This window comes from Delftia sp. WSY_16, from assembly GCF_043104415.1.
Lineage (GTDB): Bacteria > Pseudomonadota > Gammaproteobacteria > Burkholderiales > Burkholderiaceae_C > Comamonas > Comamonas tsuruhatensis.
This window is the reverse complement of the sequence record NZ_JBICKS010000040.1, coordinates 1,066,584-1,109,176: the sequence shown is the minus strand read 5'-3', so window position 1 is coordinate 1,109,176 and position 42,593 is coordinate 1,066,584. Positions and strand designations below refer to the sequence as shown.

Sequence of the window (42,593 nt, the reverse complement as noted above, 5' to 3'; positions counted from 1 at the left end):
TCGAGCAAGGGCGGTGCCGCAGGCGCGGGCATGAAGAACGGCCCGGGCGACGCCAACGCCATCCGCTTCGAGGACAAGGCCGGGCAAGAACAGCTGTGGCTGCATGCGCAAAAGGACCAGCTCACCGAAGTCGAGAACGACGAGGACAAATGGGTGGGCAACGACCGGCGCAAGACCATCGACCGGGACGAGACCAGCGTCATCCACCGCGACCGCACCGAGACCGTGGACCGCGACGAGACCATCACCGTGCACAACAACCGCACGGAGCGGGTGGACCACGACGAGAAGATCAGCATCGGGGACAACCGCAACGAGGATGTCGGCATCGACGAGAACATCTCCATCGGCAAGAACCGCAGCAAGACCGTTGGGGTGACTGAGACCGACTCCATTGGCAGCCAATGGAAGATCAGTGTCGGAAAAATAAAGACCGAAACCATCGGCCTGATGAATATGTACAACGTGGGCATAGGCAAGATGGAAAACATCGGCGTGGCTCGCATGACCAACATCGGCATGGCCTACAACCTCAATGTGGGCATGATGATGGTGACCACAGTGGGCATGAGCCAGAGCGCCACCATCGGCCAGAGCAAGGACACCAAGGTCGGCGGCAAGTACACGCTCACCGTTGGTGGTGGTGGGAGCGGCGGTGGCGGTGCAACGCCAGGCATGGCGATGAACATCGTGGGCTCCTCTGATTCCGGCGGCGCGGCGCAAGGCAGCGAGTCCAGCATCGCAATGCAGCCCGACAGCATCACGCTCAAGGTCGGTAAGAGCGTGCTGGAAATGAAAAGCGATGGCACGGTCAACCTCAACGGCAAGCTGATCACGCTCGACGGAAGCGAGCACGTGCAGGTCAGCTCCGAGCGGATTGACCTGAACTGAGTGCCGTCATGCAACTGCAGCAGGTGGATAACTACACGCCCTTCGAATGGTTCGCCTTCGAAAAAATGGGCCCGGGCAAGCGCATGTATGACGTGCTCATCGTCAAGGCAGCCTGCCAACTCGTGCAAGACAAGCGAGGCCTGTGCCTGGCGCCGGCTCCCCAAGGTGAGGTACCGCCCATTCACATGGCGGACCAGCCCCGTGAGTTCAGCCGCGATGCATACGCATCCTTGCAAAAAACGGGCGACGTGCTGCTGCACAAGATCGCCACCGACTTCCTGATCAGCGGAGCGGCACGACCCGCATCAGCTGGGGCCAGTAGCTGGGCAGCAGAAGTCACCATCAAGAGCCATGGCGCAACCCGCAAGCAAACCATGTTTCTGCATGGCGAGCGGCATTGGCAGTGGAGCCTGCTCAAGGGCTGGCATCTTAGTGCTCCCAAGCCTTGCGAACACGTGGAGCTGCGCTATGAGTTGGCCTACGGCGGCAGCTACCAGCAGGGAGATGGCTGGATCAGGCATGACCTCAACCCCGTAGGCCGAGGCCACCTTCCAGTGCACCGCATGGACAAGGAGGTGCACTATCCCGCCGCCCGGATAGAGCTCGCTGCCAATCCCCTGTCCGCTGTAGACAAATCCATTGCCATACCCGCATTGGGACCTATCGCCCGTACCTGGGGCAGCCGCAAACGTCATGCAGGAACCTATGACGAGAAGTGGAAAGAGGACCTGCGGCGCAACCAGACGGCGGACTACCCCGCCGACTTCAATCCCCGCTTCTTGCAGGCCGCCCATCCCGATTGGATCTTCGAGCCTTATTGGACAGGTCAGGAATCCATCCAGGTGCTGGGCCTGACCGCAGACAAGCCCCTGTACTGCGACCTTCCCGGCTGGAGCATCACCGCCAGCGGGCAAGGTTCGCAAGGTGCCTTTGCGCTCCAGCCCATGAATCTGGACACCGTCGAGCTGGATTTGGATGCGAGGCGCCTTTACATGACATGGCGCCTGACCATGAACCAGGCCATGCAGACGCAGCAGGTGCGGATTGACATGGCCGTTCAGGACACCGTCACGGCCAAAACGGCCCCGCGCAAATGAAAGGGCATCCATGGCTGACAAGCACATAGCCAATCGCGAGTCCCAATGGGTGGCCATCAACAGCGAGCCCGACTGGTGCGAGGTAGGAGATGACGTCATCCCCTTTGACATCAGCCGCACGCTCGACCACGAACTTGCCCTCTACGCCAAGACAGTCTTTGCCAGAGGGGTGCCGGTACTGATGCTGGACAGCATCGTCCAAGGCGTGGAGGGCGATGCTGGCAGCGGTGTGAGCTCCAGTGTTTCCGAAGGCGCGGGACATGTCTGGGTGAAGGAAGGCAGCCCCACTGTGTTTGCAGAAGGGCGTCCCGTCTCGCGGCATCTGGACCGGGTGTTCATGAACTGCAAGCGGTGAGGGCTTGGCATGGCTGATGAAACCGGTAAAAGTGATGTACTGAATCCCTATGGACTCAACCCGAACTCGGGCAAGCCTATGCCCTGGGCCAGAGAGTCCCTGGCGGTCAGCCTTGTGCCCAATGTGACCCAGGCCAGGCTGTACACCTGCTGGGCGCCCGGGCATGAGCCTGACTGGGCCAAACCCAGGCAGCCCGAGATGAGGGCGTGGGATCCTGCAGAGGACGAGCGGCGACGCACAGCGGCCAACAATTTGGGCATCCTGTTTTTAGGGCCTGTGTTTGGCGCACCTGCTGCGCTGGCCAGGATGGCTGGTGCGCCCGAGCCTGTTGTGGAGAGCATGGGGCAGGTGGGGTTGGATTTGGCGGGCGTTGCTGGTGTGCCTGCTGCACGTGGCGGGGTGATTAGGACGAGGCCTTTTCCAAATGTGCCGTCGGTGTCAACGAAAGGAGTTCCCCGCCCGCGCTATGAATTTGGCGTTGTTATAAAAAAACAAGCAACACAATTAGATTGGAATGCGGTAGTTCCAAAAAAGGGAAAATACAAAGGGGAGAAAAGAGAGGACCATGTCCGACGTCACAACAAAAATGATTTAACAAAAGAAAAGCATGGCGTATTTAATGAGGATGGTGTTAAATTGGCAGACGAAGCATGGCAGTTGGCTGATAAGTCTGGGCTTAAGCCTGATGCAAATGGGCAATTGTCCGTTCCAATGGGAAGAGTTGTTGGTCACGAAGGTGGTTCCTTAGGAACAGGGGCGCCGTTAAACAGTATTAGAATATCGGTTCGACCAGGAACAAATGAATTAATAACGGCATATCCGGAGTGAATTATGAAAATATTCGAAACCATTGAATGTCCAAATTGCAGGCAAGATAAATTAATTATCTCGAAAAATACAGATACGGGAAAACTTTATTTGTATTGTAGTGAATGCTTTGCTGCGTGGAATTCAATTGAAGAAGTTGCTGAAAAAAATCGCATGTTTATTGATCTAGATGGGAATTCAGAAGACCCTAGCTATGAAGAAATATTGGCTAATGGATGGGATTTATTTGTGTCTAGAATAATTGAGGTTTAATTTTCTGAAAATAGCCATTAAGGTTAATATGTTTATTCCGATTAAAAATCCAATTATCATTGACTATGACATGGTTTTTGGTTGTTGGTTAAATAGTATTTGATAAATATTATTGCTTTCTATCTTCTCTAGTTCATAATCCAATGAAAACGGCAATCTTATGAATGGAAGAATCTCTGACTTACCAAAAGCTCTCACCGAGCAGCTTGGTACCCAGAGTCGCCTGGAATGGCTGCTCCTCCTGCCTGATTTGGAAAATGTTCCTTCAGATGTTATTTTTCAACACCTGAGCGAAAGTATTTATCATTTCAGTTCTGCAGAAAATGGATTGACACTTGCCGTGCAATGTCTGAATCCAACGGCTACTGAAGAGAGTTTGAAATGGGGGCTGCAGAGTTTTACTTTGGATGCATATTCCTGGCAGGGCCCTTGGTTTCAAAACACCAAGCCTAGAGACATTGAACCAGAGAGCTTGATGCAGTTGTTGAGTCCTTCTCCCGACGAAGTGATGCATATGCACCCCATGCTGTGCTTCCCCATCGAAGGAAAGGGAGGGCAGACATGGGGTGTAGTGGCCACCTTCGATCAACAAAACAGGCTGAGTACTTTCAGCCTGGTGCATTCTGGAGAATGGCGGGAAGCGGCGCCTATTCCGCAACCTGAGCAAGCCAGTGCAGTGCCTGTTGAAACGCCTACACGCAGATCATTGACTTGCCGCTCTGGAGCAAGAACACCCGAATCCGGCATCTGGGAGGGGCGACTGCCTTCTGACCATCCCCGAGCCCACATACTGGCAGATGCGCCGCACAGGTTTGTCTACAAACGCGCAGGTGATGCGATGGGGATATTAGGTCTTGCACCGTTTGATGAAGCAACGGTGGTTTGGACTTGGCTACGAGCCTAGTGCTACTCACAATCGACAGGGAGCAGGACAGGATGATATTGAGATGCCTCGCTTGAAATATCCTGAAATGAGGATGGAGCTGCTAGGATATCTGAGGAAATTCAAGGATTTGAATTATCAAATGAAAGTCTGGGTGAATCATGATTTCCCTGCAGACGTTCAATACGACCATCTTGATTGGGCCATACATTTTATTTTTGACGATACGGATCTTGGCAGTGATGCTCGTATGGCGATCGGTGAAATTCTTCTCGATGGGCAGGAGGCAGCACTGATGGGGCAATTGGTGGATGCCATCAATGCCGTCTTTGAGGCGTACGGCACGGACATGCCGGACAGCTTCTACATGCAAGTTGGCGAATGGACGAGGGTGGTGGCCTGTGCCGAAAGGGCGTTCGATTGTCTGGAGGAGAGCAACGCCGCTGGCTGCCCCGAGCCGCTGGATTGACACTGGCATGCCTGCCAGCCGACTAGCCGGGGCAAGGCCATGGCTGATCGTGATGTCCAGTCGATGGTGAAGAGTACCGTAGCGTTGCCAGGTTCGTGGAACAACAAGATGTTTTCCACTGGTAGCCCGCCCCCAAACCTGCCGGACAATCCATGGAAACCAAGGCACCGTTCCATGACAACTTCAATCCCCCTTCCCGAACCCGAATTGAGAGCCTTCGCCGCAGCGGCGGCCGAGCAGCAGCGATGCACGGACTGCGCTGTGCTGTGGAGGTCGGGCTGGGAGTCCTTGTCGGGGGCGGACAAGACTTCGCATCTGCAGCAGGTTGGTGCGCTGGGCACGCCGGAGACACGGGAATTGCTTGATGAATACCACCCACAGGGCACGAACCAGTGGTCGCCGGATGCTCCCATCGCCCTGGGCTGGCACCCGTACAACCGCTGCACGCTCTGGCGCTGCCACCATTGCAATGCCGCCTTTCTGCGCTACACGGAGTACGGCGGCTACTACCAGGACGATCGCATCCGCCCGCTGCTGGCGCATCTGATCGTCACGCCCGAGCAGGGCCGCGTCTGAGCGGCGCTGCTCGGCCGGCTCAGGTCCAGTCGAAGGTGAACAGCGCCGTGCGGCTTTCCGGCTCGTAGAACAGCAGGATGCTGTCCGCGCCCGTGGCGCACCAGTTGTAGCCGGCCACGTTGGCCACGTGGAAGAAGGGCTTGCCGTCGCGCGTGATGCGGATGCCGTCGTCTTCAAGTTCATCGCCCATGCCGGCGTTCTCCGCCTTGTCCAGCTGAAAGGCCGGGGGAATGGGCGGGTGGCTGGTCCAGTTGCCGTACCAGATGCCGCCGCCCAGGCTGTCCAGGTAGTCCTGCTCCACGGGCTCGCCCTTGCCGTAGCGCGAGTAGCTGGCCAGGCGGCCGTGCTCGGCGTAGTAGGCACTGGCCTTGGCGTGGCTGGCCAGCATTTCGTCGGTGTGCTCGCAGGCGTAGGCGTCTTTGGTGAACTGGCCGCCATGCTGCGGCGCGCGCTGGAAGAAGCCTTCGTTGCCCAGGAAGCGGTAGCGGTTGTCGGGCGTCAGTTCCAGCGCAAACCAGTTGGGGGCGGTGAAGGCGTTGTGGTGGGCTTCGGTCTCATCGCCTATGCAGCCCTCGAAGGGCTCGACGGGGCACAGCATGTGGACCACGGTGCCGGCCAGTTCGGGCCGCACCAGGCCCAGGTCGATGGAGATCAGCGGCAGCAGGTGCTCGGCCAGCCAGGGCTGGTCGGCCACAAAGATGTCGGCGGCGGCGGGAAAGGGGGTGAGGCCCGGCTTCAGTTCGCGGACTTCGGTTTGCTGGGTCAAGAGGGACTCCTGGGTGAGGGGATGGTGGTGCCGGGGGTGATCTCGAAGATGTCCTGGTCCGATGCGGCTGCGCTCTCGTGATAGATGTCGTACAGGTACTGGGCCAGTTCGGCGTGGGTCACGTCGGCGGGGATGGCCAGCAGGGCAGGGGCACGCTTGCCGTCCTCGCCCACGTTGAAGCAGCGCCAGTGGGCGTCTGCCCGTTCGATGGCGATGATGCGGCCAAAGACATTGAAGCGGTATTTTTCCAAGCGGGTGTCTCCTGGTGAGCGGGCATCGTAACGGGAGCCGGTGGCATATCCGTGTTCTCCCCATGTCCGTGGTGGCGGTTTGTCCATATATTTCAAACCTAAACTATTCAGGCCTAAAGTGATTGGGCACTGTTGCTGAACCTGGGGCGCCTGCCGCCCGTCGAGAAAAGGGTTTGCGGTATGAAGATCGTCTGTATCGGTGGAGGTCCCGCCGGCCTGTACTTCGGCCTGCTGATGAAGCTGCAGGACCCCGCCAACGAGGTCACGGTGGTGGAGCGCAACCGGCCCTACGACACCTTTGGCTGGGGCGTGGTGTTCTCGGACGCCACCATGGACAACCTGCGCGAGGCCGATCCGGTGTCGGCCCGCACGATTGGTGACGCCTTCAACCACTGGGACGATATCGACATCCACTTCAAGGGACGGAGCCTGCGCAGCAGCGGCCATGGCTTCATCGGCATAGGCCGCAAGAAGCTGCTCAACATCCTGCAGGCGCGCTGCGAGGACGTGGGCGTGAAGCTGGTGTTCGAGAACTTCGTGCAGGACGACCAGGCGATGGCGCGCGAGTACGACGCCGACCTGGTCATCGCCTCGGACGGCATCAACAGCCAGGTGCGCACGCGCTATGCCGATACCTTTCGGCCCGATATCGACCAGCGCCGCTGCCGCTTCGTGTGGCTGGGCACGACCAAGGTGTTCGATGCCTTCACCTTCGCCTTCGTGCAGACCGAGCACGGCTGGTTCCAGGCCCATGCCTACCGCTATGAAGACGGCATGTCCACCTTCATCGTGGAGACGCCCGAGGAGACCTGGCAGGCCGCCGGCATAGAGCAGATGAGCCAGCAAGAGGGCATTGCCTATTGCGAAAAACTGTTCGCCCCCTGGCTGGACGGCCATGCCCTGGTCAGCAATGCCACGCACCTGCGCGGCTCGGCCATCTGGATCCGCTTTCCGCGCGTGATCTGCAATACCTGGGTGCACTGGAATGCGCTGGACACGCCGCGCGGCCCGCGCAGCGTGCCCGTGGTGCTGATGGGCGATGCGGCGCACACAGCGCATTTCTCGATTGGCTCGGGCACCAAGCTGGCGCTGGAGGATGCGATCGAGCTGGCACGCAGCCTGCGGTCTGCGGGGGGCATCGAGGCCGGCCTGCGCCACTACGAGGAGGTGCGCAGCGTGGAGGTGCTCAAGATCCAGAACGCGGCGCGCAATTCCACGGAATGGTTCGAGAACGTGGAGCGCTATGCGGGCCTGGAGCCGGAGCAGTTCGCCTATTCGCTGCTGACGCGCTCGCAGCGCATCTCGCACGAGAACCTGCGCCTGCGCGATGCCGCCTGGCTGCAGGGCTTCGAGCGCTGGATTGCCGAGCATGCGGGCGAGACCGTGCCCGAAGGCCGCCGCCCGCCCATGCCCATGCTCACGCCCTACCAGGCGCGCGGCCTGCGGCTGAAGAACCGCATCGTGGTCTCGCCCATGGCCATGTATTCCTGCACCGACGGCGTGCCTGGCGACTTCCACCTGGTGCACCTGGGCGCGCGCGCCATGGGCGGCGCGGGCCTGGTGATGGTGGAGATGACCTGCACCTCGCCCGACGCGCGCATCACGCCCGGCTGCCCCGGGCTGTGGAACGACGAGCAGGCGCAGGCCTTTGGGCGCATCGTTGATTTTGTGCACGCGCAGGGCGGGGCGCACATTGGTATGCAACTGGGGCATGCGGGCCGCAAGGGTTCCACCCAACTGGGCTGGCAGCAGATCGACCATCCGCTGGAGCAGGGCAACTGGCCGCTGCTGTCGGCGTCGGCACTGCCGTACTTGGAGGGGCTCTCGCAAGTGCCCCGCGCCATGACCCGCGCCGACATGGACCGCGTGCGCGAGGACTTCGTGGCCGCCACGCGGCGCGCCGCGGCAGCGGGATTCGACTGGCTGGAGCTGCACTGCGCCCACGGCTATCTGCTGTCCAGCTTCATCTCGCCGCTGACCAACCGGCGCGACGACGAATACGGCGGCAGCCTGGACAACCGCCTGCGCTTTCCGCTGGAGGTGTTCAAGTCGGTGCGTGCAGCCTGGCCGCAGGACCGGCCCATGTCGGTGCGCATCTCGGCCCATGACTGGGTGGAGGGCGGCATCACGCCCGACGATGCGGTGGAGATCGCACGCCGCTTCAAGGCGGCGGGCGCCGACATGATCGACTGCTCCTCGGGCCAGGTCAGCCCCGACCAGAAGCCGGTGTACGGCCGCATGTACCAGACGCCGTTTGCCGACCGCGTGCGCAACGAGGCCGGCATACCGACCATTGCCGTGGGCGCCATCTTCGAGGCCGACCATGCCAACGCCATCATCGCCTCGGGCCGGGCCGACCTGTGCGCGCTGGCGCGTCCGCACCTGGCCGATGCCGCCTGGACGCTGCGCGAGGCCGCACGCCTGGGCGCCCACGATGTGGACTGGCCGCCGCAGTACCAGCCCGGCAAGCGCCAGTTGGAAACCAACTTCGAACGCGCCGCCGCCATGGCGCAGTTGGACGCGAAATGAAACTACACCCCCTGAGTCGCTTCGCGCCTTCCCCCTCTCTCGCTTCGCGGGAGGGGGACGACACCGTCGGTGCGGGGCGGCCCTTCCTCGGCGTCCCTCGCTGTGTGGCGCGCCGGTTTCATAGGTTGCGGGTGGCTCGCATCGCCACGGGTGATTGAAATGACCATATCTTTGAATCTTCTTGAAGGGCGCCATGCCCTGGTGACGGGCGGGGCGCGCGGCATAGGCCTGGCCTGCGCGCGGGCGCTGCTGGCGCGCGGCGCGCGGGTCACGCTGCTGGGACGCGATGGTGCAGCGCTGGAGGCTGCCGTGCGCGAGCTGGGCGGCACGGCACCGGCAGCACAGATGGTGCAGTCCGTGCAGGCGGATATTGCCGACGAGGCCTCGGTGCGCCAGGCCTTCGCGCAGGCCGAGGCGGCCTTCGGCCCCGTGCAGGTGCTGGTCAACAACGCAGGCCAGGCCAGCAGCCAGAAGTTCGAGCGCACCGATGCCGCACTGTGGCAGGCGATGCTGGCCGTCAATCTCACAGGCACCTTCCACTGCATGCAGGCCGCGCTGCCGGGCATGCTGGCTGCGCGCTGGGGCCGCATCATCAATGTGGCCAGCACGGCGGGGCTGATCGGCTATGCCTATGTCAGCGCCTATTGCGCGGCCAAGCATGGCGTGATCGGCCTCACGCGCTCGCTGGCGCTGGAGACCGCAGGCAAGGGCGTGACGGTGAACGCCGTCTGCCCCGGCTACACCGAGACCGACATCGTGCGCGGCGCCGTGGCCAACATCGTGGACAAGACCGGCATGACGGCGGATGAGGCCCGCGCCAGGCTGGCCGAACGCAACCCGCAGGGCCGCCTGGTCCAGCCCGAGGAAGTGGCCGAGACCGTGGCCTGGCTGGCCCTGCCGGCGTCCGCCTCGGTCAACGGCCAGTCCATTGCCGTCGATGGCGGCGAGGTGATGACCGGCTGAACCCGGTCCACCCCCGTTTTCTGAATTCTTGATGGAGACACCATGAGCACCCAGCCCGAAGAACACAGCATGAAGCACCACAAGCGCCCCCTGGCCGGCTACGAGGCCAGGACCTTTGTGTGGCAGGTATCGGCCGACGGCAAGATCGGCACCATCACCCTGAACCGGCCCGAGCGCAAGAACCCGCTGACCTTCGGCTCCTATGCCGAGCTGCGAGACCTGTTCCGCGCCCTGGTCTATGCCACCGACATCAAGGCCGTGGTGGTCACGGGCGCGGGCGGCAATTTCTGCTCGGGCGGCGATGTGCACGAGATCATCGGCCCGCTCACCAAGATGAGCATGCCCGAGCTGCTGGACTTCACGCGCATGACGGGCGACCTGATCAAGGCCATGCGCGCCTGCCCGCAGCCCATCGTGGCGGCCGTGGACGGCATCTGCGCGGGCGCGGGCGCCATGGTCGCGCTGGCGGCCGACATGCGCCTGGGCACGCCCGCGGCGCGCACGGCGTTTCTCTTCACCCGCGTAGGCCTGGCCGGTGCCGACATGGGCGCCTGCACGCTGCTGCCGCGCATGATCGGCCAGGGCCGCGCCTCCGAGCTGCTGTACACGGGCCGCGCCATGACGGCCGAGGAGGGCGCTGCCTGGGGCTTCTTCAATGCATTGCACAGCCCCGAGCAGATCGGCGAAGCCGCCCACGCGCTGGCCGCCCAGCTGGCCGCCGGCCCCACCTTTGCCCATGGCGTGACCAAGAAGCTGCTGCACCAGGAATGGAACATGGGCGTGGACGAGGCCATCGAGGCCGAAGCCGAGGCTCAGGCCATCTGCATGCAGACGCGCGACTTCCACCGCGCCTACGAGGCCTTCGTGGCCAAGCAAAAGCCCGTCTTTGAAGGAAACTGAAATGCGTGATTCCTCCTGGCTGGACTGGCCTTTCTTCGACGACGCCCATCGCACGCTGGCGCATGAGGCCGATGCCTGGTGCGCCCAATCCCTGGGCGATGTGGACCACCACGATGCCGATGCAGCCTGCCGCCAACTGGTGAAGGCCCTGGGCCAGGCCGGCTGGCTGCGCTATGCCGTGCCGTCCGGCCCCGGCGGCGCCTGGGGCGGGGCCTTGCCCGAGGTGGACTCGCGTGCGGTCTGCATCCTGCGCGAGACCCTGGCCCGCCATGAAGGCCTGGCCGACTTCGCCTTTGCCATGCAGGGCCTGGGCAGCGGTGCGATATCGCTCATGGGGTCGGAAGCGCTGCGCCAGCGCTACCTGCCGCGCGTGGCGCGTGGCGAGGCCATTGCGGCCTTTGCGCTGTCCGAGCCCGATGCCGGCTCCGACGTGGCCGCCATGGCCTGCGAGGCGCGGCTCGAAGGCGACCACTATGTGCTCAATGGCGCCAAGACCTGGATCTCCAACGGCGGCATTGCCGACTTCTACTGCGTGTTCGCCCGCACGGGCGAGGCGCCGGGGGCGCGCGGCATCAGCGCCTTCGTGGTCGATGCGGACACGCCGGGTTTCTCCATTGGCGAGCGCATCGAACTGATCGCGCCGCACCCGCTGGCCACCATCCGTTTCGACAACTGCCGCATACCCGTGTCGCAGCGGCTGGGCGAGCCGGGGCAGGGCTTCAAGCTGGCCATGATGACGCTGGACATCTTCCGCGCCTCGGTGGCCGCCGCCGCACTGGGCTTTGCGCGCCGCGCGCTGGACGAAGGCCTGGCACGCGCCAAGTCACGCCGCATGTTCGGCCAGACCCTGGGCGACCTGCAGCTGACCCAGGCCGCGCTGGGTGACATGGACACGGCCATCGACGCATCGGCCCTGCTGACCTACCGGGCCGCCTGGATGCGCGATGTGAAGAAGACGCGCACCACGCGCGAGGCGGCCATGGCCAAGATGACGGCCACTGAATCGGCCCAGGCCGTGATCGACCGTGCGCTGCAGATGTTCGGCGGGGCGGGCGTGGTCTCGGGCATGCCGGTGGAGACGCTGTACCGCGAGATCCGCGCGCTGCGCATCTACGAGGGCGCGACCGAGGTGCAGAAACTCATCATCGCGCGCGAGCTGCTCAAGGCCTGAGCGGCAGGCTGCCCATTCAACGCAAAGCCAGGGAACATCGCATGCAAGCCTCCGCCCACATCGATACTTTCGCCCGGGACCATCTGCCGCCGCCCGACCAATGGCCCGAGTTCCTGCTCGACGGGCCGGACGTGGCCTATCCCGAACGCCTGAACTGCGCGGCCGAACTGGTCGATGCCATGGTGGCGCGCGGCCAGGGCGGGCGCGTTGCCCTGCGCTGGAGGCAGGGCGCGGACCAGGCCGCCATGACCTATGCCGAACTGCAGGCGCTGACCAACCGCATCGCCCATGTGCTGGTGGAAGACCTGCAGCTGGTGCCCGGCAACCGGCTGCTGCTGCGCGGCCCCAACAACGCCATGATGGCCGCTTCCTGGCTGGCCGCCATCAAGGCCGGGCTGGTGACGGTGCCCACCATGCCGCTGCTGCGTGCCAAGGAGCTGCAGCAGATCATCGCCAAGGCCCGGGTGCAGGCCGTGCTGTGCGATGTGCGCCTCAAGGACGAGGTGCAGCTGTGCCTGCAGCCCGGCCATGAACACCATTGCCCGGACCTCTCGCGCGTGCTGTATTTCAACGACGGCGCAGCCGATGCGTTGGACGCCCTGGCCGCAGCCAAGCCCGACACCTTCGCCTGCTGCGATACATCGGCGGACGATGTCTGCCTGATCGCCTTCACCAGCGGCACCACGGGCGCGCCCAAGGGCTGCATGCATTTCCACCGCGACGTGCTGGCCATGTGCGACCTGTTCCCGCGCCATGTGATCCGGCCGGGCCCGGACGACATCTTCTGCGGCACGCCGCCGCTGGCCTTCACCTTTGGCCTGGGCGGGCTGCTGTGCTTTCCGCTGCGCGTGGGCGCCAGCACCGTGCTGGCCGAAAAGCTCACGCCCGAAGGGCTGCTGCAGCTGGTGCAGGATTTCCGCGCCACCATCGTCTTCACCGCACCCACCTTCTACCGGCAGATGGCGGCGCAGGCAGCGCGCTTCGACCTGTCGTCACTCAGGAAAAGCGTCTCGGCCGGCGAGGCCCTGCCGGACGCCACGCGCCAGCTGTGGAAGCAGGCCACGGGCATCGAGATGATCGACGGCATCGGCGGCACCGAACTGATCCACGTCTTTGTCTCCAGCCCGCCCGAGGAGGTGCGCGCGGGCGCCATCGGCAAGGTCGTGCCCGGCTATGTGGCCCAGGTGGTGGATGACGACATGCAGCCCGTGCCCGACGGCACGCCCGGCCGCCTGGCCATCAAGGGGCCGACCGGCTGCCGGTATCTTGCCGACGAGCGCCAGAAGCGCTTTGTGCAAAACGGCTGGAACCTGCCCGGCGACACCTTTGTGCGCGACGCCGACGGCTATCTGTTCTACCAGGCGCGCAATGACGACATGATCATCTCGGCCGGCTACAACATCGCCGGCCCCGAGGTGGAGGACGCACTGCTGCGCCACGAGGCCGTGGCCGAATGCGGCGTGATCGGCGCACCCGACGACGAGCGCGGCCAGGTGGTCAAGGCCTTTGTGGTGCTCAAGCCCGGCTTTGCGGCCGGCGACGACATGGCGGCCACGCTGCAGGCCTTCGTCAAGGCCAGCATTGCGCCCTACAAGTACCCGCGCGCCATTGTCTTCGTGCCGGCCCTGCCGCGCACCGAGACCGGCAAGCTGCAGCGCTTCGTGCTGCGCAAGATGCCGTGAGCGCGCGCCATGGCCTCCGCCTTCGTCAGCCAGGTGCAGGTGCTGTTTCGCCATTGCGATCCGGCCGGCATCGTCTTTTACCCGCGCTATTTCGAAATGGTCAACGACTTGGTCGAGGAATGGTTCGACAGGGGAATGGGCCTGCCATTCCACACCCTGCATGTACAGCGCCAGGTGGGCACGCCCACGGTGTCGGTGCAATGCGATTTCACGGCGCCCAGCCGCTGGCACGACACGCTGCGCCAGGTATTGGAGGTGCGCCGCATCGGCGGGGCGTCGTTCCAGTTCGATGTGCGTTTCGAGGGGCCGGACGGCCAGCGCCGGCTGTCTGCGCGCATGACCATCGTCACCATGGATTTGCGCAGCATGAAGGCCACGCCACTGCCGGCCGATCTGCGCGAGCGCCTGCAGGCCTATCTGGTGCCGCAGGACGGTTTTACGGATTCAACGAGAACAGGATGAAGCAATGAAGACTCTGCAACCCCCGGACTGGCTGGCGCCCCGAGGCTATGCCAATGGCATCCTCACCGAAATGACGGTCGGCTCCCGGCTGGTGTTCGTCGGCGGGCAGATTGGCTGGAACGGCCAGCAGCAATTCGAGACGGACGACTTTGCCGGACAGGTGCGGCAGGCGCTGGCCAATATCGTCGCCATCCTCGCCGAAGGCGGCGCCAGGCCCGAGCACATCGTGCGCATGACCTGGTATGTGACCGACAAGCAGGAATACGTGGCGGCCTATCCGGCCATTGGAAAGCACTACCGCGAACTGATCGGGCGGCATTTCCCCGCCATGACGGCGGTGGAGGTGGCGGATCTGGTGGAAGACCGGGCCAAGGTGGAGATCGAGGTCACGGCGGTGGTGCCTGCATGACGCACCTCTGAGCATGTGCCCGCGCATGTGCGCCGCCGTGCGGGCGGGCCCATGCGCGGCAGGGACTCACTTGATTTCGAACAGGGTGCGGTCCTTGCCCAGGATCCAGTTCGGCGGCTTGCCGCGGCCGGTCCAGGTCTTGCCGGACTCGGGGTCCTGGTACTTGGCGGGGGCGCTCTTCTTGCCATCGGGCTTCCAGGGGAAGACCTGCTGTGCCGTGAAGCCAAACTCCCGGACCAGTTCCTGCACCGATGCCAGAGCCGCTTTGGACTCCAGCTTGCGGGCCTCGTCGATTTGCTGGTCGAGCAGTTTTTTCTGGGCAATCAGCTCTTGGTATGTAGTCATCTTGATAGAAGAATTTCTAAGTGCGGCTATTTGTCGAAAACTGCGCAGCAAGAACAACGACCCGGAACTCTTTACGCAATGGTCAAGGTTGGTGCATGTGCAGTGGGGGATGAAGATATCACCGTAAGTATAAATACTGATGATGTGAGCGTTCTATGGGGTGTAGACAGCTTCTTCTCATGCCTGGGCATATTCCGAGGCGATCCGCATTATATCCAGCAGCATCTTGATAACCTCCACTTTACAAAAGCTGTTGCGTCTTTGTTACATTTGCAGAGCATTGTGGTTGGCGCTTCCTCCTCTGGAGAGGGCGTGCTGGCATGCTTTTCCTGGGCAGCCGCGACGAGGTGATCGTACAAGTTCCCATTTCAGAACCGGTTGCGGGTGTTGATTTTGTTTCATCAATCGATTTTATTTATCGATTTATAAAATAAATTACATGTGATTCGATTCTGCTATTTAATCTTGCGATTAACACGCGTTGTTTCATTTGTCTTGTCGATTGGCTGGATAGATTTTTTGTATTGCGAGGATTGAATTCCTGGCCGTGGTTTGAAATATCTTCCGCCGATATCGCGTAAATTCATGAGCCGTTGATTGCCAGGCCATTGCAGTCCCGGGAATGCCTTTGGGGCTGATTCTTCAGGCGCAGTTTCGCGGCCCGGCCATGCCCGCCAGGCAGCGGGCGCGTACCGAACGCTTGATTGGCGTGCCACCAACAGCCTGTTAGCATCGCCGCACTACAACGATCCACACCCTGGCAGACATGGCAAGAAGGCAGACCAGCGCCCACGACGGCAACGAGACCCGCGAGACCCTTCTCAAGCTGGCCGCCCGCACCTTCGGTGAGCAGGGCTACTCTGCCACCACCATGCGCAACATTGCCGAGCAGTCCGGGATCGAGGCCGCCAGCATCTACTACCACTTCGCCTCCAAGGAGGAGCTGGTGGACGAGGTCATGGAGCAGGGCGGCAACCGCATCATCAGCCAGCAGCAGGAGCGCCTTGCCGCGCTGGGCGCCGACGCCACGGCCGAGCAGCGTTTCCGCGCAGCCGTGCTGGGCCAGATGGCGGGCCTGATCAAGCATGGGGACTTCGCCCTGGCCCACGGCCGCCTGCTGGGCCAACTGCCCGACAAGGTGCGCGAACGCCAGATCAAGCGCCGCGAGCGCCACCAGAAATTCTGGAGCGGCCTGCTCGAAGACCTGCGCGCCGAAGGCCGCCTGCGGGCCGATGCCGACATCCACCTGGCGCGCATCATGATCCTGGGCAGCATCAACTCCATACAGTCCTGGTTCAACCCCCGCAAGGGCTCGCTGGAGAAGGTGGCGGACCAGATCTGCGACATGTTCTTCCGGGGCGTGGGGCCCGCAGATCAATAGGCACAATGCGGGAAATCGCCAGTCGGCTGTCACATGCCTGTGCCATATTGCCGCGCTGTCTCCGGGGCCCGTGCTGAAAATGCCGGCGGATAGTTAACGATATTGAATTGTCAATAGTAAGATCGCCGTCTTATGCGTCTGCTTGTTTTGCGCCTGCTATTGCTGGCCGTGTTCTTCAACACGGCCATTGGCATGCCCCTGCACGGCGCAACGCATATCCGGCAGGCGGCGGCAGCGCCCGGCCAGGCGTTTGCCGGCCTGAACGGCTGCGAGGACAAGGCGCCGGCCGGTGAAAAGGCGGAAGCCGCGGAAGCCGTCTGCGTCTGGTGCATGGGCCATGCACCGCATGCGGCGGCCTGGCTGCCGCACTTCGGCCTGCCGCTGGCCGTGGCCGCGCCGCCTGAGAGGGTGCCGCCGCGCACCGTGGGCGGCGCCATCCCCTCGCAGAACCGCTGGGCCTTTGCATCGCGCGACCCGCCGCGCTGAATCCGCAAGCACTTTTCTCCTTCTCTGCCGCCGGCACCGTTGGTGCTGGCGGCATGTCCGTGTTTGCGCGCGCCGGCTTCTGATGCCGGCGGCATGCGCCCGTGCCCGTTTTCATCATGACTGCCTTCTCCATCCTCGCGAAGCCGCTCCCCGGCCTTCGCCCGCTGCCGCTTGCCCTGAGCGCTGCCGCTTTCTTCTCCACGCCCGTGCTGGCCCAGGGCCAGGAACAAACTGCGGCATCCGTGCCGTCAGCGCCGTCGCCCCAGGAGCAGACCCTGCTGCCTGCCGTGGAAGTCGTGGGCCGCACGGCCTCGGGCGCCTATCACACCGATGAGGCGGCAGGCGCCAAGACCGACCTGCCGCTGCGCGAGCTGCCGCAGTCGGTGCGCGTGATCACGCGCCAGGCCATGGACGACCTGGGAGCCACCAAGCTCGACGATGTGCTGGACTATGTGGGCGGCGTCTCGCGCCAGAACAACTTTGGCGGCCTGTGGGACAACATCGTCATTCGCGGCCTGCCCGGCGATCAGAACGTGGGCATGGCCACCTTGTTCAACGGCTTTTCCTCGGGGCGCGGCTTCAACGCGCCGCGTGATCTGGCCGGCGTGGAGCGCATCGAGTTCCTCAAGGGCACGGCCGCTGCGCTCTACGGCAGCAGCGAGCCGGGCGGCACGCTGAACGTCGTCTCCAAGCGTCCGCTGTGGACGCCTTCGCATTCCGTGGAAGCCTATGCGGGCAGCTACGGGCTGCGGCGCGGCGCGCTCGACAGCACGGGGCCGATTGGCGAGAACTTTGCCTACCGGCTCAACATCGCCGTGGAGGACCGCGACAGCTTCCGCGACTTCGTGGGCGCCAGCCGCCAGGTGATTGCGCCGGCCTTCACCTGGAAGCTGGGACGCGATACGGTGCTGGAGTACTCGGGCGAGCTGCTGCGCCACAAGACGCCGCTGGACCGTGGCGTGGTGGCCGTGGGCGACCGCCTGGGCGCCATCTCGCGCAGCCGCTTCCTGGGCGACCCGCGCGATGGCGATGTGACGGTGGAAAACCGCACGCACCAGTTCATCCTCTCGCATGAGTGGAGCGCGCAGTGGCGCAGCCGCCTGGGCCTGTCCTACCGCGAGACCTCGATCAACGGCTTTTCCACCGAACCCCATGCGCTGCTGGCCAATGGCGACCTGACGCGCCAGCGGCGTTTCCGCGACTACCAGTCCGACGACATCGCCGTGCAGGCCGAGCTGCAGGGCACGGTGAAAACGGGCACCGTCGAACACGAGCTGCTGCTGGGCCTGGAGAGCTTTCGCTTCGACATGGATACGGTGATGCTGCGCGCCAACCCCACGGCGGCCAATCCCTATGCCATCAATATCTACAACCCCGTCTACGGCGGCACGCAGCCCGTGCCCACGGCCAATACCGATACCTTCGAGCGCCAGCGCAACACGGCCTTCTACCTGCAGGACGCCATCAAGCTCTCTCCCCAGTGGCGCGTGGTGGCCGGCCTGCGCATGGACCGCTATGACCAGTCGCTGCACAACCGCCGCACGGGCGCGACCACGCAGCAGGACCCGACCTCGACCTCTCCGCGCCTGGGCCTGAGCTGGCTGCCGCTGCCGCAATGGACCTTCTATGCCAACGTGGGCCGCTCGTTCCGGCCCAACGTGGGCGTCGATGTGGCCGGCGCGGGCTTCAGTCCCGAATCCGGCCGCTCCATGGAGCTGGGCGCCAAGTGGGAAAGCGCCGACCGGCGCATGGGCGCCACGGCCGCGCTGTTCGACATCCGCAAGCGCAACGTGCTGACGGCCGACCCGGGCAACGCCGGCTACTCGGTCTCGGCCGGCGAGATCCGCAGCCGGGGGCTGGAGTTCGACTTTGCCGGCCAGGTCACGCAGCGTTGGCGCCTGAATGCGAGCCTGGTGCTCAACGACGTGGAGATCTCGCGCGACAACACGCTGGAAGTGGGCGGGCGCCTGCTCAACGTGCCCAAGGTCAACGGCAGCGTGCTGGCGGTCTACGAAAACGCCTTCTCCAACGGCCAGCGCTACGGCATTGGCGGCGGCGTCACCCGCGTGGGCAAGCGCCTGGGCCAGGCCCGCACGCAGGCCGAGGCCGACGCTGGCAAGGCGGCCTTCGATCTGCCCGGCTACACCACCGCCAAGCTGGTGGCCTACTGGCGCATCAGCCCCACGCTGCGCCTGACGCTGGACGTGGACAACCTCTTTGACAAGACCTACTACACCAGCTCGTACAGCCGGCTGTGGGTGACGCCGGGCACCGCCCGCACCGTCACCGTAGGCCTTCAAGCCAAGTTCTGAGCCCCGCCATGCATCCATCCCTTCCTGTTTCTTCCAACCCCACTTCTGCCTCCACGCCCGTGCTCCAAGCGCTGGGCGCCGTGGTGGACTATGGCGAGCGCACCATCCTCCAGGGCCTGGACCTGGCCGTGCATGCCGGCGAGATCTATGCGCTGCTGGGCGCCAACGGCGCGGGCAAGACCACCACGCTGAGCCTGTTCCTGGGCTTTGTGCGGCCGCGCAGCGGCCAGGTGCGCGTGCAGGGCGTGGACCCGGTGACGGCTGCCGCGCAGGCGCGCGGCCTGATCGCCTATATCCCCGAGAACGTGGCGCTGTACGAGCACCTGAGCGCGCGCGAGAACGTGGCCTATCTGCTGGACCTGGCGGGCCAGCCCGCCAGCAGGGATGCCATCGGCCAGGCCTTGTCCGCTGCAGGGCTGGATGCGGCCGCGCATGACCGGCGCGTCTCGGGCTTTTCCAAGGGCATGCGGCAGAAGGTGGCCATTGCGCTGGCGCTGGCACGCAAGGTGCCGGCACTGCTGCTGGACGAACCCACTTCGGGCCTGGACCCGCAGGCCACGGCCGAATTCAGCCGGCTGATCACGCAGCTGCGCGGCCAGGGCGTGGCCATTCTCATGGTCACGCACGACCTGCTGGGGGCGGCCGATGTGGCCGACCGCATGGGCTTCATCGCGGGCGGCAGGCTGGTGGAGGAGGTGGCGGCCCGTGGGGTAGAGCGCTTTGACGTGCGGGCACTGCACCGCCACTACGCGGGTACAGGTACGGGTGCGAGTGCGAGTGCGAGTGCAGACGCAAACGCAAACGCACACGCAGACGCAGACGCAGACGCAGACGCAGACGCAGGCGTGCAGGGGGCCGCGGCATGAGCACGGCCTGGACCATTGCACGCGAGGAATGGCGCCTGCTGCTGCGCGACCGCGTGGCCGTGCTGGGCATGGTGCTGTGGCTGCTGCTCGGTGCTACTGCCGCCTTCACCGCCTGGGACCAGCGCAGCGCGGCCCAGGCCCAGCGCGAACGCCACCAGTCGCAGGTGGACCATGAGTTCGAGGCCCAGCCCGACCGCCATCCGCACCGCATGGTGCACTACGGCCATTTCGTGTTCCGCCCGCTCAATCCGCTGGCGGCCTTCGATGCGGGCATAGACGCCTACACCGGCCACACGCTGTTTCTCGAAGGCCACCGCCAGAACAGCGCCAACTTCGGCGATGTGCGCCAGTCGTCGCTGCTGCTGCGCTTCGGCCAGCTCACGCCGGCCTTTGTGCTGCAGGTGCTGGCACCGCTGCTGCTGATCTTCGTGGGCCATGCCTGCATCGCGCGAGAGCGCGAGGCCGGCACCTTGCGCGTGCTGCTGGCCCAGGGCGTGGGCATGCGGCAGTTCGTGGCCGGCAAGCTGCTGGCGCTGACGGGCGTGGCGGCCCTGGTGCTGCTGCCCGCCTTGCTGGCCCTGGCCTGGATGGCGGTGGCCACGCCCGTGCCCATCAGCCTGGTGGCCGCGCTGGCGGCTGGCCATGTGCTGTGGCTGCTGCTGTGGGCCGTGGGCATCACCGCGGTCTCGGCCCTCATGCGGCGCGGGCGCGATGCCTTGCTGGCCCTGCTGGCCGCCTGGGCCATTGGCGTGGTGCTGGTGCCCCGGCTGGCGCCGGAGCTGGTGGGCGCGGCCCTGGCATTGCCCACGCGCTTCGAGACCGACATCGCCACGGCGCGCGAGCTGGCGGCGATGGGCGACAGCCACAATCCCGACGATCCCTACTTCGCCGCCTTTCGCGCCAAAGTGCTTGCACAGTACGGCGTGTCGCGTGTGGAGGATCTGCCCGTCAACTACAAGGGACTGGTCGGCATGGAGGGCGAGCGGCTGACCAGCGAGCTCTTCAGGCGTCATGCCGAGGCCAGCTTCGATCTGCAGGCCCGGCAACTGCGCAGCGCCGACGGCTTTGCCCTGGTCAGCCCCTTGATTGCGCTGCGCCGCCTGTCCATGGCCGTGGCCGGCACCGACCTGCAAGGCTATCGGCGCTTTCTGGAGCAGGCCGAGCAGCATCGCTACCGCATGGTGCAGGCGCTCAACCAGCTGCAGGTGGACAAGCTCAGCTACGCGGGTGACCGTTCCAGCCGAGACAACCGCATCAGCCACGAGCACTGGCGCGGCGTCTCCGACTTCCATCACGAGCCCGATCCGCCGCTGGCGGCCTTGCGCCGCGCGGCACCCGCAGCCTGCGTGCTGCTGGGATGGCTGGCGGCGCTGGCGGCCGCCTTGCTGGTGGCCACGCAACGTCTGGGGAGGGTGGTGCGATGAGCTGGCTACGACATGAATGGCGTCTTCTGACGCGCTCGCGCCTGGCGCTGTGCGCCCTGGCCCTGCTGCTGTTGCTGTCCACGCTGGCAGTGCTGTCGGGCCTGCGCGAGATCTCGTCGCAGCGCCAGACCCTGGACCGTCTGGCCCAAATGCAGCAGCAGGAAATGGCGGCCCAGGCAGGTCGGCATGCACAGTCCGGCGATGCGGGCTCGGTGGCCTACTACGGCTTTCACAGCACCTGGGATGCACCGTCGTCCACGGCCTTCCTCGCCCTGGGCCTGCGCGATGCCGCGCCCTATGTGCTGCGCGTGCGTGCCCTGGCGCTGCAGGCGCAGCTGCATGAAGGCGAGAGCTTCAACCCCGAACTGGCGCTGGCGGGACGCTTCGACTTCGCCTTTGTGCTGGTCTACCTGGCGCCGCTGTTCCTGATTGCACTGCTCTACGACCTGGTCTCGGGCGAGCGCGAATCGGGATGCCTGGGCACGCTTCAGGCCATGCCCGGCAGCGGGCGCCGGCTGTGGCTGCGCCGTGCGGGCCTGCGTTCGGTGCTGTTGCTGGCATGCCTGGCGCTGCCGGCCCTGGCAGGGGCATTGGCCAGCGGTGCGCAGGCGGGCGCCATCGCCTCAGTGCTGCTGAGCGCCACGGCCTATGTGGCCTTCTGGAGCGGGCTGTGCCTGGTGGTCGCCACGCTGGGCGGCAGTTCGGTGGCCAACGCCATGGCCCTCATGGGCTGCTGGGCCGTGCTGACCCTGGTGCTGCCCACGCTGGCCAATGCCGCGCTGTCGCGCGCCGTGCCCGTGAGCCAGGGCGTGGAGCTGATGCTGGCCCAGCGCCAGACCGTGCATGGTGCCTGGGACCTGCCGCGCGAGCAGACCATGGAGCGCTTCTTCCGCAACCACCCCGAATGGCGCAACACCGCGCCGCTGCCTGCGGGCTTTCACTGGAAGTGGTACTACGCCTTCCAGCAGCTCGGTGATGAAAGCGTCGCCCCCCAGTTCGCCGCCTATCGGGAAGGCCTGCAGGCGCGCCAGGCCTGGACCGGGCGCCTGGGCTGGCTGCTGCCCGGCGTGGGCGTGCAGGCCGCATTGCACCGCCAGGCCGGCACCGACCTGCTGGCGCAGCTGGCCTACCAGGACGACATTGCCGCCTTCCATGCGCGGCTGCGGACTTTCTTCTATCCCTATCTGTTCGAGGACCGTCCATTCGGCGCGAAGGACTTTGCAGCGCAGCCGGTCTTCACGGCCAGTCCGCGCCATGCGCCGCAGACCTGGGGCCAGGTGGCGATGCTCTGGGCGGTGGCTGCGCTGGCCTTGCTGGCCGGGGGCGTTGCCGCAGGCCGCGTGCGGCCGGGCAGGCGCTGAGGCAGCGGACCGGGGAAAAAGAAACAGCCATGGCGCAGGGAAGGCCTGCGCCATGGCTGTCGGCTTGCCGATGCCTGGGCCTGAGGCCCGGGGCCCGCCGCTACTGCACGTTCTGGTGGCAGTCGCTGCAGATGCCGTACATCGTCATCTCATGGCGCTCCACCACAAAGCCTTCGGGCACGATGCGCTGCATGTCGCCAAGGCAACCGGGCACGTTAAACACGCGGTTGCAGCTCATGCAGCGGAAATGGTGGTGATGGGCGCGGCCGCTGAGTTCGTAGCGCGTGGCCTCGCCGGGCAGGTCCACGGCCTGCACCTCACCGGCTTCCATCAATTGCTTGATGTTGCGGTACACCGTGGCCAGACCGATGGCCGGCACCTCGCGCTGCGCTGCGCCCAGGATTTCAGCGGGGAGCAGGGGGCGCCCGGCCTCTTCCATGACCGTGCGTATCGAACTGCGCTGGCGGGTCGAGCGTTCCATTGGCCTGAACAAGCGCTCCACGATGGGCTGAGTGTGTCTAGTCATGGTAGTTCCGTTATTTACTATAACAATCTCGAAGCGATTAATCAGTGTTCACGAACGCTCACAGCCGAAATGGAACTGTGCCTGCCTGTAGCTCCTGCAAGCATGGGGATGCAATCCCTGCAACGGTTCTTTTCTTCAAAGAGAAAAAATCACATCGGACGGACAACAGGTACTCCATTCTTGCGGTTTTGCGCGAGTATATGTCGTGAGCATTCGATGGACCTTGTGCGAAGGTTAAATACCATAGCCGTCCACAATGCTGTAATGGGATGTAATTGATCTATTGTCTGAAGAATGCTTGAAACAAGGGTTGTGCGGGACTTCGCGCAGGTCCTGAATCCGACGGTAACTGCTGGAGACGCGATGCAATGGATTGCATGGGCAGTGTATTACCGATTCAAGCAGATTGCCTCAATGCACCTCGTTTGTCCATCATCCATTCCCTGGAAGAAAGGTGCGGCCATCCCGTAATGGTTCATGTCACCACATGTCGATTCAGTATCCGCGCACCATTTGCCGAGCAGTCGCTTCGTCGTGAATTGCGTGGTCAGAAAACATCAGCCAGCTCCTTGGCCACGATGCGGGAATGAACAGCGAAAGCGCAAGCATCGTTTCCAGGGGAATTATTGGGGCAGGAATGCCACTTTCAAAACTCCCCTGATAAAGCCGCCGCAGGCGACCGGAAGATCCGAGCGGGCCGCCATTGCCGCGACGGCTTTGGCGGGGCTCTGCTTCAAGTCCGTTGGATGGACACACCGCCATCGACCACCATGGCCGTTCCCGTGACGAAGCTGGATGCATCCGACGCCAGGAACAGCGCTGCCGCTGCAATCTCCGCCGGTGTAGCCAGGCGCTTGAGGGCGTGCAGGTTTTCGACAAAGGCGCGTGCCTCGGGCGTGGGGGTGCTGGCGCGGCCCATGGGCGTGTCGGTGCCGCCGGGCAGCAGGGCGTTGGCCCGCAGGCCGCGGGGGCCGTATTCAGCCGCGATGACCTGGGTGAGGCCGACGAGGCCGGCCTTGCTGGCGGCATAGGCGCCCATGCCGGGCAGGCCCGCCGTGTAGCCCACGAACGTGGAGGTGAAGATCAGCGAGCCGCCGCCGCGTGCCAGCAGGGCCGGTATCTGGTGCTTGGCGCCCAGAAAGGCGCTGGTGAGATTGGTGGCGATGGCCTCCTGCCAGGCCTGCAGCGACAGGTCGGGCAGGGCGCAGGGATCGCCCGTCATGCCGGCATTGTTGAAGGCGATGTCCAGGCCGCCAAAGCGCGCCGTGGCGGTTTCTACCAGGGCCCGGGCCAGCGGCTCGTCCCGCACGTCGCCGGCCAGCGCGATGGCCTGGCCGCCGTCCTGCTCTATCTCCGCCACCAGGGCCTGCAGTTCCGGCTGGCGGCGGGCCGTGAGCACCAGCCTGGCGCCGTGGCGTGCGAACAGCCTGGCGGCTTCGCGGCCTATGCCTGAGCTGGCGCCCGTGATGAGGGCGACTTTTCCGTGGAGTTGCTGTGACGATGGCTGCATCTGGCACCTTTTCTTTCCGTGAATGAGGGAAAGCGGTTTGTAGTGCGGCGCAGGCGCGGGCGCATCCCGTTTCTTGCACCGGTGCGGCGCCAATGCGGGCCGCACTCAGTCTTTGCCCAGGTCCAGGTGTGCGAACAGGTCGGCCAGCGTGGGCGTGGAGCGTGCGGGCCAGATGGCGCTGAGGTCCAGGCTGGGCAGGGACCGGCCATCGCGCACTTCGCAAAATCGCACGCCGCGAAAGTCCATGGAGCGTATCCAGCTGGGCAGCAGTGCCACGCCGCAGCCGCCGGCCACGCAGGCCAGCACGGTGAGGGTCCGGTTGGCCTCCTGCGCCACATGGGCTTCGTGGCCTGCCTTGCGCAGCGCGTCGAGGATGCCGGCGTGCAGCACGGGCAGCTGGGCCTGCGGGTACATGACCAGCCCGGCCTCGGCGATCTGCGCCAGGCTGACCTGGCCGTCCTCGCCGATCTGGAATTCGTCGGGCACGGCGGCCACCAGGCGCTCGCGCAGCAGCTGGCGCTCGCGCATGCGCCCGCCCACGGCCACGGGTGTGTGCATGAGGCCGATGTCGATGGCGCCGGTCTGCAGGGCCTCGGCCTGCTCGGCATTGCTCATCTCGCGCAGGATGACGCGCACGCCGGGCGCCTGCTGCCGCAGCGCGCGCAGGGCGCGGGGCAGGGTGCCGAACAGCGCCGAAGACACCAGGCCCACGGTGAGCTGGCCTGCACTGCCCCTGGCGATCTCGCGCGCGCGGCTGGCGGCGGCATCTATGCGGGCCACGCTGGTGCGCACGTCATCCAGCATGGCCAGGGCGGCCGGCGTGGGCAGGGCGCCCTGGCGCGAGCGCTGGAACAGCTGCACGCCCAGGTCTTTCTCCATGCGGGCCAGGGTCTGGCTCAGCGCGGGCTGGGCAATGCCCAGCCAGTCGGCTGCGCGGCTGACGCTGCCCTGGTCCACCACCGCCAGAAAGTAGCGCAGATGCCGGGTTTCCATATCGATCCAGTATGAATAAATCCATTTTGAAGAATGGAAATATATATCCCCCGTTCCTAGAATCCGGCCGCATACCCCCTGCGCCGCATCCTGTGCCGCGCCACCCGCAAGGAGTTTTTCCCCGTGTCTGCCCTGCCCAGGTTCGCCATTGCGTCCAGCGTCGATACCCATGCCCATGTCTTCGAGCGCGGCCTGCCCATGCCCGATGTGCGCCGCTACGCGCCCGACGCAGATGCGTCCCTGGCCACGTATCTGCAGCACCTGGACACGCACGGCCTGGCCTATGGCGTGCTCGTGCAGCCCAGCTTCCTGGGCACGGACAACCGCTACATGCTCCAGGCCCTGCGCGCCCGGCCGCAGCGCCTGCGCGGCGTGGCCGTGGTCGATGACAACACGGGCGAGGACCACCTGCAGGCCCTGGCCGATGCCGGCGTGGTGGGCATGCGCCTGAACCTGATCGGCCTGCCTTTGCCTGATCTGAATGCGCCCGGTTGGCGCCGCGTGCTGGAGCAGGCCAACACCCTGGGCTGGCATGTGGAGCTGCACCTGCAGGCCGGGCGCTTGCCTGACCTGCTGCCCACCCTGCTGGCGGCCGGCTGCCGCGTGGTGGTCGACCACTTCGGGCGTCCTGACCCGGCCCTGGGCGTGCGCGACCCTGGCTTTGGCTATCTGCTGCAGCAGGCCGGCAGCGGCCGTGTGTGGGTCAAGCTGTCCGCGCCCTACCGCATCTGGCCCGCCGCCGACTGCGCCGCCTCGGGGCGGCAGGCCACCGCGCAGTTGCTGCAGGCCTTTGCGGCCGAGCGATTGCTCTGGGGCAGCGACTGGCCGCACACCCAGCACGCGGGTCAGGCCAGCTATCCGGCGGCCGTGCGCTGGATGCACGACTGGCTGGACCCGCTGGACGATGCCGCCTCGCTGCAGGCCGTGCTGGGCCGCAGCGCCGTCGAGCTGTTCCGATTTCCGAGCCCGATTCAAACCCAAGGAGACACACCATGAAATCCCTGTCCAGACGCACCGCCGGCCTGTGGGCGGCCGCAGGCCTGATCTCGGCTGTTGCCGGCATGGCCGCGCCAGCCGCTGCGGCTGCAGCGGCCAACTACCCCGAGCGCCCCGTCACCCTGGTCGTGACCTATCCGCCGGGCGGCACGGTCGATGTGGTGGCGCGCCTGATCGGCCCCCGTCTGTCTGCCGAGCTGGGCCAGCCCGTGGTGATCGAGAACCGGGGCGGGGCAGGCGGCATGATCGGCGGCGCCCAGGTGGCCAAGGCCCAGCCCGACGGCTACACCCTGATGCTCGATGCCTCCAACCACGCGCAGAATCCCGCCATCCACGCGCGCATGCAGTTCGATACGCTCAAGGCCTTCGCGCCGGTCTCGCTGCTGCTGCGCGTGCCCAATGTGCTGGTGGTGGCGCCATCGTCCCCCATCAAGAGCGTGCAGGACCTGATCCAGGCCGGCCGCTCCGAGGCGGGCGGGCATCTGTACTTTGCGTCGGCAGGCCCGGGCTCGGCCCAGCACCTGGCGGGCGAGCTGTTCAACCTGCTGGCCAGGACGCAGCTGCACCATGTGGCCTACAAGGGCGGCGGCCCGGCCATGATGGACGTGATGTCGGGCCAGGTGCCGCTGATGTTTGCCAGCATGGGCTCGGCCTGGCAGCACGTGAAGACCGGCAAGCTGCGCGCGGTGGCCGTGGGCGGGCTGGAGCGCTCCAAGGCCGCCCCCGAGCTGCCGACCATTGCCGAGTCGGGCGTGCCCGGCTACGAGACCTACGAGTGGAACGCCATCTTTGCGCCGGCCGGCACGCCGCCCGCCATCGTGAACCGGCTGTCCACGGTGCTGGCCAAGGTGCTGCGCGAGCCTGCCATCGTGGAGCGGCTCGCTGGCATAGGTGCCGAGCCCATAGGCTCCACGCCGGCCGAGCTGGAGACATTCCGCCGCGCCGAGATCGCCAAATGGCAGAAGGTGGTGAAGGACTCGCGGCTCAAGCTGGACTGAGCGCGTGCAGGCCAGAAAGCGGACCATTGCGGTCTGCTGTACACCGCAGGCAGCCCTGGCGCGTTGAGCAGGAACGGGCGCTGGCTTGAACGGGTTCTTACACCTTTTCAGGCGCAATGGCCCATGCGGCCCCAGGCGCTTGGTAGAAACGGGGCCTTTCCTGTTTCACCCCTTCAAAAGAACATGGCCATGCTCACCTTGCGATCCACCTTGCGCGCCGCGGCCGCCCTTGCGCTGGCCTGCTCGGCCCTTGCGGCCCAGGCGCAGACCTATATCAGCGGCTCGGTCTCGGGCCAGCTGGCTCCGGGTGTCTACGGCACCGTGGACATTGGCAATGCCCCGCCTCCGCCGCTGCTGTACCAGCGGCCCGTCATCATCGCGCCGGCGCCCATGGCCCCGCCGCCGGTCTACATGTGGGTGCCGCCCGGCCATGCCAAGCACTGGGGCAAGCACTGCGCACGCTACGGTGCCTGCGGTCGCCCGGTGTACTTCCTGCGCAATCCGCCGCCGCACTGGCGCGCCGGGCCGCCGCGCCACGATCCTCGCTGGCGCGAGGAGCGCCGCCACCGCGAATGGGAGCACCGCCGCGATGACCGCCGCTGGGACCGCCACGACCGCCACGATCGGCATGACCGCCACGACGACCACCGCGGCCGCGGGCATGGCCATGATCGCGGCCGGGGCCATGACCGCGATTGAGCGTCACTGCGCCCCAATAAGTTGTATCAAGCAGTTGCGGCGCCCCGGCGTCGCAGCCTGCGGCCCAGGCTTGGCGTTGAGCTATGCCGGTTTGCTATAGCTGCTAGCGGGCTTGCCCAGTAGTGCCTGGCCCGCGCCATGCTCACAATAGCTGTCATACCCATACTGATAGAGACAGCCATGCAAACGGCCATTCCCTGCCTGCTGATGCGGGGCGGTACTTCCAAGGGCCCTTTCTTCCGGGCCAGCGATCTTCCCTCCGACCTGCCCACGCGCGACCGCGTGCTGCTCGCGGCCATGGGCTCGCCCGACAGGCGCCAGATCGACGGCGTGGGTGGCGCGCATCCGCTGACCAGCAAGGTCGGCATCGTCAGCCTCTCCGACAAGGAGGGCATAGACCTCGAATTCCTCTTCGCCCAGCTGCAGCCCGACAAGGACACGGTGGACACCACGCCCAACTGCGGCAACATGCTGGCCGGTGTGGTTCCCTTTGCGCTGGAGACCGGCATGGTGCAGCCGCGTGGCGAGACCAGCACCTTCCGCGTGCTGACACTCAACACCGGCATGGCGGCCGACATCACCGTGCAGACGCCCGGCGGCCAGGTCGAGTACGAAGGCTCGGCCCGCATCGACGGCGCGCCCGGCAGCTCGGCACCCATCGAAATCAGTTTCCTGGACACGGCCGGCTCGGTCTGCTCTGGCCTGCTGCCCACGGGCAAGCCCCGGGACACGGTCACGGTGACAGGCGAGGGGTTCGAGCCCTTCACGCTCGACGTCACCTGCATAGACAACGGCATGCCGCTGGTGATCTTCAAGGCGTCCGATGTGGGCGCCACCGGGCAGGAGACCGTGGCCGAGCTCAACGCCGACACCGACCTCAAGCGCCGCATCGAGGCGCTGCGCCTGCAGATCTCGCAGACCATGGGCCTGGGCGATGTCTCGGCCAAGAACTACCCCAAGATGACGCTGATCGCGCCGCCCCAGCATGGCGGCGCGCTGACCACGCGCAGCTTCATCCCCCATGTCTGCCATGACGCCATCGGCGTGCTGGCGGCCGTCACCGTGGGCACGGCGGTGAAGATGCCGGGCACCGTGTGCGAGGGCGTGGCACAGCTGCAGCAGGGCACGGGTCCGCTCACCGTCTCGGTGGAGCATCCCACGGGCGAGTTCAGCGTCACGCTGGACAGCGACCCGGCCCATCCCGACGTAGTGACCAAGGCGGCTCTGCTGCGCACGGCGCGCCTGCTGATGCGTGGCGAGGTCATGGTGCCGCGCTCGGTCTGGGACGGCCGCAGGCAGGACTGAAGAAACAGCGCAGGGGCTTGCCGGCCCCTGCGGTGCAAGGGGCGGGCCGCGCGCGCAGATGCGGTATCCGCCAGGCTGAGAGACAGTGGAAGAGACAAGTCATGACATCCGTCCAGAAGGACGCCGCAGCAACCGGCGTCAATGTGCAGACCCTGCTCAACGAGCACCCGTTTTCGGGATTCCAGTGGGTGATCTTTGCGCTGTGTTTCCTGATCGTTCTGCTCGATGGCTTTGATACGGCGGCCATCGGCTATATCGCGCCCTCGCTGATCACCGAATGGGGCGTGAGCAAGCCCGCGCTGGCGCCCGTGCTCAGCGCTGCGCTGTTCGGCCTGGCCGCAGGCGCGATCTTCTCGGGCCCGCTGGCCGACCGCCTGGGCCGCAAGACCGTGCTCGTGGGCTCGGTCGCGGTGTTTGCCGTGGCCTGCCTGGGTTCCGGCTTTTCCCCCGACATCTGGACCCTGGCCGTGCTGCGCTTCGTCACCGGCCTGGGCCTGGGCGCCGCCATGCCCAATGCCGTCACGCTGATGAGCGAGTACTGCCCTGATTCGCGCCGTGCCACGCTGACCAACGCCATGTTTTGCGGATTTCCGCTGGGCGCGGCCTTCGGCGGCTTTCTGGCGGCCTGGATGATTCCGCATTTCGGCTGGCGCAGCGTGCTCATCCTGGGCGGTGCCGCGCCGCTGCTGCTGCTGGTGGCCCTGGTCGTGCTGCTGCCTGAATCCGTGCGCCACATGGTGGCCAACAACTACCCGGCCGATCGCATCCGCAAGGTGCTGGCGCGCATTGCCGGTGATGCCGTGCAGGGCGTGCAGCGTTTCGTGCTGACCGAGGCCAGGCCCGAGGCCCAGGCCGGCAGCGGCATGGGGGTGGTGCTGTCGCGCCAGTACCGCGTGGGCTCGGTGATGCTGTGGATCGCCTACTTCATGGGCCTGGTCATCTTCTACGCGCTGATGAACTGGATGCCCGTGCTGTTCAAGGAAGCGGGCCTGGACCCCAAGACCGGCACCCTGGTGGCGGCGCTGTTCCCGCTGGGCGGCGTGGGCGCCGTGCTGTTCGGCTGGCTCATGGACCGCTTCAATGCCAACCGCATCATCGCCATCGGCTATGCGCTGACGGCGGCCTCCATCTGGTGGATAGGCCAGACGGCCGGCCACCTGGGCTGGCTGGTGGTGGCCGTCTTCCTGGCCGGCACCATCATGAACACCGCCCAGTCGTCCATGCCGGCGCTGGCCGCCGCCTTCTATCCGACACGCGGCCGCGCCACGGGCGTGGCCTGGATGCTGGGCATCGGGCGCTTCGGCGGCATCGCGGGCTCTTTCCTGGTGGCCGAGCTGTCGGCGCGCCACATGGCCTTCAGCGAGATCTTTGCCGTGGTGGCCATTCCTGGCGTGATCGCCATGGCCGCCCTCATCATCAAGCAGTACAGCAGTCCCGAGCCGCAGGGCGGCGCGGTGCCTGCCGCACCCCTTCATTGACACATTTCCACCTCATAAAGACGCAGGAGACCCTCCGATGATCATCGACGTACACGGCCACTACACCACCGCGCCCGCGGCCCTGGGCGCCTGGCGCGACCTGCAGATCGCGGGACTCAAGGACCCGTCCAAGGCCCCGCGGGCCAGCGAGCTGAAGATCAGCGACGACGAGATCCGCGAGACCATCGAGACCAACCAGCTCAAGCTGATGAAGCAGCGCGGCTCCGATCTCACCATCTTCAGCCCGCGCGCCAGCTTCATGGCGCACCACATCGGCGACTTCGAGACATCGAGCACCTGGGCCGCCATCTGCAACGAGCTGTGCTACCGCGTCAGCCAGCTGTTCCCCGATCACTTCATCCCGGCCGCCATGCTGCCGCAGTCGCCCGGGGTGGACCCCAAGACCTGCATTCCCGAGCTGGTCAAGTGCGTGGAGCAGTACGGCAACGTGGGCATCAACCTGAACCCCGATCCGTCAGGCGGCCACTGGACCTCGCCCCCGCTGTCGGACCGCTCCTGGTATCCCATCTACGAAAAGATGGTGGAGTACGACATCCCGGCCATGGTCCACGTCTCCACCAGCTGCAACGCGTGCTTCCACACCACGGGCGCCCACTACCTGAATGCCGACACCACGGCCTTCATGCAGTGCCTGACCAGCGACCTGTTCAAGGACTTCCCCACGCTCAAGTTCCTGATCCCCCATGGCGGCGGTGCCGTGCCCTACCACTGGGGCCGTTTCCGCGGCCTGGCGCAGGAACTCAAGAAGCCGCTGCTGGACGAGCACCTGCTCAACAACATCTTCTTCGACACCTGCGTCTACCACCAGCCGGGCATCGATCTGCTGACCAAGGTGATCCCGGTCAAGAACATCCTGTTCGCCAGCGAGATGATCGGCGCCGTGCGCGGCATCGATCCGACCACGGGCCACTACTACGACGACACCAAGCGCTACATCGAGGCCACGGCCAACCTCACCGAAGAGGAGCGCTACCAGGTCTACGAAGGCAACGCGCGCCGCGTGTTCCCGCGCCTGGACGCCGCCCTCAAGCAAAAGGGCCTGTAAGCAGGCCGCCACCACAGATCAAGGAGAACACCATGTACGAACTCGGTGTGGTTTACCGCAACATCCAGCGCGCCGACCGCGCGGCCGCCGACGGCCTGGCCGCCCTGGGCTCGGCCACCGTCCACGAGGCCATGGGCCGCGTGGGCCTGCTCAAGCCCTATATGCGTCCCATCTATGCGGGCCAGCAGGTCTCGGGCACGGCCGTCACCGTGCTGCTGCAGCCCGGTGACAACTGGATGATGCATGTGGCGGCCGAGCAGATCCAGCCCGGCGACATCGTGGTCGCGGCCGTGACCTCGGAATGCACGGACGGCTACTTCGGCGACCTGCTGGCCACGAGCTTTCAGGCGCGTGGCGCGCGGGCGCTGATCATCGACGCCGGCGTGCGCGACGTGAAGACGCTGCAGGAAATGAACTTCCCCGTGTGGAGCCGCGCCATCTCCTCCAAGGGCACGATCAAGGCCACGCTGGGCTCGGTCAACATCCCCGTGGTCTGCGCAGGCATGTGGGTCACGCCCGGCGACGTGATCGTGGCCGATGATGACGGCGTGGTCTGCGTGCCCGCCGCCAAGGCCGCCGAAACCCTGGCTGCCGCGCAAAAGCGCGAGAGCTTCGAGGGCGAGAAGCGCGCCAAGCTGGCTTCCGGCGTGCTGGGCCTGGACATGTACAAGATGCGCGAGCCGCTCGAAAAGGCCGGCCTTCGTTACATCGATTGAAGGAGGGAATATGAGCGCTTTTGAAAAGACCCCCGGCTGGCTGGACTGGTACGCCGGCCCCTCCAAGCCCAAGTTCCAGGTGCCCGCAGGCGCTGTCGATGCCCACTGCCACGTCTTCGGCCCTGGCGATGAATTCCCGTTCGCGCCCGAGCGCAAGTACACGCCCTGCGATGCCAGCAAGCAGCAGCTGTTCGCGCTGCGCGACCACCTGGGCTTTGCGCGCAACGTCATCGTGCAGGCCACCTGCCACGGCGCCGACAACCGCGCCATGGTCGATGCCTGCAAGGCCGCCGACGGCAAGGCGCGCGGCGTGGCCACGGTGCGCCGCAGCGTGACCGACGAGGAACTGCAGGAACTGCACGCCGCCGGCGTGCGCGGCGTGCGCTTCAACTTCGTCAAGCGCCTGGTGGACTTCACGCCCAAGGACGAGCTGATGGAGATCGCGGGCCGCATCGCCAAGCTCGGCTGGCATGTGGTCATCTACTTCGAGGCCGTGGACCTGCCCGAGCTGTGGGATTTCTTCACCAGCCTGCCCACCACCGTGGTCGTGGACCACATGGGCCGCCCCGACGTGAGCAAGCCCGTGGACGGGCCCGAGTTCGAGCTGTTTCTCAAGTTCATGCGCGAGCACCAGAACGTCTGGAGCAAGGTCAGCTGCCCAGAGCGCCTGTCCGTCACCGGCCCCAAGGCGCTGGACGGCGAGCAAAATGCCTACCGTGACGTGGTGCCCTTCGCCCGCCGCGTGGTCGAGGAATTCCCCGACCGCGTGCTGTGGGGAACCGACTGGCCCCACCCCAATCTGAAGGACCACATGCCCGACGACGGCCTGCTGGTCGATTTCATCCCGCACATTGCACCGACTGCCGAGCTGCAGAAGAAGCTGCTGGTCGACAACCCCATGCGTCTGTACTGGCCCGAAGAAGCCTGATGGCGACCATGTCCGGCCTGGGTGCCGGACATATTCAAGGAGATATCCATGGCATTGGACAAACCCTATCTGGACGTGCCCGGCACCATCATTTTCGATGCCGAGCAGTCCCGCAAAGGCTACTGGCTCAACCAGTTCTGCATGTCGCTGATGAAGGCCGAGAACCGCGAGCGCTTCAAGGCCGACGAGCGTGCCTACCTGGACGAATGGGCCATGAGCGAGGAGCAGAAGCAGGCCGTCCTGGCCCGCGATCTGAACTGGTGCATGCGCACGGGCGGCAACATCTACTTCCTGGCCAAGATCGGCGCCACGGATGGCAAGAGCTTCCAGCAAATGGCCGGCTCCATGACCGGCATGTCGGAAGAGGAATACCGCAACATGATGGTGAGCGGAGGCCGTTCGGCCGAAGGCAACCGCCGCGTGGGCGAGGAGGGCGATGCCCAGGCCCACCGCCAGCCGCAGGGCAAGGCCGGCAGCGTGGACAAGAACAACAAGGAAGGCAACTGACATGGCGCGCATCACCGCATCCGTCTACACCTCGCATGTGCCCGCCATCGGCGCGGCCATGGACCTGGGCAAGGTGGGCGACCCCTATTGGCAGCCGCTGTTCAAGGGCTTCGAGCACTCGCGCCAATGGCTCAAGGACAACAGGCCCGACGTGATCTTCCTGGTCTACAACGACCACGCGACCGCGTTCAGCCTGGACTTCATCCCGACGTTTGCCATCGGCACGGCCGCCGAATACCAGCCCGCCGACGAAGGCTGGGGCCCGCGCCCCGTGCCCAAGGTCGTCGGCCATCCGGAGCTGGCCAGCCACATTGCGCAGTCGGTGATCCAGCAGGACTTCGACCTGACCATCGTCAACAAGATGGACGTGGACCACGGCCTGACCGTGCCGCTGTCGCTGATGTGCGGCGAGCAGGACGCGCGCACGGGCGCCTGGCCCTGCCCGGTGATTCCGTTTGCCGTCAACGTGGTGCAGTACCCCGTGCCGTCGGGCCAGCGCTGCTTCAACCTGGGCCGGGCCATCCGCCGGGCCGTGGAAAGCTTCGACGAAGACCTGAACGTGCAGATCTGGGGCACGGGCGGCATGAGCCACCAGCTGCAGGGCGCGCGTGCGGGCCTGATCAACAAGGAGTGGGACAACCGCTTCCTGGACCTGCTGATCGAGAACCCTGCCGGCCTGGCCAAGATGCCGCATATCGACTACGTGCGCGAGGCCGGCTCCGAAGGCATCGAGCTCGTGATGTGGCTGATCGCGCGCGGCGCCATGGCCGATGTGGACGGCCCCGCGCCGCTGCCCAAGGTCAACCACCGCTTCTACCATGTGCCCGCGTCCAATACGGCCGTGGGACATCTCATCCTGGAGAACGGCTGAGGCCCCCACGTTCATCACTGCGTGTATTCACTGCCCCCCGAGGGGGCCTTCGCCTCCTTGAGGCGGCTCTACGGAGACTCATATGAGCAACAAGACCATCAAAGTCGCCCTGGCGGGCGCCGGTGCCTTCGGCATCAAGCATCTGGACGGCATCAAGAACATCGACGGCGTGGAAGTCGTCTCCCTGGTGGGCCGCGAGCTGGCCAAGACCCAGGAAGTGGCCGACAAGTACGGCATCCAGCATGTGACCACCGAGCTGGCCGACAGCCTGGCCCTGCCCGAGGTGGATGCCGTCATCCTGTGCACGCCCACGCAGATGCACGCCGCCCAGGCCATCGAATGCCTGAAGGCCGGCAAGCATGTGCAGGTGGAGATCCCGCTGGCCGACAGCCTCAAGGACGCGCAGGCCGTGGCCGATCTGCAAAAGCAGACCGGCCTGGTGGCCATGTGCGGCCACACGCGCCGCTTCAACCCCAGCCACCAGTGGGTGCACAAGAAGATCGCGGCCGGCGAGTTCAACATCCAGCAGATGGATGTGCAGACCTATTTCTTCCGCCGCACCAACATGAACGCGCTGGGCCAGGCCCGCAGCTGGACCGACCACCTGCTGTGGCACCACGCTGCCCACACCGTGGACCTGTTCGCCTACCAGGCCGGCAGCCCCATCGTGAAGGCCAACGCCGTGCAAGGTCCCATCCATCCGGAACTGGGCATTGCCATGGACATGAGCATCCAGCTCAAGGCCGCCAATGGCGCCATCTGCACGCTGAGCCTGTCGTTCAACAACGACGGCCCGCTGGGCACCTTCTTCCGCTACATCGGCGACACCGGCACCTACATCGCGCGCTATGACGACCTGGTCAACGGCAAGGAAGAGAAGATCGACGTTTCCAAGGTCGACGTGTCCATGAACGGCATCGAGCTGCAGGACCGCGAGTTCTTCGCCGCCATCCGCGAAGGCCGCGAGCCCAATTCCAGCGTGGCCCAGGTGCTGCCCTGCTATCAGGTCCTGCACGATCTGGAAAAACAGCTCACCCCCTGAGCCGCTTCGCGTCTTCCCCCTGAAAGGGGGACGACACCCTCGGTGCGGGGCGGCCCTTCCTCGGTGTCTCTGAGTTGGGCCGCGCCAGTTTTACGCGTATTTGATCGTAGGAGAGCGATGCCACTTGGGCGTGGCACGACGATCATGTTTCCACCCGGAGTACCGCAATGACCGATTCCTCCTCCAGCAGCCGGGAAGACGTGCCCGAGGCGTCCAATCGCCTCGGGATCGACGGCATAGAGTTCATCGAGTACACGACCAGCCAGCCCCAGGCCCTGGGCCAGGTGCTGGAGGGGCTGGGTTTTCGCCCCGTGGCGCGGCACCGCTCGCGCGAGGTGACGCTGTACCGGCAGGGGGGCATGAACCTGGTGGTCAATGCGGGCGCCGCCGATGCGCTGGCCCATGCCGCGTCCGACGGGCAGCCCGTCATCTCGGCCGTGGCGCTGCGCGTGCAGGATGCCCTGCAGGCGCATACGCGCTGCATCGAGCTGGGAGCCTGGGCGGCGCCCAGCCAGGCCCAGGCGATGGAGCTGCACATTCCGGCCATCCACGGCCCGGGTGGCAGCCGCTTCTACTTTGTCGATCGATGGCAGGAGTTCTCCATCTATGACATCGACTTCAAGCCCGTTGCCGGGGCCGATCCCCATCCGCCGGCGCTGGCCGGCCTGGGCTATTTCGGCGTGGTCCAGTACATAGGGCGTGGCCGCAGCGCCGACTGGATCACCTACTTCGAGCGCATGTTCGACTTCCACCTGCTGCCCGACGCGCAGCGCTTCGGCATCCTGCCCAAGGGCAAGCTCATGCGCAGCCCCTGCAAGCGCTTCCTGTGGCAGCTCATCGAGCCCGATCCGGGCCTGGAGTGGGACGACATGCCCGAGCGCCTGCAGCGCATCGGCCTGGGCACCACCGACGTGCCTGCTGCCGTGCAGGCCTTGCGCCAGCGCGGCGTGGAGTTCGTGGAATCGAGCCGCCTGCACCCCGATGACCGCGGCGCGCTCACGCGCAACGCCATGGGCACCGTGGTGTTCGAGCTGGTGCACCGCGACGCCTAGCGCAAAGCCTGGCGCGCCGCCGTCCGATTCAACCGCCGATACACACAACGATCCTGGAGGGCAACATGGGCTTGCTGGACAGCTATGGCATGGACACCATCACTCTGAATGGCTCGCTGGAGGCCAAGCTCGACGCCATCCGGCGCGCGGGCTTCACCCAGGTCATGCTCAGCGCGCGCGACCTGGCCGGCCACCCGGGCGGCGTCAAGGCGGCTGCGGCGGCGGTGCGCGCCAGCGGCCTGCGGCCCACGGGCTTTCAGGTGCTGCGCGACTTCGAGGGCCTGTCCGACCATCTGCACCACTACAAGGTGGACATCGCCAAATCCATGCTGGAGATGTGCGCCGAGATCGGCAGCCCCGTGCTGCTGGCCTGCTCGTCCACCTCGCGCCATGCCACGGGCGATCTCGACGTGATTGCGCGCGACCTGCGCAAGCTGGCCATGCTCGGCATTCCGCTGGGCGTGAAGATCGCCTACGAGGGCCTGTCCTGGGGCCGCAACGTCAACGAATTCACCACCAGCTGGGACGTGGTCTGCCGCGCCGACATGTCCAACCTGGGCATCGGCCTGGACTCCTTCCACATCCTGGCCGCCAAGACGCCGCTGGATGCGCTGGAGCTGATCGACCGCGACAAGATCTTCCTGGTGCAGCTGTCCGACTTCATGTGGCATGACGCGCCCACCTTCGAAGAGCGCATGGCCACGGCGCGCACCTTCCGCGTGTTTCCGGGCGAGGGCGTGCACAGCGAGCGCCTGGCCGACCTGGTGCTGCGCCTGGACCGCCTGGGCTACCGTGGCGACTACAGCTTCGAGGTCTTCAACGACGACTACCAGCAACTGCCGCTGGACACCGTGGCCGAGCGCGCGCGCCGCAGCGCGCAGTGGCTCAACGACGACGTGCTGCACCGGCCCGTGCCGCTGCCGGCCTGGGCGCGCACGGGCGTGCGGGGCGCTGCGGTTTGACGGCAAAATCGTTGTGCGAATGCACTGCAAGGGAGCGCCGGCCGCTCCCTTTCTTCTTTTCCCTGTGAGCCACCATGACCAACCTGTCCACACGAAACCTGGGTCCCTTCTCCGTCAGCGCCGTCGGCCTGGGCTGCATGAACCTCAGCCACGCCTATGGCCATCCGCCGTCGCCCGAGCAGGGCAAGGCCGTGCTGCATGCGGCGCTGGACGCCGGTGTCACGCTGTTCGACACGGCGGCGCTGTATGGCTTCGGCGCCAATGAATCCCTGGTCGGCCCCGTGCTCAAGTCCCACCGCAACCACATCACCCTGGCCAGCAAATGCGGCATGGCCGGCGTGCGCGGCGACGACGGCGTGGTGCGCCGCGTGATCGATGGCCACCCCAGGACCCTGCGCCGCAATTGCGAAGACAGCCTGCAGCGCCTGGGCACCGATGTCATCGACCTCTACTACCTGCACCGTTGGGACCGCCGCGTGCCCATCGAGGAATCGGTGGGCGAGATGTCGCGCCTGGTGGAAGAGGGCAAGGTGCGCGCCCTGGGCCTGTCCGAGATCGGCGCCGACGCGCTGCGCCGCGCCCATGCCACCTTCCCCATCGCCGCGCTGCAAAGCGAGTATTCGCTGTGGTCGCGCAATGCCGAGCTGGGCACGCTGCAGGCCTGCAAGGAACTGGGCATTGCCTACGTGGCCTTCAGCCCGCTGGGCCGCGCCTTCCTCACCGGCAAGCTCCAGGAGGTCGAGGGACTGGTCAAGGGCGATATCCGCGCCGCCATGCCGCGCTTTGCGCCCGAGGCCTATGCGAAGAACCTGCAGCTGCTCGCGCCCATGCAGTCCATTGCCGAGCGCGCCGACTGCACGCTGGCCGAGCTGGCCATCGCCTGGGTGCTGCATCAGGGCGAGCATGTGATTGCCCTGCCGGGCACCACCAGCGTGGACCACCTGCACGAAGACCTGCGCGGCGGCGCCGTGCGCCTGGACGCTGCCCTGCTGGCCGAACTGGACGACCTCTTCAAGCCCGAGCGCATCCAGGGCGATCGCTATGCCGTGGCCTCGCAGCGCGAGGTGGATACGGAAAAGTACGCGTTCGAGACCGTCTGAACACGCCGCAGGCCGCTCATGGCATGGATGCGGCCAGGTCGAATGGCGCCGTGGGCGTGCCCTGGTGGAAGCGCATCTGCCAGCCCCGCGCCGTGCGCAGCCAGACCGAGGAGCGCAGCGTATGCCGGCCGGCCGTTCCATCCTCGGCCACGCTGGCCGAGCGGTAGGTCAGCAGCGCGCTGTCCGGTCCCAGGCACGCCAGCGCAAAGCCGCCTGACACCAGCCGGGCAGGGGCCTGTGCTGGCAAGGCGGCCACCAGGCCGTCCACGGTGGCGGCCCGGTCGTGCATGCCGCCCGATCGGCCGAATTCCAGGAAGTCTTCATGCAGCAGCGCCTGCAGCTGGCCTGCGTCCGATCGCACCTGCGGATCGTGCAGCCGCACTTCCAGTGCCTGCAGATGCTGCAGCAGATGGTCGTCGCCGCCATGCATGTCCAGGCCAGGAAGTTGCGCCATGGCCGTGTTGTTCACCATCAGATCAGATCCCGCATGGCCTGCGCCGTCTCGCGCAGCATGGGCAGCACGCGCGCCACGGCGTCCTTGCCGGTTTCGCGGCCCATGGGCATGGTGATGTTGAGGGCGCCGGCCAGCGCGCCGTGGCGGTCGCGCAGCGGCACGGCAATGCCGCGCGAGTCCAGGTTCAGCTGCTGCTCGCACAGGGCCCAGTCCTGGGTGCGGATCAAGGCCAGCTCGCGGCGCATTTCGGCGGGGCAGGTGATGGTGTGCGAGGTGAAGACCGTCAGCGCGCGGTTGTCCAGCCAGTGCTCCAGCTCGGCGTCGCTGCGCATGGACAGCATCAGCATGCCGGCCGCCGTGACCTGGGCCGGCACGCGCGCGCCCAGCACATAGCCGGTGTTCATGTTGCGGTTGGGTCCGTTGCGCGCGATGTAGACCACCTCGTCGTCGTCCAGCACCGCCAGGTAGGCGGTTTCATGGGTGCCGGCGGCCACGCGCTGCAGGAACGGCTGGACGATGCGCGGCAGCCGCGCCGACTCCAGGTACGACTGCCCCAGCCGCAGCACGCGCGGCGTGAGCCAGAACAGCTTGCCGTCCCCCGCCACGTAGCCCATGTGCTGCAGCGTCAGCAGGTAGCGCCGCGCGGCGGTGCGCGTCATGCCCGTGCGCTGGCCGGCCTCGGCGGCCGTCATGCGCGGGTGGGCGTCGTCAAAGGCTTCGATGATCGATACGCCGCGTTCCAGTCCGGCAATCCAGTCGCGCTGGGCGAGGGTGGAAGGTGTTGTCATGACGGTTTTGATTTTTCCGTATTAACCCTGGGTGCGTGCGATTATCGAACAGCGCGGTGCGATCAGCGCACATGCCTTTCGAAATTGGCTTGGGCGCATCCATAGGCGGGAACTACATTTTTTACATCCCGCCGGCCTGGCCGCAAGCATCGGGCAGGGGCCTTTTCTACATGGAGGAGACAACACATGAGCGCAACCCCGATACACACACAGCCCACCGGGCACCAGCCGCGCAAGGCCGCCACCAGCGGCTGGATAGGCTCGGCCCTGGAGTACTACGACTTCTTCATCTACGCCACGGCGGCTGCGCTGATCTTTCCGCAGATCTTCTTTCCGCAGGGTGATCCGGCGATTGCCATCATCGCCTCGCTGGCCACCTATGGCGTGGGCTATGTGGCGCGGCCCATCGGCGCCTTCGTGCTGGGCCACCTGGGCGACACGCACGGGCGCAAGCAGGTGCTGGTGTGGTGCATGTTCCTGATGGGCTTTTCCACCATCGCCGTGGGCCTGCTGCCCACCTATGACCAGGTCGGCCTGTGGGCGCCCGCGCTGCTGGTGCTGATGCGGCTGATACAGGGCTTCGCGGTGGCCGGCGAGATCTCGGGCGCCAGCTCCATGATCCTGGAGCATGCCCCGTTCGGGCGGCGCGGCTTCTTCGCCAGCTTCACGCTGCAGGGCGTGCAGGCCGGCCAGATCCTGGCAGCGGCTGTGTTCCTGCCGCTGGCGCACTACATGCCTCCCGAGCAGTTCAACAGCTGGGGCTGGCGCATTCCCTTCATCCTGAGCTTCGTCGTCATCATCGCGGGCTGGATCATCCGCCGCGAGGTCAACGAGACCCCGGCCTTCACCGCCGCAGGCCGCAGCGAGGCGCGTCCGCGTTCGCCCGTGGTCGAGGCCTTCCGCCACCATTCGCCCGACATGCTGCGCGTGGTCTGCATGGCGCTGATGAACGTGATCCCGGTGGTGGCCACCATCTTCGGCGCGGCCTATGCGGTGCAGCCCGCCTACGGCATCGGCTTCGCCAAGGACATGTACCTGTGGATTCCCGTGGTGGGCAACATCGTCGCGGTGCTGGTGATCCCCATGGTGGGCAACCTGTCCGACCGCATCGGCCGGCGCCCGCCCATCATCTTCGGCGCGCTGCTGTCGGGCCTGCTGGCCATCGGCTACCTCTACGCCATCAGCGAACGCAACATGCCGCTGGCCTTCGCCATGTCCATCCTGATGTGGGGCGTGGTCTACCAGGGCTACAACGCGGTGTTCCCCAGCTTCTACCCCGAGCTGTTCCCCACCCGCACCCGCGTCTCGGCCATGGCCATCTCGCAGAACCTGGGCACGGCCATCACCGCCATGCTGCCCGCGCTGTTCACGGCCGTGGCGCCTCCGGGTGCGCACAACATCTGGCTGACCGTGGGCCTGATCGCCTTCGGCATCACCGTGGTGGCCGCCCTGGCCGCGTGGAGCGCCCGCGAGACCTACCGCGTGCGCATGGAAGACCTGGGCGAGGCCGGTGCGCAGCCCGTGGCAGCTGCCGAGTACGACCGCCTGCGCAACCAGGCCCTGGCCCAGTCCGGCCGCTGAATCCTGCAACCCAAGGCATCCGAAGGCCCCAGGAAATGATTTCCGGAAAAACCAAACTCATCGCGCACATCGGCGACCCGACCGAGACCTTCAAGTCGCCCATGATCTACAACCCATGGTTCGACGGCCGGGGCATAGACGCCTGCGTCGTGCCCATGGGCGTGAAGGCGGCGCATTTCGCCAGCGACTTTGCCGCCATCATGCGTTTCACCAACCTGCGCGGCGCGCTGATCACCATGCCGCACAAGGTGTCCGTGGTGGACCTGGTGCACGAGGTCACGCCCGCCGTGCACATTGCAGGCGCCTGCAATGCCGTGCTGCGGCGCGAGGACGGCACGCTGCTGGGCGACCAGTTCGACGGC

At 65.7% G+C, this 42,593-nt stretch carries 44 protein-coding genes and 1 pseudogene (1 of these 45 only partly in view); 37 read left to right on the top strand and 8 right to left on the bottom strand.

Translation table 11 applies throughout. From position 1 onward, the window contains the following. The 8 genes and pseudogenes from ACF8O7_RS24745 to ACF8O7_RS24710 form a co-directional block, all read left to right on the top strand. Positions 1 to 891, top strand: a pseudogene (locus ACF8O7_RS24745) (type VI secretion system tip protein VgrG); the annotation flags it as partial. Between the two features lie 8 nt (positions 892 to 899). Continuing rightward, positions 900 to 1,988 (top strand): DUF2169 domain-containing protein, encoded by a 1,089-nt coding sequence (locus tag ACF8O7_RS24740; protein WP_126312092.1) that lies wholly within the window; start codon positions 900 to 902, stop codon positions 1,986 to 1,988. A 10-nt stretch (positions 1,989 to 1,998) separates the two neighbouring features. Further along, positions 1,999 to 2,343, top strand: a complete 345-nt coding sequence (locus tag ACF8O7_RS24735; RefSeq protein WP_096916715.1) for a PAAR-like domain-containing protein — start codon at positions 1,999 to 2,001, stop codon at positions 2,341 to 2,343. Between the two features lie 9 nt (positions 2,344 to 2,352). Next, positions 2,353 to 3,171 carry a hypothetical protein gene (locus ACF8O7_RS24730; RefSeq protein ID WP_126312093.1) on the top strand — a complete coding sequence of 273 codons (819 nt, stop codon included), beginning with the start codon at positions 2,353 to 2,355 and terminating at the stop codon, positions 3,169 to 3,171. A 3-nt stretch (positions 3,172 to 3,174) separates the two neighbouring features. After that, positions 3,175 to 3,423, top strand: coding sequence for a hypothetical protein (locus tag ACF8O7_RS24725; RefSeq protein ID WP_126312094.1), 249 nt, complete (start codon positions 3,175 to 3,177; stop codon positions 3,421 to 3,423). Positions 3,424 to 3,583: 160 nt separating this feature from the next. Then, on the top strand, positions 3,584 to 4,327 hold the full coding sequence (locus ACF8O7_RS24720) for a hypothetical protein (protein WP_126312095.1): 744 nt from the start codon (positions 3,584 to 3,586) through the stop codon (positions 4,325 to 4,327). A gap of 43 nt (positions 4,328 to 4,370) precedes the next feature. Further along, entirely contained in the window at positions 4,371 to 4,775 is a 405-nt protein-coding gene (locus ACF8O7_RS24715) for a hypothetical protein (protein WP_126312096.1), read from the top strand. A 174-nt stretch (positions 4,776 to 4,949) separates the two neighbouring features. Then, positions 4,950 to 5,351, top strand: coding sequence for a hypothetical protein (locus ACF8O7_RS24710; RefSeq protein WP_126312097.1), 402 nt, complete (start codon positions 4,950 to 4,952; stop codon positions 5,349 to 5,351). Between the two features lie 19 nt (positions 5,352 to 5,370). On the opposite strand, the gene ACF8O7_RS24705 is transcribed toward ACF8O7_RS24710, so the two are convergent. After that, positions 5,371 to 6,117, bottom strand: a complete 747-nt coding sequence (locus ACF8O7_RS24705) for an enolase (protein WP_126312098.1) — start codon at positions 6,115 to 6,117, stop codon at positions 5,371 to 5,373. Beyond that, entirely contained in the window at positions 6,114 to 6,368 is a 255-nt protein-coding gene (locus ACF8O7_RS24700; RefSeq protein WP_074924115.1) for a hypothetical protein, read from the bottom strand. Before ACF8O7_RS24700 ends, ACF8O7_RS24705 begins: the two co-directional genes overlap by 4 nt. Positions 6,369 to 6,548: 180 nt before the next feature. On the opposite strand from ACF8O7_RS24700, the gene ACF8O7_RS24695 reads away from it, so the two are divergent. From ACF8O7_RS24695 to ACF8O7_RS24665, 7 genes are all read left to right on the top strand, one after another. Further along, positions 6,549 to 8,897, top strand: coding sequence for a bifunctional salicylyl-CoA 5-hydroxylase/oxidoreductase (locus ACF8O7_RS24695; protein WP_126312099.1), 2,349 nt, complete (start codon positions 6,549 to 6,551; stop codon positions 8,895 to 8,897). Positions 8,898 to 9,056: 159 nt separating this feature from the next. Then, complete coding sequence (locus ACF8O7_RS24690; protein ID WP_046240937.1) at positions 9,057 to 9,860, top strand: SDR family NAD(P)-dependent oxidoreductase; 804 nt, start codon at positions 9,057 to 9,059, stop codon at positions 9,858 to 9,860. Between the two features lie 42 nt (positions 9,861 to 9,902). Further along, positions 9,903 to 10,760, top strand: a complete 858-nt coding sequence (locus ACF8O7_RS24685) for an enoyl-CoA hydratase family protein (RefSeq protein WP_016450632.1) — start codon at positions 9,903 to 9,905, stop codon at positions 10,758 to 10,760. A 1-nt stretch (position 10,761) separates the two neighbouring features. After that, positions 10,762 to 11,931, top strand: coding sequence for an acyl-CoA dehydrogenase family protein (locus tag ACF8O7_RS24680; protein WP_016450633.1), 1,170 nt, complete (start codon positions 10,762 to 10,764; stop codon positions 11,929 to 11,931). A 41-nt stretch (positions 11,932 to 11,972) separates the two neighbouring features. Beyond that, positions 11,973 to 13,613, top strand: coding sequence for an AMP-binding protein (locus ACF8O7_RS24675; protein WP_392444499.1), 1,641 nt, complete (start codon positions 11,973 to 11,975; stop codon positions 13,611 to 13,613). Between the two features lie 9 nt (positions 13,614 to 13,622). Then, complete coding sequence (locus ACF8O7_RS24670) at positions 13,623 to 14,075, top strand: thioesterase family protein (RefSeq protein ID WP_016450635.1); 453 nt, start codon at positions 13,623 to 13,625, stop codon at positions 14,073 to 14,075. A gap of 4 nt (positions 14,076 to 14,079) precedes the next feature. Then, positions 14,080 to 14,484: a RidA family protein gene (locus tag ACF8O7_RS24665; protein WP_016450636.1), complete on the top strand. Its 405-nt coding sequence runs from the start codon at positions 14,080 to 14,082 to the stop codon at positions 14,482 to 14,484. Positions 14,485 to 14,550: 66 nt separating this feature from the next. Here ACF8O7_RS24665 and ACF8O7_RS24660 read toward each other — a convergent pair whose 3' ends face one another. Further along, positions 14,551 to 14,829, bottom strand: coding sequence for an H-NS family nucleoid-associated regulatory protein (locus tag ACF8O7_RS24660; protein WP_016450637.1), 279 nt, complete (start codon positions 14,827 to 14,829; stop codon positions 14,551 to 14,553). A 766-nt stretch (positions 14,830 to 15,595) separates the two neighbouring features. Between ACF8O7_RS24660 and ACF8O7_RS24655 the strand changes: the two genes are divergently transcribed. From ACF8O7_RS24655 to ACF8O7_RS24630, 6 genes are all read left to right on the top strand, one after another. Beyond that, entirely contained in the window at positions 15,596 to 16,210 is a 615-nt protein-coding gene (locus ACF8O7_RS24655) for a TetR/AcrR family transcriptional regulator (RefSeq protein WP_016450638.1), read from the top strand. A gap of 132 nt (positions 16,211 to 16,342) precedes the next feature. Next, positions 16,343 to 16,696, top strand: coding sequence for a hypothetical protein (locus ACF8O7_RS24650; protein ID WP_016450639.1), 354 nt, complete (start codon positions 16,343 to 16,345; stop codon positions 16,694 to 16,696). 116 nt (positions 16,697 to 16,812) lie between these two features. Then, positions 16,813 to 19,008 carry a TonB-dependent siderophore receptor gene (locus ACF8O7_RS24645; RefSeq protein WP_043792450.1) on the top strand — a complete coding sequence of 732 codons (2,196 nt, stop codon included), beginning with the start codon at positions 16,813 to 16,815 and terminating at the stop codon, positions 19,006 to 19,008. An 8-nt stretch (positions 19,009 to 19,016) separates the two neighbouring features. Then, a complete protein-coding gene (locus ACF8O7_RS24640) occupies positions 19,017 to 19,874 on the top strand; it encodes an ABC transporter ATP-binding protein (protein ID WP_392444498.1) in 858 nt (285 codons plus the stop codon). Beyond that, complete coding sequence (locus ACF8O7_RS24635) at positions 19,871 to 21,298, top strand: DUF3526 domain-containing protein (RefSeq protein WP_017405362.1); 1,428 nt, start codon at positions 19,871 to 19,873, stop codon at positions 21,296 to 21,298. Before ACF8O7_RS24640 ends, ACF8O7_RS24635 begins: the two co-directional genes overlap by 4 nt. Continuing rightward, on the top strand, positions 21,295 to 22,659 hold the full coding sequence (locus ACF8O7_RS24630; RefSeq protein ID WP_392444496.1) for a DUF3526 domain-containing protein: 1,365 nt from the start codon (positions 21,295 to 21,297) through the stop codon (positions 22,657 to 22,659). Before ACF8O7_RS24635 ends, ACF8O7_RS24630 begins: the two co-directional genes overlap by 4 nt. Positions 22,660 to 22,759: 100 nt before the next feature. Here ACF8O7_RS24630 and ACF8O7_RS24625 read toward each other — a convergent pair whose 3' ends face one another. The 3 genes from ACF8O7_RS24625 to ACF8O7_RS24615 form a co-directional block, all read right to left on the bottom strand. After that, positions 22,760 to 23,185 (bottom strand): transcriptional repressor, encoded by a 426-nt coding sequence (locus tag ACF8O7_RS24625; RefSeq protein WP_016450441.1) that lies wholly within the window; start codon positions 23,183 to 23,185, stop codon positions 22,760 to 22,762. A 733-nt stretch (positions 23,186 to 23,918) separates the two neighbouring features. Next, entirely contained in the window at positions 23,919 to 24,695 is a 777-nt protein-coding gene (locus tag ACF8O7_RS24620) for an SDR family oxidoreductase (RefSeq protein ID WP_016454678.1), read from the bottom strand. Positions 24,696 to 24,800: 105 nt separating this feature from the next. Then, on the bottom strand, positions 24,801 to 25,688 hold the full coding sequence (locus tag ACF8O7_RS24615) for a LysR family transcriptional regulator (protein WP_016450439.1): 888 nt from the start codon (positions 25,686 to 25,688) through the stop codon (positions 24,801 to 24,803). Between the two features lie 123 nt (positions 25,689 to 25,811). On the opposite strand from ACF8O7_RS24615, the gene ACF8O7_RS24610 reads away from it, so the two are divergent. The 14 genes from ACF8O7_RS24610 (at position 25,812) to ACF8O7_RS24545 (ending at position 39,408) form a co-directional block, all read left to right on the top strand. After that, positions 25,812 to 26,684, top strand: coding sequence for an amidohydrolase (locus tag ACF8O7_RS24610; RefSeq protein ID WP_016454679.1), 873 nt, complete (start codon positions 25,812 to 25,814; stop codon positions 26,682 to 26,684). After that, positions 26,681 to 27,682, top strand: coding sequence for a tripartite tricarboxylate transporter substrate binding protein (locus tag ACF8O7_RS24605; protein ID WP_016450437.1), 1,002 nt, complete (start codon positions 26,681 to 26,683; stop codon positions 27,680 to 27,682). Before ACF8O7_RS24610 ends, ACF8O7_RS24605 begins: the two co-directional genes overlap by 4 nt. Before the next feature lie 183 nt (positions 27,683 to 27,865). Continuing rightward, entirely contained in the window at positions 27,866 to 28,381 is a 516-nt protein-coding gene (locus ACF8O7_RS24600) for a hypothetical protein (protein WP_016450436.1), read from the top strand. A 180-nt stretch (positions 28,382 to 28,561) separates the two neighbouring features. After that, the gene (locus ACF8O7_RS24595) at positions 28,562 to 29,686 is read left to right on the top strand and encodes a 4-oxalomesaconate tautomerase (protein ID WP_016450435.1); all 1,125 of its coding nucleotides are present in this window, start codon (positions 28,562 to 28,564) and stop codon (positions 29,684 to 29,686) included. Between the two features lie 101 nt (positions 29,687 to 29,787). Continuing rightward, on the top strand, positions 29,788 to 31,164 hold the full coding sequence (locus ACF8O7_RS24590) for an aromatic acid/H+ symport family MFS transporter (protein ID WP_133073722.1): 1,377 nt from the start codon (positions 29,788 to 29,790) through the stop codon (positions 31,162 to 31,164). Positions 31,165 to 31,201: 37 nt separating this feature from the next. After that, the gene (locus ACF8O7_RS24585; RefSeq protein WP_016454681.1) at positions 31,202 to 32,230 is read left to right on the top strand and encodes an amidohydrolase family protein; all 1,029 of its coding nucleotides are present in this window, start codon (positions 31,202 to 31,204) and stop codon (positions 32,228 to 32,230) included. 32 nt (positions 32,231 to 32,262) lie between these two features. Continuing rightward, a complete protein-coding gene (gene ligK, locus ACF8O7_RS24580) occupies positions 32,263 to 32,946 on the top strand; it encodes a 4-carboxy-4-hydroxy-2-oxoadipate aldolase/oxaloacetate decarboxylase (protein ID WP_012206250.1) in 684 nt (227 codons plus the stop codon). 10 nt (positions 32,947 to 32,956) lie between these two features. Further along, a complete protein-coding gene (locus ACF8O7_RS24575; RefSeq protein ID WP_046987197.1) occupies positions 32,957 to 33,874 on the top strand; it encodes an amidohydrolase family protein in 918 nt (305 codons plus the stop codon). A 48-nt stretch (positions 33,875 to 33,922) separates the two neighbouring features. Further along, positions 33,923 to 34,381 carry a protocatechuate 4,5-dioxygenase subunit alpha gene (gene ligA / locus ACF8O7_RS24570; protein ID WP_016450431.1) on the top strand — a complete coding sequence of 153 codons (459 nt, stop codon included), beginning with the start codon at positions 33,923 to 33,925 and terminating at the stop codon, positions 34,379 to 34,381. 1 nt (position 34,382) lies between these two features. Next, positions 34,383 to 35,252 carry a class III extradiol dioxygenase subunit beta gene (locus ACF8O7_RS24565; protein ID WP_392444493.1) on the top strand — a complete coding sequence of 290 codons (870 nt, stop codon included), beginning with the start codon at positions 34,383 to 34,385 and terminating at the stop codon, positions 35,250 to 35,252. Positions 35,253 to 35,334: 82 nt separating this feature from the next. Then, the gene (locus ACF8O7_RS24560; protein ID WP_016450429.1) at positions 35,335 to 36,294 is read left to right on the top strand and encodes a Gfo/Idh/MocA family oxidoreductase; all 960 of its coding nucleotides are present in this window, start codon (positions 35,335 to 35,337) and stop codon (positions 36,292 to 36,294) included. Positions 36,295 to 36,461: 167 nt separating this feature from the next. Beyond that, positions 36,462 to 37,346 (top strand): 4-hydroxyphenylpyruvate dioxygenase, encoded by an 885-nt coding sequence (locus ACF8O7_RS24555; RefSeq protein ID WP_392444491.1) that lies wholly within the window; start codon positions 36,462 to 36,464, stop codon positions 37,344 to 37,346. 65 nt (positions 37,347 to 37,411) lie between these two features. After that, on the top strand, positions 37,412 to 38,308 hold the full coding sequence (locus ACF8O7_RS24550; protein ID WP_016450427.1) for a sugar phosphate isomerase/epimerase: 897 nt from the start codon (positions 37,412 to 37,414) through the stop codon (positions 38,306 to 38,308). A 74-nt stretch (positions 38,309 to 38,382) separates the two neighbouring features. Continuing rightward, entirely contained in the window at positions 38,383 to 39,408 is a 1,026-nt protein-coding gene (locus ACF8O7_RS24545; RefSeq protein ID WP_034366787.1) for an aldo/keto reductase, read from the top strand. Positions 39,409 to 39,424: 16 nt separating this feature from the next. Here ACF8O7_RS24545 and ACF8O7_RS24540 read toward each other — a convergent pair whose 3' ends face one another. Continuing rightward, complete coding sequence (locus ACF8O7_RS24540) at positions 39,425 to 39,862, bottom strand: DUF4440 domain-containing protein (RefSeq protein WP_392444489.1); 438 nt, start codon at positions 39,860 to 39,862, stop codon at positions 39,425 to 39,427. Positions 39,863 to 39,879: 17 nt separating this feature from the next. After that, a complete protein-coding gene (locus ACF8O7_RS24535) occupies positions 39,880 to 40,650 on the bottom strand; it encodes an IclR family transcriptional regulator C-terminal domain-containing protein (RefSeq protein WP_012206241.1) in 771 nt (256 codons plus the stop codon). A gap of 186 nt (positions 40,651 to 40,836) precedes the next feature. On the opposite strand from ACF8O7_RS24535, the gene ACF8O7_RS24530 reads away from it, so the two are divergent. Continuing rightward, a complete protein-coding gene (locus ACF8O7_RS24530) occupies positions 40,837 to 42,231 on the top strand; it encodes an MFS transporter (protein WP_392414015.1) in 1,395 nt (464 codons plus the stop codon). A gap of 35 nt (positions 42,232 to 42,266) precedes the next feature. Beyond that, positions 42,267 to 42,593, top strand: the beginning of a protein-coding gene (locus ACF8O7_RS24525; protein WP_392444488.1) for a shikimate dehydrogenase family protein. 507 nt of this gene lie beyond the right edge of the window; 327 of the gene's 834 nt are visible here — the first part of the coding sequence; the start codon lies at positions 42,267 to 42,269; the stop codon falls past the right edge of the window.

Bases quoted from the DNA above. Each gene is read 5' to 3' on its own strand.
- ACF8O7_RS24740 (WP_126312092.1), top strand. From the start codon at position 900: ATGCAACTGCAGCAGGTGGATAACTACACGCCCTTCGAATGGTTCGCC.
- ACF8O7_RS24735 (WP_096916715.1), top strand. From the start codon at position 1,999: ATGGCTGACAAGCACATAGCCAATCGCGAGTCCCAATGGGTGGCCATC.
- ACF8O7_RS24730 (WP_126312093.1), top strand. From the start codon at position 2,353: ATGGCTGATGAAACCGGTAAAAGTGATGTACTGAATCCCTATGGACTC.
- ACF8O7_RS24725 (WP_126312094.1), top strand. From the start codon at position 3,175: ATGAAAATATTCGAAACCATTGAATGTCCAAATTGCAGGCAAGATAAA.
- ACF8O7_RS24720 (WP_126312095.1), top strand. From the start codon at position 3,584: ATGAATGGAAGAATCTCTGACTTACCAAAAGCTCTCACCGAGCAGCTT.
- ACF8O7_RS24715 (WP_126312096.1), top strand. From the start codon at position 4,371: ATGCCTCGCTTGAAATATCCTGAAATGAGGATGGAGCTGCTAGGATAT.
- ACF8O7_RS24710 (WP_126312097.1), top strand. From the start codon at position 4,950: ATGACAACTTCAATCCCCCTTCCCGAACCCGAATTGAGAGCCTTCGCC.
- ACF8O7_RS24695 (WP_126312099.1), top strand. From the start codon at position 6,549: ATGAAGATCGTCTGTATCGGTGGAGGTCCCGCCGGCCTGTACTTCGGC.
- ACF8O7_RS24690 (WP_046240937.1), top strand. From the start codon at position 9,057: ATGACCATATCTTTGAATCTTCTTGAAGGGCGCCATGCCCTGGTGACG.
- ACF8O7_RS24685 (WP_016450632.1), top strand. From the start codon at position 9,903: ATGAGCACCCAGCCCGAAGAACACAGCATGAAGCACCACAAGCGCCCC.
- ACF8O7_RS24680 (WP_016450633.1), top strand. From the start codon at position 10,762: ATGCGTGATTCCTCCTGGCTGGACTGGCCTTTCTTCGACGACGCCCAT.
- ACF8O7_RS24675 (WP_392444499.1), top strand. From the start codon at position 11,973: ATGCAAGCCTCCGCCCACATCGATACTTTCGCCCGGGACCATCTGCCG.
- ACF8O7_RS24670 (WP_016450635.1), top strand. From the start codon at position 13,623: ATGGCCTCCGCCTTCGTCAGCCAGGTGCAGGTGCTGTTTCGCCATTGC.
- ACF8O7_RS24665 (WP_016450636.1), top strand. From the start codon at position 14,080: ATGAAGACTCTGCAACCCCCGGACTGGCTGGCGCCCCGAGGCTATGCC.
- ACF8O7_RS24660 (WP_016450637.1), bottom strand. From the start codon at position 14,829: ATGACTACATACCAAGAGCTGATTGCCCAGAAAAAACTGCTCGACCAG.
- ACF8O7_RS24655 (WP_016450638.1), top strand. From the start codon at position 15,596: ATGGCAAGAAGGCAGACCAGCGCCCACGACGGCAACGAGACCCGCGAG.
- ACF8O7_RS24650 (WP_016450639.1), top strand. From the start codon at position 16,343: ATGCGTCTGCTTGTTTTGCGCCTGCTATTGCTGGCCGTGTTCTTCAAC.
- ACF8O7_RS24645 (WP_043792450.1), top strand. From the start codon at position 16,813: ATGACTGCCTTCTCCATCCTCGCGAAGCCGCTCCCCGGCCTTCGCCCG.
- ACF8O7_RS24640 (WP_392444498.1), top strand. From the start codon at position 19,017: ATGCATCCATCCCTTCCTGTTTCTTCCAACCCCACTTCTGCCTCCACG.
- ACF8O7_RS24635 (WP_017405362.1), top strand. From the start codon at position 19,871: ATGAGCACGGCCTGGACCATTGCACGCGAGGAATGGCGCCTGCTGCTG.
- ACF8O7_RS24630 (WP_392444496.1), top strand. From the start codon at position 21,295: ATGAGCTGGCTACGACATGAATGGCGTCTTCTGACGCGCTCGCGCCTG.
- ACF8O7_RS24625 (WP_016450441.1), bottom strand. From the start codon at position 23,185: ATGACTAGACACACTCAGCCCATCGTGGAGCGCTTGTTCAGGCCAATG.
- ACF8O7_RS24620 (WP_016454678.1), bottom strand. From the start codon at position 24,695: ATGCAGCCATCGTCACAGCAACTCCACGGAAAAGTCGCCCTCATCACG.
- ACF8O7_RS24615 (WP_016450439.1), bottom strand. From the start codon at position 25,688: ATGGAAACCCGGCATCTGCGCTACTTTCTGGCGGTGGTGGACCAGGGC.
- ACF8O7_RS24605 (WP_016450437.1), top strand. From the start codon at position 26,681: ATGAAATCCCTGTCCAGACGCACCGCCGGCCTGTGGGCGGCCGCAGGC.
- ACF8O7_RS24600 (WP_016450436.1), top strand. From the start codon at position 27,866: ATGGCCATGCTCACCTTGCGATCCACCTTGCGCGCCGCGGCCGCCCTT.
- ACF8O7_RS24595 (WP_016450435.1), top strand. From the start codon at position 28,562: ATGCAAACGGCCATTCCCTGCCTGCTGATGCGGGGCGGTACTTCCAAG.
- ACF8O7_RS24590 (WP_133073722.1), top strand. From the start codon at position 29,788: ATGACATCCGTCCAGAAGGACGCCGCAGCAACCGGCGTCAATGTGCAG.
- ACF8O7_RS24585 (WP_016454681.1), top strand. From the start codon at position 31,202: ATGATCATCGACGTACACGGCCACTACACCACCGCGCCCGCGGCCCTG.
- ligK (WP_012206250.1), top strand. From the start codon at position 32,263: ATGTACGAACTCGGTGTGGTTTACCGCAACATCCAGCGCGCCGACCGC.
- ACF8O7_RS24575 (WP_046987197.1), top strand. From the start codon at position 32,957: ATGAGCGCTTTTGAAAAGACCCCCGGCTGGCTGGACTGGTACGCCGGC.
- ligA (WP_016450431.1), top strand. From the start codon at position 33,923: ATGGCATTGGACAAACCCTATCTGGACGTGCCCGGCACCATCATTTTC.
- ACF8O7_RS24565 (WP_392444493.1), top strand. From the start codon at position 34,383: ATGGCGCGCATCACCGCATCCGTCTACACCTCGCATGTGCCCGCCATC.
- ACF8O7_RS24560 (WP_016450429.1), top strand. From the start codon at position 35,335: ATGAGCAACAAGACCATCAAAGTCGCCCTGGCGGGCGCCGGTGCCTTC.
- ACF8O7_RS24555 (WP_392444491.1), top strand. From the start codon at position 36,462: ATGACCGATTCCTCCTCCAGCAGCCGGGAAGACGTGCCCGAGGCGTCC.
- ACF8O7_RS24550 (WP_016450427.1), top strand. From the start codon at position 37,412: ATGGGCTTGCTGGACAGCTATGGCATGGACACCATCACTCTGAATGGC.
- ACF8O7_RS24545 (WP_034366787.1), top strand. From the start codon at position 38,383: ATGACCAACCTGTCCACACGAAACCTGGGTCCCTTCTCCGTCAGCGCC.
- ACF8O7_RS24540 (WP_392444489.1), bottom strand. From the start codon at position 39,862: ATGGCGCAACTTCCTGGCCTGGACATGCATGGCGGCGACGACCATCTG.
- ACF8O7_RS24535 (WP_012206241.1), bottom strand. From the start codon at position 40,650: ATGACAACACCTTCCACCCTCGCCCAGCGCGACTGGATTGCCGGACTG.
- ACF8O7_RS24530 (WP_392414015.1), top strand. From the start codon at position 40,837: ATGAGCGCAACCCCGATACACACACAGCCCACCGGGCACCAGCCGCGC.